We start from the raw sequence: 57,671 nt of genomic DNA, 5'->3' as shown, positions 1-57,671 counted from the left end.
CGGGTTTACGGGGCGTCGATGTCCCCCGACGCCACCGCCTTCGCCCATCTGATCGACGACGGGGGATACCCGCGGGCGGTGCAGCGGTTCCTGCGGGGCTGGCGGGCAACGTCGTCGCGCGACGTGGAACTGCCGGTCGACGGTCCGGTCACCAGGGTCCTGCACTCGGCCGACGGTCACTGGCTGGCCTGTCAGGTCTCACCCGTTGGCGGCACCCGCAGCCAGATCTGGGTCGTCACAACCGATCCCGATGACCGCGCGGCCCGACGCATCGACCACTGGCCCTCAGGCGTGGAGGGCACCGCCGAGCTGATCAGCTGGGACGGCACCCGAGTCGCGGCGATCCTCACCGGCGAGGACGGTGTGGGTAGCTCGTGTCTGATCGATCCGGCCGACGGGATGACGATCGTGCTCGACCGGCGCTCGGCCGGTCGGCTGGTCGACGCGTGGTGCGGTGCCTCGCTGGTGCGCGTCGGGCCGCGTGGATACCGCGATCTCATCATGCTGCGGGGGCTCACGGAGACGGGTCTGCTGCCCTTTGATCCCGGCTCGACCACCGACACCGGCATCATCCTGGACGATCACAGTCCGCGGCGGCTGCGCTACGGGCCGGAGGGCGAACAGACGAAGCTCTATCACCCCGCTCGTGACTACGACGTCAACAGCACGGAGGGCTTTGTCCGCGCGCTGATCCGCAGCGAGAACGGCGCCGAGTACGCGCGACTGCTCGAGGTGACGGTCACCGCCGACGGCGTCGCCTACCACGTGGTGGCCGAACGGCAGGGCTGTGAACTCGACGAGTTCACCGTCAGCGACGACCTGTCCACAGTCGCGATGCTGTGGAATCGCCACGGCGCCAGCGAGTTACAGATCCTGGAGTATGCCGACTACACACTCTACGATCCGATCCCGTTGCCGGGCATGGTCGCCAGCGAGCTGTCGATCAGTGCCGGCGGGTCGATGCTGGCGCTGACGGTCGAGGGGCCGTCGATGCCGCCCACGGTCGAGTTGGTCGATCCGCGTACCCGTGAGTGGGAGGTCGTCGATCGTGAACCCAGTAGCGGTCCGGTGTCGGCGGACCCGACGCTGGAGACCGTCACCGCGCGTGACGGTCTGGAGTTCACGGGCTGGCTGTTCCGGCCGCCGGACGGTGTCGAGACCATCGGCGCGATGCTGTTCCTCCATGGTGGTCCCGAGGGGCAGGGGAGGCCGGGCTACAACGAGTTCTTCCCCGGGCTGCTCGACGCGGGTATCTGCGTGTTCCTGCCCAACGTGCGCGGATCCGGCGGGTTCGGCCGGTCGTTCATGCACGCCGACGACCGGGAACGGCGTTTCGCCGCGATCGACGACGTCGCCGACGCGGTGCGCTTCCTGGTCGACGGCGGGTACGCACCCGAGGGATGCGTCGCGTGCTGCGGTTGGTCCTACGGCGGGTACCTCACGCAGGCCGCGCTGGCGTTCCACCCTGAGGAGTTCGCTGCCGGCATCAGCATCTGCGGGATGAGCGACTTGAACAACTGGTACCGCACCACCGAGCAGTGGATTGCCGCGGCCGCCTACCCGAAGTACGGGCATCCCGTCAGCGATCAGGCCCTGCTCGAGCAGCTCTCGCCGCTGCCCCGGGCAGACGCGATCACCGCGCCGCTTCTACTGGTGCACGGCCTCAACGACACCAACGTGCCGCCCAGCGAGTCGCAACAGATGTACGAGGCCCTGGTCGCGCAGGGCACGCATGCCGAGCTGCTGCTGTTCGACGACGACGGCCACGAGATCGACAAGCGCGAAAACCGCGCAGTACTCCTGAAAGCCATGACGAGCTGGTTGACTGCGGCCTTCACGGGCTGAGGTGCGGGCACGTTTACCGAAATTGTCCGCCGGGTAAACCCGACTGCGCGCCACAGAGGGCGCGGTGACGGAGGAGGCAGGACATGCGAGGAATTCTCGGCGTCATTGTGCTCGTCTGGTTGTTGATCGGGGTGTTCGCCGCCTACCAACGCGACTATTTCACCGGCGGTGAGGCCAACTGCGCCACCGCCGGCAGCATCGCGCTGACGGTCGTCGCCGGGCCGCTCAACTACGCGGGTGTCAATCCGAAAGTCACGGATTGCAATGTGCCCGAACCGAGTCAGTAATCCCTGACAGTCCATCGCGGAATGGAGGAGCCATGATCGTTCTCGGCGCGATCCTGCTGATCCTGGGCTGGGTCTTCAACATCGCCACAGTGCTGTACATCGGTGTGGTCCTGCTGGTGATCGGCGCGGTGTTCTGGGTGCTCGGCTCTGTCGGCCGTCCGGTCGGCGGCCGCCGAGCGTGGTATTGACGCTCAATCGATTTCGCATTCGGCCGAGGTCAACGCAGCGACCGTCATTGCCCGCAAGACGGTTCGCGACGTGGCCTCGGCCGTTTTCGTGCTCCCGGGCTTGATGCTGTGGGCCGTCGAGTTCAGTAGGCCGAACGTCGCGTGCGCCATCACCCGGGCTGACGCCTCGGACAGCTCGGGTCGTCGGCGTCGCAGCACGCCGACCCAGGTCTCGACGTACTGGCGTTGCGCCCGGCGCACCTGACGTTTCGCCGGCGCGGGCAGGTTGTTCAGATCGCGATCCTGTATGCGGATGAGGTCGGACTCGCCGATGGCGAAGTCGAGGTGGAAGTCGATCAGGGCCGCCAATGCCGCGTCGGGATCCGGCGTCGTGTCCACCACCGCCGACGCGCCGGTCAGCAGCCGGGTGCTGATCCCGACCAGCAGCTCGGCCAACAGAGCTTCCTTGTTGGGGAAGTGTCGGTAGATGGCCGGCCCGCTGACACCCACGGCGGCACCGATGTCTTCCAATCTGACTGCCAGATAGCCGTGTTCGGCGATCAGGTGCTCGGCCGCCGCGATCAGCTGGCCGCGTCGGTCTGACTTGGCCCGGCTGCGTCGGGACGCGGCGTCGGCGGCGGTCATGGCGCATCCTCTCCGAGCCGATGGACATCATGAGTTAATTGTGATTAACATACCACCAGTTAGTCATCATTAACTCGACTCGAGGCGGACTGCGACGATGCCGACGCGGACATCACATCGTGACGACCATGTCGAACTGGTCGAGCAACTGCGCGCCAAGCTGGCCACCGCGGCGCTCGGCGGTCCGCAGCGGGCCCGCGAACGTCATGTGGACCGCGGGAAACTGCTGCCCCGCGACCGCGTGAACGGATTGCTCGACCCCGGCAGCCCCTTCCTCGAGATCGCCGCACTGGCGGCCGACGGGATGTACGACGACGAGTGCCCCGGGGCCGGCCTGATCGCCGGAATCGGCAGGGTGTCGGGCCGCGAATGCATGATCGTCGCCAACGATGCGACGGTCAAAGGTGGCACCTACTATCCGGTGACGGTGAAGAAGCACCTGCGCGCGCAGGAGATCGCGCTGCAGAACCGGCTGCCCTGTCTGTATCTGGTGGACTCCGGCGGTGCGTTCCTGCCGCGTCAGGACGAAGTGTTCCCCGATCGCGAGCACTTCGGGCGCATCTTCTACAACCAGGCGACCATGAGCGCCAACGGAATTGCGCAGATATCGGCCGTCATGGGGTCGTGCACCGCGGGCGGGGCATACGTGCCCGCGATGAGCGACGAGTCCGTCATCGTCCGCAATCAGGGCACCATCTTCCTCGGGGGACCGCCGCTGGTGAAAGCCGCGACCGGCGAAGTGGTCACCGCGGAGGAACTGGGCGGCGGGGACCTGCACGCCAAAGTGTCCGGGGTGGCCGACCATCTGGCCCACGACGACCGCGACGCGCTGCGCATCGTCCGCCGCATCGTCGGCACGCTGGCACCGAAGGCCGACACCCCCTGGGACGTGGCCCCGGTCGTGGACGCAGTGGCCGACCAGACCGAGCTCTACGACGTCGTGCCGGTCGATCCCCGCGTCCCGTACGACGTCGGTGAGGTCATCAGCCGCATCGTCGACGGCGGTGAATTCGCCGAGTTCAAAGCGAACTACGGCACCACCCTGGTCACCGGATTCGCCCGCGTCCACGGCCATCCCGTCGGCATCATCGCCAACAACGGGGTGCTCTTCGGCGAATCCGCGGTCAAGGGTGCGCATTTCATCGAGCTGTGCGACCAGCGCGTCATCCCGTTGTTGTTCCTGCAGAACATCTCCGGTTTCATGGTCGGCCGCGACTACGAGGCGGGCGGTATCGCCAAGCATGGCGCTAAGATGGTCACCGCGGTGGCGTGCGCGCGGGTGCCCAAGCTGACCGTCGTGATCGGGGGGTCATACGGCGCCGGGAACTACTCGATGTGCGGGCGCGCGTATTCACCTCGCTTCCTGTGGATGTGGCCCAACGCCCGGATTTCGGTGATGGGGGGCGAGCAGGCCGCGGCGGTGCTCGCGACCATCCGCGGGGACATGACCGCGGACGAGGAAGAGGCGTTCAAGGCGCCGATCCGTGCCCAGTACGAGGCGCAGGGCAATCCCTACTACTCCACCGCACGGTTGTGGGACGACGGTGTCATCGACCCCGCCGACACCAGAACAGTTGTAGGACTGGCGCTCTCGGTCGCCGCCCAGGCGCCGCTGAACCCGGTCTCCTACGGCGTCTTCAGGATGTGACGATGTTCGAAACGGTCTTGGTGGCCAACCGCGGCGAGATCGCGGTCCGTGTCATCCGCACATTGCGTGCCATGGGAATCCGATCGGTCGCCGTGTTCAGCGACGCCGATGCCGGTGCCCGCCATGTCGCCGAAGCAGACGTCGCCGTACGCCTGGGCCCCGCGCCGGCCCGGCAGAGCTACCTGTCGATCGACGCGCTGCTGTCGGCTGCCCGACGCGCCGGTGCGCAGGCAGTACATCCTGGGTACGGATTCCTCTCGGAGAACGCGGCTTTCGCTCACGCCCTCGACGACGCGGGAGTCACGTTCATCGGACCGCCGACCGCGGCGATCCGCACCATGGGCGACAAGATCTCGGCGAAGGCCACGGTGTCGGCGGCCGGGGTTCCGGTGGTACCGGGCATCTCCCGGCCCGGTTTGACCGACGACGATCTGATCGCGACCGCCCCGGAGATCGGCTTCCCGGTGCTGGTGAAGCCGTCGGCGGGTGGCGGCGGCAAGGGCATGCGCGTCGTGCACCGGGCCGACGAGCTGCCGGGCGCACTGGCCAGCGCGCGCCGCGAAGCGGCCTCGGCGTTCGGCGACGACACCCTGTTCCTCGAGCGGTTCGTGCTCAACCCGCGCCACATCGAGGTGCAGGTGCTCGCCGACACCCACGGTGCCGTCGTGCATCTCGGTGAACGGGAATGCAGCCTTCAGCGCCGACATCAGAAGGTCATCGAGGAGGCGCCCTCGCCGCTGCTGGACGCGGCGACACGGGCGCGCATCGGCGCCGCGGCATGCGACACGGCCCGCAGCGTCGACTACACCGGTGCCGGCACCGTGGAGTTCATCGTCTCCGCCGACACGCCTGAGGAGTTCTTCTTCATGGAGATGAACACGCGGCTGCAGGTGGAGCATCCGGTGACCGAGATGGTCACTGGTCTGGATCTGGTCGAGCTGCAGGTGCGTATCGCTGCCGGGGAGACGCTGCCCGTCGCTCAGGACGACATCCGGATGCACGGGCACGCCATCGAAGCGCGCGTCTACGCCGAGGATGCGGCTCGCGGCTTCCTGCCGACCGGCGGCACCGTGCTCGCGCTGCGCGAACCCGGGGGCCCGGGTGTCCGGGTGGACTCGGGGCTGGCGCCGGGCACCGTCGTCGGCAGTGACTACGACCCGATGCTCGCCAAGGTCATCGCCCACGCCGACGACCGGGCGAGCGCGCTGCGGACTCTCGACGCTGCGCTCGCCGACACCGTCGTGCTGGGGCTGACCACCAACGTCGACTTCCTGCGGTTCCTCGTGGCCGACCCCGACGTCGCGGCGGGCCGCCTCGACACCGGATTGCTCGACCGGCGTCTCCCGGAGTTCACGCCCGCGCCCGTACGGGACGACGATCTCATCGCCGCCGCCGCGTACCGGTGGCTGACGAGTTGGCCGGCCCAGCCCGCGAGCCCCTGGGCGGTTCCGTCAGCGTGGCGCATCGCAGGCCGGGCGTCGATACCGATCCGGCTGCGCGCGGGGGATCGCACCGACCACGTCTTCCTGACCGGCACGCCCGGTGCAGCGACCGTGGCCGTCGAAGGCGGTGAAAGCCGTTCACTCAGTGCCGATCTCGAGGACGATCGGCTCACTGTCGCGATCGACGGTGTCCGCAGCCAGTACCTGGTCGCCGACCACGACGGCGCGATGTGGCTCGCCGCCGGCGGGCGGGTGAGAGTGGTCGACGAGGTGCGCGAAGCGCCCGTGCGACCGGACGACGCACACAGCGGGGACGCCGACCTGACCAGCCCGATGCCCGGCACGGTCGTAGCGGTCGGCGTCGACGACGGCGCCACGGTGACCGCGGGCACCGTGGTCGTCACCGTCGAGGCGATGAAGATGGAACACGCACTCACCGCGCCGGTCGACGGAGTGGCCGAACTCCTCGTCGGCGCGGGCGAACAGGTGAAGGTGGGCCAGGTACTGGCCCGGATCACGGCGACCAAGGAGCAACCGCAATGACCGACTTCCTCTCGACCGGCACGCTGCCCGAGGACTACGCGCAGCTGGCCAAGACGGTCCGCGACTTCGCCCAAAGCGTCGTCGCTCCCGTCGCCGCCAAGCACGACGAGGAGCACTCGTTCCCCTACGAGGTCGTCGCTGGTATGGCCGACATGGGCCTGTTCGGGCTGCCCTTCCCCGAGGAGTACGGAGGCATGGGCGGTGACTACTTCGCGCTGTGCCTCGCGCTGGAGGAACTCGGCAAGGTCGACCAAAGCGTGGCGATCACGCTGGAGGCCGGGGTCTCCCTCGGCGCGATGCCCGTCTACCGGTTCGGCACCGAGGAGCAGAAGCAGGAGTGGCTGCCGCTGCTGGCGTCGGGAAAGGCGTTGGGCGCGTTCGGTTTGACCGAGGCCGGTGGTGGCAGCGACGCAGGCGCGACCAAGACCACCGCGCGCCTCGACGACGGCCACTGGGTGATCAACGGCAGCAAGCAGTTCATCACGAACTCGGGGACCGACATCACGAAGCTGGTCACGGTCACGGCGGTCACGGGTGACATCGAAGGCAAGAAGCAGATCAGCTCGATCCTGGTGCCTGTGCCCACACCCGGCTTCACCGCCGAACCGGCCTACAACAAGGTCGGCTGGAATGCCTCGGACACCCACCCGCTCAGCTTCGACGACGTCCGCGTCCCGCAGGAGAACCTGCTCGGCGAGCGGGGTCGCGGCTACGCGAACTTCCTGCGCATCCTCGACGAGGGCCGTATCGCGATCGCTGCGCTGTCGGTGGGCGCTGCCCAGGGCTGCGTCGACGAATGCGTGAAGTACTCCAAGGAACGGCACGCATTCGGCCGAGCGATCGGCACCAACCAGGCCATCGCGTTCAAGATCGCCCGGATGGAGGTGCGTGCTCACACCGCAAGGGCGGCGTATTACGACGCGGCCGCACTGATGCTGTCGGGCAAGCCGTTCAAGAAGGCCGCCGCGGTCGCGAAGCTGGTGTCCAGTGAAGCCGCGATGGACAACGCCCGCGACGCCACCCAGATCTTCGGCGGCTACGGCTTCATGAACGAGTACCCGGTGGCGCGGCACTACCGGGACAGCAAGATTCTCGAGATCGGCGAGGGGACAACGGAAGTGCAGCTGATGCTGATCGGGCGGGAGCTCGGACTGTGAACCGGGTGGTCGTGCAGCGGGGTCTGTGGTTCGAGGAGTTCGAGACCGGAGTGCTGTATCAGCATCGGCCCGGCCGCACGATCACCGAGGCCGACAACGTCCTGTTCACCACGCTGACGATGAACACCCAGGCGCTGCACCTGGACGCGGCGTTCTCCGATGCGCTGCCGCCGTTCCATCAGCGGCTGGTCAACTCGATGTTCACGCTGTCGACGCTGGTGGGCCTGTCGGTGGCGCAACTGACGCAGGGCACGATCGTCGGGAACCTCGGCTTCGGTGAGGTCGCGTTTCCCAAGCCGCTGTTCCACGGGGACACGCTCTACGCCGAAACCGAGGTCACCGACAAGCGGGAGTCCAAGAGCCGCCCCGGTGAGGGGATCGTGACGTTCGCCCACACCGGCCGCAATCAGCACGGCGACGTCGTCGCCACCGCGTCGCGAAAGACCATGGTGCGCAAGCGTCCTGACGGGGAGGCGTGATGCTCGACTCGCCCGGTCCGGGATGGCTGTTCTGCCCGGCCGATCGACCCGAACGCTTCGAGAAGGCCGCGGCCGCAGCTGATGTCGTCATCCTCGACCTCGAGGACGGGGTGGCCGCCAAAGACCGGGCGGCGGCGCGCTCCGCGCTGATCGAGACACCGCTGGACCCCACGCGCACAGTCGTGCGCGTCAACCCGGTCGGTACCGCGGACCACGCACAGGATCTCGAGGCGCTGGCCTCGACCGACTACGGCACCGTGATGCTTGCCAAGACCGAAACCGCCGACCAGGTGGCGTCGTTGGCGCCCCGTGACGTCATCGTGCTCGTCGAGACGCCGTTGGGCGCGCTGATCGTCCCCGAGCTGGCGCGGGTCGACAACACCTGCGCCGTCATGTGGGGTGCGGAGGACCTTTTCGCGGTGACCGGCGGAACCGCCAACCGCTGGCCCGACGGCACCTATCGCGACGTCGCTCGCCACGTCCGCTCGCAGAGTCTCCTCGCTGCCAAGGCCTACGGCCGGCTCGCCCTGGACTCCGTCTACCTCGACATCGCAGATCTCGACGGGCTGCGCGGAGAGAGCGACGACGCGGTCGCGGTCGGGTTCGACGCCAAGGTCGCGATCCACCCGACGCAGGTCGCGGTCATCCGGTCGGCCTACTCGCCCACCGAGGAGCAGATCGATTGGGCGCGGCGCGTCCTCGACACGGCTCGCAACCAACGCGGCGTCTTCGCTTTCGGTGGCATCATGGTGGATGCCCCAGTGCTTCGGCGGGCGGAGCGCATCGTCGCGTTGGCGCCCCACCCCGGCAGCTGACGGACAGACCTCCCACCAGAGGTCAGCACCGACCGCCCCTGCGCTGAGCACCTCAGTCGACTGACGGCGCGATCCGCCGGCAGTGACCCTAGGAGGCGGTATGGCCGGTGTTGTCGACCCGATTGCGCTCGTCGCGCCCGACGGCGAGCCGACAGCGGAAACCCGATACCGAAGACAGCTGCCTCCCGAGACATCCGCCTGGCTCTACGAGTCCATGGTGCTCACCCGCGAACTCGACACCGAGTTCGTGAATCTTCAGCGGCAGGGTGAGCTGGCGCTCTACGCATCCTGTCGCGGGCAGGAAGCCGCGCAGGTGGGCGCGACGGCCTGCTTGCGCAAGACCGACTGGTTGTTCCCGCAGTACCGGGAGCTCGGAGCGTTCTTGGTGCGGGGGATTTCCGCGCCTCAGTTGGGCGCTCTGTGGCGTGGCCGGTGGCATGGCGGGCTCGGGTTCACCGACAAATGCTGCGCGCCGATCTCGATTCCGATCGGCACCCAGGGCCTGCACGCCGTCGGTGCCGCAATGGCTGCCCAGCGCCTCGGTGAGGACAGTGTGACCGTCGCGTTCTTCGGCGACGGCGCCACGAGCGAAGGTGATGTGCACGAGGCGCTCAACCTCGCGTCGGTCTACCGGGCGCCGTGCGTGTTCTTCGTGCAGAACAACCAGTGGGCGATCTCGGTGCCGATGCACCGCCAGATGGCCGCGCCGTCGATCGCCCAGCGCGCCGACGGCTACGGCATGCCCGGGTTGCGTGTCGACGGCAATGACGTCCTCGCCTGTTTCGCGTTGATGAGTGACGCGGCCGCCCGCGCCCGCGCCGGTGGGGGGCCGACCCTGATCGAGGCGGTGACCTACCGGATGGGGCCGCACACCACCTCCGACGACCCGACCCGCTACCGCGACGACGACGAGGTGGACCGTTGGCGCGCACGGGATCCCATCGCCCGGTACCGCACCTACCTCGAGGGCGAGGGCATGTGGACGCAGCGATTGGACGATCGGGTCACGCACCGGGCACAACGGGTGCGCAGCGAGCTACGGGAGGCCGTGCTCAGTGAGCCCGACGCCGACATCCGAGAGGTGTTCGACACCGTCTACCACCGCATCACGCCCGATCTGGCCCGCCAGCGCGAACAGCTGATGGCCGAACTGGGCGCCGACACACTCGAGGAGGCGTGACATGACACAGCTGATCGAGCGGCCCTTCGGGTTCGATGACGCCGTGCCGGACGTGGAGACACTGTCGATGGCGCAGGCCATCAACAGAGCGCTCTCGGATGCGATGCTCGCCGACGACCGCGTGCTGGTCTTCGGGGAGGACGTCGCCACGCTCGGCGGTGTCTTCCGCGTCACCGACGGACTGGCCCAGAAGTTCGGCGATGGACGGTGTTTCGACACACCGCTCGCAGAGTCCGCGATCATCGGCATCGCGATCGGGATGGCGATCCGCGGTTTCGTCCCGGTGCCGGAGATCCAGTTCGACGGCTTCGCAGCGCCGGCTTTCGACCAGATCGTCAGCCACCTCGCGAAGTACCGCATGCGGACCCACGGCGACATCGACATGCCGGTGACAATCCGCATCCCGTCGTTCGGCGGGATCGGCGCGGTGGAGCATCATTCGGAATCCACCGAGACCTACTGGCTGCACACCGCAGGTCTCAAGGTCGTCGTCCCCTCCACACCGTCGGATGCCTACTGGCTGTTGAGATACGCGATCGCCGAACGCGATCCGGTGATCTTTCTGGAGCCCAAACGCCGCTACTGGGCCAGGGAACCCGTCGACACCCGCAACCCGGCGGAACCGCTGGGGCGCGCAGCGATCCGGCGTCCCGGCGAGGACGTCACCGTGATCACGTACGGCTCCCTGGTCGCCACGGCGCTGACAGCGGCCGAAACATCGACTGCGAGCCTCGAAGTCGTCGACCTTCGCACATTGAACCCGCTGGACATGGCCACGGTGACCTCGTCGGTGCGCAAGACCGGACGGGCCGTGGTGATGCACGAGGGCTCGCGCACACTGGGTTTCGGCGCCGAGCTGGCGGCGCGGATTTCCGAGGAGTGCTTCTACGAGCTGGAAGCGCCGGTGCTACGCGCCACCGGATTCGACACGCCGTACCCACCCGCCCGGCTGGAACGATTGTGGCTGCCGGGCGTCGACCGGCTGATGGACTGTGTCGACGACGCGATGAGCCGGCCATGAGTGCGTCACGGGAATTCCTGGTGCCTGACCTCGGCGAAGGGTTGGAGGACGCCACGATCACCAGCTGGGCCGTCGCCGTCGGTGACGAGGTGACGCTGAATCAGACGCTGTGCACGGTCGAGACCAACAAGGCCGAGGTGGAGATCCCCAGTCCGTTCGCCGGGCGGATCGCCGAACTCGGTGGCGCCGAGGGGGAGACGCTGCGGGTCGGCTCTCTGCTGGTACGCGTCGAGACAGCGGATGCGCCGCGGCGTACACCGGTGCTGGTCGGCTACGGCGCCGACGACGCGCTCGACGGCAGCCGCCGCCGGGCCCGCGCCAAGCCGCCGGTGCGCAAGCTGGCCGCCGACCTCGACGTCGACCTGGGTCGCGTCGACGGCTCCGGACCGGAGGGCATCGTCACCCGCGCCGACGTGCTCGCCGCGGCCGGCCCGGGAACCGATACGCCGGTGACGGGTGTGCGGCTGGCGACGGCACGACGAATGGCTCAGTCGCGCAGCGAGATTCCCGACGCGCACGCGTCGGTGGATGTCGACGGGGCCGAGCTGCTGCGGCTGCGGGATCACTGCCGGTCTGTCGGCGCGACATCGGTGACCCCGTTCGTGCTGGTGTTGCGGTTGACCGTGGTGGCGCTGAGCAGACATCCCGAGCTCAACGCCACCTGGCTGGACACCGTCGACGGGCCACGCATCCACACCCATTCAGCGGTTCACCTCGGCGTCGGGGTGGCAGCGCCGCGCGGGCTGCTGGTCCCGGTGGTCAAGGACGCCCAGACCCGAACCACCCGCCAGCTGGGCGACGAGATCGCCCAGCTCGTGGCGGCGGCCCGCGAGGGCACGCTCGCGCCGGCGCAGATGCAGGGGTCGACGTTCACCGTGTCGAACTTCGGGGCACTGGGGCTCGACGACGGCGTGCCGGTGATCAACCACCCCGAAGCCGCGATCCTCGGCGTCGGTTCGCTGCGGCCGCGCGCGGTGGTGGTCGACGGCGAGGTGGTGGCGCGGCCGACGATGCGACTCACGTGCGCGTTCGACCACCGCGTTGCGGACGGGGCGCAGGTCGGCGCGTTCCTCGGTCAGCTGCGGGCGGTGATCGAGTCGCCGGCGGCGGCACTCCTCGATCTCTAGCGGTTCACCTGCGCTTCGCGGCGGCCAGACGTTCGGCGAACTCGGGAGACTCGATCGAACGTGCCTGCGGGCCGATCTCGACGTCGACGGCCATGTGGTGCTGATGCATGTCGGTGATCCCGGGGTTGAACGTCGCGCGCATCGACGCCTTCGTCGCGAGGACGACATCCCGCGGCGCCGACGCGGGGCCGGCAGCAAGGGCGCGTGCGGCGGCGACGGGATCGTCGGCGAGCTCGAGCGCCAGCCCGTGCCGCACCGCTGCCTCGGCGTCGAAACGCATGCCGAACAGCAGCGCGGCCCTGGCGGCCTGGGGCCCGATTGCGCGTTGCAGCATGAACGTCGCTCCGCCACCGGGATGGATGCCCAGCTTCTGGAACCGAGGATCGAACAGCGCCTCCGGTCCGGCGATGCGCACGTCGGCGGCCAGCGCGAGATTCAGGCCGGCGCCGACGGCTGGCCCGTTGACGGCGGCGATGGTCGGCAGGCTGCATTCCGCGACGGCGAGAAACCCGTCGTAGATGACCCGGAGCCCGTCCTCGGTGGCCTTGCCGAGTGCGGTCAGGTCAGCACCCGCACAGAAGGCTTTCCCCGCACCGGTCACGATCACCGCGTGCACGCCGGGGTCGGCCTCGGCGCCCTCCACAGCGGTGCGCAACGCCGCCGAACTCTCGGCGGTGACCGCGTTGCGGCGGTCGGGATCGTTGACGGTGATGACGGCGACGCGGTCGGTGACCTCGGTCAGTACCAGATCGGACATCGGCTCAGCGTAACTACAGGCTGCGCAGCAGCGCCGCGGCCCTGACGTCGTCGTCGACGGTCAGCGCGATGTGGACGTCGTCGCCGTCGCGAGTCCAGCCGAGGGTGACCTCTTCGCCGTACTTGATCGGTTTCCGATACTCGACGACCGCCCGGTAGGGCGCTGTGCACACCTCGGGTGCCAGAGCCATCACCTCGTGGATCGCGTGCCAGTAGGCGGTGTTGGTGACGTGCTCGAAGAGATCGATATCCGTGCGGCGCAACGCAAATGGCGCGGAGTTCTCGATCGTGTCGGGGTTGGTCAGCCATGGTCGCCACTTGAGGCGATGTTCGGTGGTCGTGGTGCCGAACTTCTCGAGCAGGGTGTCGGTGGCGCGTTGCGGTGTAAGTGTCTTGGCGTTCATCGCGATCCAGAAACCCTCGGTCTCGATGCGGCCGCCGTCGCTACCGACGAGATCCACGCGCATGGTGCACCAGCGCAGCGACAGCGCCGAACACCATCGACTGAACGTCACCTCGTCGGGAAAGGCGATCGGCTCGATGACATCGATCACGGTGCGCTGGACGAGCCAATGCGGGTGCTCTTCCGCTTCGCCCGCGTCGACGAGGTTCTCGGCGCCCACCTCCTGGATGTAGCGGGCAACCCCGTCGAGGCGCAGGTTGAGGTCGTCACCGACATCGCCCGTCGCGACGCGCCACTCCGTCCGGTAGACGTATCCGGTGTCGGGCTGCGGGCTCAGCCGACGGTCGACGTCTCTAGTGCTCATCGCGAGCCAGCCTACGGTCCGTGGTCGTCTTCGGGCAGGAGGTGGCGTTGGGGGTGGTGGTAGCCGTTGGTGCGGCGCTGCCCGGTGTCGAGGTCGGGTGGGGGGAGCCATTCGACTTGGCCTCGCTGGTTGATGCGGGTGGTCCAGCCGGTCTTCTCGACCATCCGATTGTCGGGCCCGCACGCGAGGGTGAGGTTGGTGATGTCGGTGGGGCCGCCGGTCTTCCAGTCCTCGACGTGGTGCACCTGCGACCAGTACCCGGGCACCGAGCATCCAGGTCTCGTGCAGCCGCGCGCCGAGGAGTGCAGCACGATCCGCTGCGCCGGGCTCGCCAATCTCTTGGTACGACCCAGATACAGCGGTTGATTGGTGTGCTGATCGAACACCGCCAAATAGTGGTGCGCGTGGGAGGCCAGGCGGATCAGATCGGCCATCGGCAACAGCGACCCGCCGCCGGTGACCGCCACCCCCGCACCCTTCTCCAACTCCTGCAGCGTCGTCGAGACGATGACCGTGACCGGTAACCCGTTGTGCGACCCCAACTCCACGGAGGACAACGCCATCCGTCCGACCGCGAGCCAGGCATCGTGATTGCGTTGCGCCACACTGCGGGAATCAGATCGCGCCTGCTCGGGTGCGGGTTCGCCCTCGACACAGGGCTTTTCGTCGTCGGGGTTGCACATGCCCGGTGCGGCGAGTTTGGCGTGAATCGCCTCGTAGTGCGCCCGGAACTCCGGGGTGATCCAGCCGGTGAGCCGGCTCATCCCGTCGGCCTGCTGGGCACCCAACTGAATGCCCCGCCGGCGGGCGCGGTCGGCGTCGGTGGGTTCGGGACCGTCGGCGTCGATCATCGCCGCCAACCGATCCGCCGCCTTGCGCAGATCCCCCGGCGTCAACCCTGCGCCGAGCGACGCCAACTGCCGGTCGGCGGCCGTGCGGGTGTCCACATCGACCCACACCGGCAACCCATCATGGAACTTGCTGATGACTGCGACATGATCGGCATCCAGGGCGCCCGCGGCCTGCGCGGCCGCGGTGGCCTCCCACCGAGGCGCCAACGCCTCCCCGGTCAACGCCTGCCGCGGACCCAACGCCGCGGCCTCAGCCAGGCGGCGTTTGGCGTCGCGTTCGGAGACCCGCAGCGCGGTGGTCAGCACCTTCTTCCACGACGCCTCACCCAACCGCCGCGGCTCCGTCTCGGCCACCAACCGAGCCAGGATCTGATGCTCCAACACCGGCACGGTGCGGACCAACGTCGTCACCTCAGCCATCAAGGCCACCAGCTCGCGATGCGACAACGCGTCGCAGGCGTCCTGCAGGATCGCCACCTGGCCCCGCATCACCCCTATCGCGTCCGCAACCACATCCATGACTCGAACACTAGTTCGAACCACCGACAAGAATGGCCCGCGCTGTGACCATACGGACGCACGGTGCGAATGAGGCCAAGATGTTCTCTCCGAGCTGGTCCGGCTCAGCGCGACTGCCACCGACAAGTGAGTCAGTCGCCGCGCGGCTTCTCCCACCGCATCAGGTAGCGGTAGTACAGCGCGCGGCGGATGTGCACACCCGGCAACACCTCGGCGGCGATGCGACGGATCTCGGCCAGGTTCTCGCGGGGACTCGCGACGGCCACCCCGATGTCCCGGGTCTCGTGGTGCCACCGCGACCCCACGCGCACAGCCGGCAGATGCAGCGCCGACCACAGCCAGTCGGTCACGGTGGTGTTCGCGCTCAGTCCGACCACCGCGAGTTCGCCGCCGGGCCGCACCATGTCGCGGGCAGCTTCCAGTGTGGTGCGCAGGTCGAGATGGTGCAGGCTTGCGACGAAGGTGATCAGGTCGAAACGTGCATCCGCTGCGGCATAGTCGGCGAAGGTGCTCTCGATGATCGACACCCCGTCGACGTCTGCCAGCCTGGCGCGTGCCCGTCGAATCGCCCCGGCATCGGGATCGATACCGACAACCGACTGGGCAACGGGCGCCAGGCGCTCGGCGAGCAGACCGTCACCGCACCCCACGTCGAGGACGTCACGGCCGCGGGCGAACGCGAGCACCCACGGGTGGTAGGCGGTGTTGTGATTCCAGTACTCGGTCATCCGCCTCAATCCGCGGTGCCGGTGCCGTCTCCATCTGCGGCGTCCCGCGAGTCGGCCGAGGTCGTCGAGTCCTGTTTGGGTTCAGTGACTTTCGACTGGTCTGCGGCCTCTTCGCGTGCAGCGGCCCGCGCGCGGATCCGCTCCAGCCGCCGCTCACGGCGCGTCTCCGCGGCGGTCGCCTTGTCGGCTTTGTCGGACGTCTCGACGTCGTCCTCGTCGGAGTCCTTGTCCGACAGTGCTTTCAGGCCGTCCCGGATGGCTCCCGGCACCTTGGACACGGTATCGGCCAGCTCGCCGACCGTCGGCATCAGGCGCGCCGGGCGGTAGCGGCTCGGGTCGGACGGGATCGGATTGTTGTCGTAGTACGCCGAATCCACGATGACCTTCAACAACGGCTCGCTGACATCGGCGATCGCGTTCCCGAAGGGCACCACGTCGCGAATCAGGCGCGCCAACGGCAACTCTTCGGTGGTGTAGGTGACGTAGGTCGTGTTCCCGCGCGTCGTCACGTAGGCGACCACACGGTCACCGTCGGGAGCGTCGCATCGCGCGTCGTCGCACGGCATTGCCTCGGCGCCGCTGGCCAGCACCGCGCAGGTGTTCGCGCCGCCGCAGGAGACGGTCGGCCGACCCTCGTTGTCCACCGGCAGGTCGATCTGATCCTGCTCCCGGTAGCCGTACAGGTAGGCGACCAGCGAGTTGACGTGCGCGACGAGGTTGAGCAGATCCGCGGGTGCGTTGGAGTTGTAGTTGTACTGATAGGCGATGTCGATGACGGCCTTGGCGGCGGTGTCGATGGGCGACGGGAACGGATTCACCCCGATCAGCGAGAACCACGGGTAGCGCGTCCCGAAGCCGCCGTCGGGGCGGGACACGTTGTTGTCGAGGACGAACACGGTGGACGGCAACGCCGGATCGTCGTCGCGGTCCTGGCGGGTCAGCACTACGCTGGCGTTGGCGGCACCCCAGCCAGACGCCAGGACCGCGTTCTCCTCGCCGGAGTGCGCTCGCAGCGCCGCGTCGATCGCTTTCGGACCCCCGCCGAACGGCACGCCGACCAGGTCGGGCCCCGGCTGGCCGCCGGGGTTGTACGGCGCCTGGTTGAACAGGCCGCCGAAGAAGTCCTCGTTGCCACTGCCGTCGGGGTGTGTCGAGCTGCCGACCACGATGAGCGCGGTCAGGTCGACAGGAAGGGCTGAGAAGGCCTGCGGGGCGACGGCGGCGACGCCTCCGACCGTTGCCACGACGCCAACTGCAGCGCTCGTGATGGCGCCGGCTCTGATCCGGCCGCTCGTGCGAGATCTCTTCATGCTCCCCATTCCCCCTCCGGAACGTTCGGAGGTCACCGTATCCCAGAACGCATGGCATGTGGTTTGCCGGAGATCGCTCGTCGAGGACATGTTGGAGCGCCGGTCCCGCCGGCGTCTGCGTTGTCAACCGCCGAACGGAGTTCGCTAGGCATGGGCGGGCGTGCGCAGGAGAGGTCACGTGCGATGTCAATAGCGTTGTGCCGGAGGCGGAAAAGTGTCAGGTTCGGACAATTGACGCCGTCACAAATCAGTGGCTGGATTTCGCTTTGATCATGTGGACGCCGGCGTAGTGTCTGCCCCGGTTCCGAGGTACAGCGGAGGTCCTGGTCATGAGTGCTGCTAGCTATGTCGGTCGCGTGGGTGGTCTTGCAATCGCCCTGGGGGTGGGAACCGCGATCATCACCGGGCAGGGCGTCGCCTACGCCGACGACACCGAGTCGTCGACGTCGCCAGCGTCATCGTCGGTGTCCTCCCCAGGGGACTCCGTACGCGGCGATACGGTCACGCTCGACAAGCGGCCTCTGGGCAAGCATCGGAGCACCGAGCGCACATCGCTGTCCGACACGGTCAAGGGCATCGCCGACCGGGTGGCCGAAGAACGTCAGAAGCGGGCCGACGCCCGAGCGGAGCGCGCCGACGAGGCCGATGAGACATCCGGCGGGCGCCGTCAGAAGCGGCACGAAACCGTTACGCAGCAGCAGGATTCGCCGAAGGTCGACGAGGTCTCGACCTCCTCCGTCGACACCGAGCCCTCCGCCGAACAACCCCGCGTGCTGTCCTGGCTGCAGACCCCCCGCGCGGTTGCGGGCCGCCAGCAGGTCACCGAACCTCGGGTGCAGACCACGCTGTGGACGCCGGCTGCCCAACAGGCACCGGCTCAGACGGTCGTGTCCGGCCTGCTGTCTGCGCTCGACCGGGCGCTCAGCCCGGCGTCGTCGGGCAACGGATCGGCACCGGTCGGTGGCTCGCTGTCGGATCTCGTGCTGCTCGCCGGCGCTCGCCGGGAGTCCGCGCTCGCGGCTATCGACGACTATTCCGTCCAGGTCGTCCAGGGCGTCATCGGCGGCTGCGTCGTGGGCATGACGTGCACTACCGCCGATGGCTCGACCTACACGGTCATCGATCGCCCGAGCAACGGCGGCAAGCTCACGCTTGACGCGACGACCGGGGCGTTCCGTTTCCTGCCGTACGCCGACGAGACTGCCACCAACGGACCGAGCGGCATCGAGACCTTCTCGGTGCTCGTCGCCCAGAACACGAACTTCACCACCGCGATCACCGGCCTGCCGATCATCGGCTCGAGTCTCATCACGCCGGTCGTCCAGCGGCTGCAGCAGGCGGGTGTCCTCTCCGGCCTGCTCGGCACCGCTGAGCTGCAGGACATCTCGGTCGACATCACCGGCCTGCGTGCGGGTGCGCCGATCGCCTTCACCACGTTCGTGACGTCCTGGGACGGCACGAAGATCAGCACCAACTTCTTCCCGGCGCTGGCCGGCTCGCCGGACCTCGGAGCGCCGGGATACGAGACCATCTTCAACGGACCCGGATTGGCGGAGCCGGGTGCGACCGATCCGGCGGACCCCTTCGTCTCGACGTTCCGCTCCTTGGGCTACAACGTCGTCACGTGGGACCCCCGCGGCGAATTCGCCTCCGGCGGCCTGCTGCAACTCGACAGCCCGCAGTACGAGGGCCAGGATGTCACCGAGCTGATCAACTGGGTGGCCACGCAGAGCGGCGTTCAACTCGACAAGGCCGGCGATCCCACCATGGGCATGGTCGGCGTCTCCTATGGCGGCGGCATCCAATTCGTCACCGCTGCAAGCGATGACAGGGTCGACGCCATCGCGCCCGGCTGGGCGTGGAACACGCTGCCCGATTCTCTTTACCCGCACAGCGCATTCCGCACGTCGTACGCCGGACTGCTACTGCTCGGACTGATCGAGACCGGAGCGCGGATCAACCCGCAGATCTACGGCGGCATCCTCACCGGCGCCTCGCTGGGCATCCTCACTCCGAGTCAGATCCAGCTGCTGCAGAACAGCGGCCCGGGACAGACGGTGCGCAACATCAAGATCCCCACCCTGATCATCCAGGGCACCGTCGACGTGCTGTTCCCGCTGCATCAGTCGATCCTCAACATGGGCTACATGGCCAACAACCCGAACGTGAAGCTGATCTGGTACTGCGGCGGCCACGGCACCTGCCTGCCCGGGCAGGGCAATGGCGACGCCGACGACGTGTGGTTCCTCACCCAGACCGCCGTATGGATGCAGCGCTATGTCAAGGACCTTCCGATCCCGGCTGATCCGTACGCGTTCGAGTGGACCGATCAGAACGGCGACCGCTGGGCATCGGTCACTCGGCCGACGGCGAGCAACTTCTACGACGCCGAGAGCAGGGTGCCGGCGACGGTGTGGAACACCGGCAAGACGCTGCCGATCATCCCGTTCATCGGCGGCTCGGGCCCGCAGCCGGAAATCCCGCTGCCGTACGGATTGGGCGCCGGGTCGGTCGCGACCAACGCGGTCACGATCCCGCTCACCAATCCGGGAGAGGGGGAGGCGAATGTCGTCGGCGCCCCGCACGTGGTGATCAACTACAGCGGTCTGGGAAGCAGTCGCCACATCTACGCCCAGGTCGTCGACAAGAGCACCGGGCTGGTCGTCGGGAACATCGTCTCGCCGGTGCCGGTCACCCTCAACGGCCGCGATCAGGTCGCCGAGATCGATCTCGAGGACATCGCCTACACGATGACGCCCGGCAGTGAATTGGAGCTGCAGATCTTCACCACGGCAACGCCGTTCCTGAACTTCACGCAATTCGGGTTCGTGCACATCGACAGCGTGGAAGTGACGCTGCCGACCACGTCGGCAGGGGTCAACCAGGGGCCGAACCTGCTGGCGGTGTAAGAGCGGCCGAGTAGAGCGGGAAGCGCCCCCGGCAGGAATCGAACCTGCGACCTAGGGATTAGAAGGCCCTTGCTCTATCCAACTGAGCTACGGAGGCAACGCCCGAGGAGTGTATCGCGAGCAGCACCTAAAGCCGCTCCGTGTCACAGGGCAGCCGACTAGCGTGGTGGCCATGCCTAACCCGCCGGACCTGGACGCGGCTGGACTCCCCGAAGAGCTCAGCCCGCTCGACCAGATCCTGCACCGCGGTGAGGCCAACCCGCGGACCCGCTCCGGCATCCTGACCGTCGAACTGCTCGACACCACTCCCGACTGGGACACCTTTCGCGCCCGCTTCGACACCGCCTCCCGCAAAGTGCTGCGGCTGCGGCAGAAGGTCGTGATCCCGACGCTGCCGACTGCGGCGCCGCGCTGGGTCGTCGACCCGGACTTCAATCTCGACTTCCACCTCCGCCGCGTCCGCGTTCCCGAGCCGGGCAGCTTCCGGCAGGTGATGGATCTGGCCGAGGTGGCCGCGCAGTCACCACTGGACATCTCCCGACCGCTGTGGACCGCGACCCTGATCGAGGGGGTGCATGACGGTCAGGCCGCCTTGATGGTGCATCTCAGCCACGCCGTTACAGACGGGGTGGGCGGGGTCGAGATGTTCGCGAACCTCTACGACCTCGAACGTCACCCGCCGAGACAGCAGGTGCCGCCGCTGCCGATCCCCGCCGACCTGTCGCCCAACGACCTCATGCGCCAGGGGCTCACCCGCCTGCCCAGCACCATCGCCGGCGGTGTGCGCGACGCGCTCTTCGGTGCGGCGCAGGCGGTCGGCCACGTGGTGCGCGACCCGGTGTCGCGGTTGGGCAGCGTCATCGACTACGCGATGTCCGGCGCCCGGGTGATCGGCCCGGTCGCCGATCCGTCACCGCTCCTGCGCCGTCGCTCCCTCTCGAGCCGAAGCGACGCCATCGACATCGAGTTCGGCGACCTCCACCGCGCGGCCAAAGCCGCCGGCGGCTCCATCAACGACGCGTACCTCGCCGGCCTCTGTGGTGCGCTGCGCCTCTACCACCAGGCCAAGGGTGTTCCCGTCGACACTCTGCCGATGGCCGTCCCGGTGAACCTCCGCTCCGAGGCCGACCCCGCGGGCGGGAACCGGTTCGCCGGCGTCAACCTCGCCGCGCCGATCGGGCTCACCGATCCTGCCGTGCGCATCCGCAACATCAGGACGCAGATGACGCGTAAACGCGACGAGCGCGCGCTCGACATGGTCGGTGCGATCGCGCCCGTCGTGTCCCTATTGCCAGACAGCGTGCTGGAGTCGATGGCCGGCTCCATCGTGAACTCCGACGTCCAGGCCAGCAACGTGCCGGTCTACGCCGGCGAGACGTTCATCGCCGGTGCCCAGATCCTGCGGCAGTACGGACTCGGCCCGCTGCCCGGCGTGGCGATGATGGTCGTGCTGATCTCTCGCTCCGGCTACTGCACGGTCACCGCGCGCTACGACCGCGCCGCGGTCACCGACCCAGCGCTGCTGGCGCGATGTCTGCTGGCAGGCTTCGATGAAGTTCTCGCGCTCGGCGGCGAGGGGCGCGCCCACCCGGCGACGTTCACCGACGAGTCTGCATCACGCTTGTCCGAGACCGCCTCGACGAAGGGAAGTGCCGCACAGTGAGCCCTGACAATCCCCAGATGCGCCTTCCGGGTTCGGTCGCCGAGATCGAAGCCTCCCCGGAAGGGCCCGAGGTCGGCGCGTTCTTCGACCTCGACGGCACCCTGGTCGCCGGGTTCACCGGCGTGGTGATGACCCAGGACCGATTGCGGCGGCGGCAGATGTCGGTGGGTGAATTCATCGGGATGGTCCAGGCCGGACTCAATCATCAACTGGGACGCTCGGAGTTCGAGGACCTGATCGGCAAGGGCGCCCGGATGCTGCGCGGCAACTCGGTGGAGGACATCGACGAACTGGCCGAGCGGCTGTTCGCCCAGAAGATCGTCGGCCGCATCTACCCCGAGATGCGGCAGCTGGTGCGCGCCCACATGGCGCGTGGCCACACCGTCGTGCTGAGCTCGTCCGCGCTCACCGTCCAGGTGGAGCCCGTCGCCCGGTTCCTCGGCATCGACAACATCCTCAGCAACAAGTTCGAGACCGACGAGAACGGTTTGATCACCGGCGAAGTCGAGCGACCCATCATCTGGGGACCGGGCAAAGCCCGCGCCGTGCAAGAGTTCGCCACCGCCAACGGCGTCGACCTGTCGAAGAGTTACTTCTACGCCGACGGCGACGAGGACGTCGCGCTGATGTACCTCGTCGGCAACCCGCGGCCCACGAACCCGGCGGGCAAGATGGCTGCGGTCGCCGCCAAGCGCGGCTGGCCGATTCTGCGGTTCAGCAGCCGCAGCGGCGCCAACCCCGTCGCGCAACTGCGCACCGCGGCCGGGATCGCCTCGATGGTGCCGGTGGCCTGGGGTGCGTTGGGCGTCGGATTGCTCACCCGCAACCGGCGCAGCGGCGTCAACTTCTTCACCTCGGTTTTCAGCCGCACGCTGATGACCGCGGTCGGCATCAATCTCAACGTGCTCGGTGAGGAGAACCTGACCGCGGAGCGGCCCGCGGTGTTCATCTTCAACCACCGCAACCAGGCCGACCCGATGATCGCCGGCCGGCTCGTCAGCGACAACTTCACCTCGGTGGGCAAGAAGGAACTCGAGAACGACCCGATCGTCGGAACCATGGGCCGGATCATGGACGCCGCGTTCATCGATCGTGACGATCCGGAGAAGGCCGTCGAGGGTCTCAAGAAGGTCGAGGAACTCGCCCGCAAGGGAGTGTCCATCCTGATCGCCCCCGAGGGCACGCGGTTGGACACCTTCGAGGTGGGTGAATTCAAGAAGGGGCCGTTCCGTATCGCCATGTCGGTGGGCATCCCGATCGTGCCGATCGTGATCCGCAACGCCGAGGTGATCGCGGCTCGCGACTCCAGCACGTTCAACCCGGGCACCGTTGATGTCGTTGTCTACCCGCCGATTTCGGTGAACGGGTGGACCCACGAGAATCTCGACGACCGCATCGCCGAAGTGCGCCAGCTCTACCTCGACACCCTGAAGGACTGGCCGCACGACGAACTGCCGGAGCCCGAGCTGTACCGGCGGCAGCAGAAGCCGGCAAAGAAGGCCCCGGCCAAGAAGGCGGCAGCCAAGAAGGCCCCGGCGAAGAAGGCGGTGGCCAAGAAGCAGCCGGCGAAGAAGGCTGCTACCAAGGCCGCCACGAAGTCGACGACGACGTCCCCCACGGCCAAGGGTCGGCCGTGAAAGTCCGCGCCGATGACATCACGGCATTCACCGCCGTCGACGACACGCTCGTCCTCGCGTCGGTGTCCTCGCCCGCGGAGGAGGAGCTGCTCGCCGACTGGTTGAACGAGCAGCGAAGTGCACACCCCGAGAGCAAGATCGAAGTACTGAAGCTTCCCGCCGATGACGATCCGCCGCCCGGTGTGCTCGCCCGCCTGGTCGAGATGCTCGAAGCCGACGAGGACCGGTCGGTCGTCCCGGTGCGGGTGTTCTGGGTGCCCGGCGGGTTGCCGACGCGCTCGAAAGTGGTCGCGCTGCTCTCGGGTCGGGACACCTACTGCCCTCCGAAGGTGTTGCAGCGCAGCATCCTCAAGAGGGACCCGTCGCGTGCGCGCGTCGTCGCCGGCGAGCCGGCCAAGGTCGCCGAACTGCACCAGAACTGGAGCGACAACACCACCGCCGAAAACCCCAGGGAATTCGCGCGGTTCGTACTGAGGCGAGCAATCCTGGCCATCGAGCGGGTGGAGCTGCGGCTGCTGGGCCCGGAGTACAAGTCGCCCCGGCTGATCAAGCCGGAAGTGTTGTCGTCGGCCCGGTTCCGGCAGGGGCTCGAGCAGATCCCCGGTGCCACCGTCGAGAAGGCCGGCGAGATGCTCGACGAGTTGGGCACCGGCTGGAGCCGGTTCTCGGTCGATCTGATCCCGTCTCTGGGTAGGGCCATCTTCAGTCGCGGGTTCGACCCGAACATCGACTACGACCGCACCGAGGTCGAGGTGATGCGCCAAGCGCTCGAGGCACATCCGGCCGTCCTGCTGTTCTCCCACCGGTCCTATCTCGACGGCGCGATCGTGCCCGTCGCGATGCAGGAGAACCGGCTCCCGCCGGTGCACACATTCGCGGGAATCAATCTGTCGTTCGGCGCGATGGGTCCGCTGATGCGCCGCTCCGGCGTGATCTTCCTGCGCCGCAAACTCGACGACCCGCTGTACAAGTACGTGCTGCGTCAGTTCGTCGGTTACATCGTCGAGAAGCGGTTCAACCTGGCCTGGGCGATCGAGGGCACCCGCTCGCGCACCGGAAAGATGTTGCCGCCCAAGCTCGGTCTGCTCGCGTACGTGGCCGATGCGTATCTCGACGGCCGCAGCGACGACATCCTGCTGCAGCCGGTGTCGATCAGCTTCGACCAACTGCACGAGACCGCCGAATACGCGTCTTATGCACGGGGCGGGGAGAAGACGCCCGAAGGCCTGTCCTGGTTGGTCAATTACATTCGTGCACAAGGCGAACGCAACTACGGCAAGATCTACGTCCGGTTCCCGCGCGCGGTGTCGATGCGGGAGTACCTCGGCGAGCCGCACGGCCCGATGACCACCGACGAGGCGGCCAAACGCCTTGCCTTGCAGAAGATGGCGTTCGAAGTGGCGTGGCGCATCGTGCAGGTGACTCCGGTCAACGCCACCGGCCTGGTGTCCGCGCTGCTTCTGTCGACCCGCGGCGTCGCGCTCACCCTCGACCAGTTGCACCACACGCTGCAGGACTCGCTGGACTATCTGGAGCGCAAGCAGACCCCGATGACCAACAGCGCCTTGCGGTTACGTACCCCCGACGGGGTGCGCGCCGCGCTGGACGCGCTCTCGGGCGGACATCCGGTGACCCGCGTGGACGGCGGTCGCGAGACGGTCTGGCACATCGCGGCGCAGGACGAGCTCGAAGCAGCGTTCTACCGGAACTCGTTAATCGACGCGTTCCTCGAGACGTCGCTGGTCGAACTGGCGTTGGCGTACGCCGCGCGCAGCGACGGCGACCGGGTCGCGGCGTTCTGGGAACAGGTGATGCGCCTGCGTGATCTGTTGAAGTTCGACTTCTACTTCGCCGACTCCGCAGCGTTCCGCGCGCACGTCGCCGAGGAGATGTCGTGGCACGACGACTGGGAAAGCGACGTCGCCGCCGGGGGAGACCGTATCGACGCCCTGCTGCTGGCCAAGAAGCCGACGATCGCGGGTCCGCTGCTGCGACCGTTCTTCGAGGCGTATCAGATCGTCGCCGACGCCTTGCTCGACGCGCCGGCTGATATCTCCGAGAAGGACCTCACGGCCAAGGCGCTGGGGCTGGGGGAGCAGTACATGGCGCAGGGCCGCGTGCAGAGCAATGAGTCGGTGTCGGCGCTGTTGTTCGCCACCGCGCGTCAGGTCGCCGCCGACAAACATCTGCTCGAGCCCGCTGCCGATCTCGAGGAGCGGCGCCGAGACTTCCGCAACGAGCTGCGCGGCATCCTGGCCGACATGAACACCGTCGACCGGTTCGCCCGGAAGCAGTTCATCGCGAGGGAGCGCAGCCGCCGCCGGCTGCGTGAGCGGGCGGTGTGACGGATCACGTGCGGGCAGGTCATACGCTGGATGCATGACTCTCACCGGCTCCGCCGCGCCCGCACGGGTGCGTCGCGCCTCGGTGTGGCCGGTGCTCTACGGCGTCGCGGTGCTCGCGGGCCTGACCGCAGCGGCGTTGTCGGCGCTGTCGCTCGCCGAGGCGCTGACCGCGACGGGCCTGCCTGACCCGGGGCCCGTCACCACCTACGGGTTGCCGTTCGTCAAGGCGGCCGGCGAGATCGCCGCGGTCGTCGCGACCGGCTCGTTCCTGTTCGCAGCGTTCCTGGTGGCGCCACAGACCACCGGGGTTCTCGACGTCGACGGCTACCGGGCGCTGCGCGTCGGGACCGCCGCAACGGGCATCTGGACGGTGTGCGCAGTCCTGATGGTGCCGCTGACGGTGTCCGACATCAGCGGTCAGCCGCTGACGACGCGACTGAGTCCGGCCGACATCTGGTCGGTCGCCGACCTGATCGACATCGCGGGTGCGTGGCGATGGACCGCGCTGTTCGCCGCGGTGGTGACCGTGGTGAGCATTCCCGTCCTGCGCTGGGCGTGGACACCGGTGCTGTTCGCCGGTTCGCTGGCCACCCTGCTGCCGTTGGCGCTCACCGGCCACTCCTCCTCGGGCGGATCGCATGACATCGCGACGAACAGCCTCCTGGTGCACCTGATCGCAGGCGCGGTGTGGGCCGGCGGACTCCTGGCGCTGCTGGTGCACGCGCTTCGCGGCGAATCTGGGCGAAACGATCATCTCGCGGCACGACGCTTCTCGACGGTGGCGCTGTGGTGCTTCGTCGCGATGGCGGCGAGCGGCGTCATCAACGCGCTGGTGCGGGTGCAGCCCGCGGACCTGATCCACACCCGTTACGGCTGGTTGCTGCTCGCGAAACTGACCGCGCTCCTCGCTCTCGGCCTCCTCGGGTGGCAGCAGCGTCGCCGCGGGATCGTCGCGCTGGCCTCCGACCCTCCGGCGCGCGGCGCACTGATCCGACTGGCGCTGATCGAAGCGCTGGTCTTCGGGCTGACGTTCGGGATCGCCGTCGCCCTCGGGCGCACGCCTCCGCCGCCTCCCCTCGACACGAATCTGTCCATCCCGGAGGTGGAGATCGGCTACGACCTGGCCGGCCCGCCGACCGTCGCCCGTCTGCTCTTCGACTGGCGGTTCGATCTGGTCTTCGGCACCGCCGCGCTGATCCTCGCCGCGGTCTATCTGGCCGGGTACCGGCGTCTGCGTCGCCGGGGAGACGCGTGGCCGACCGGCCGTGTGGTGGCCTGGCTGCTCGGCTGCCTGCTGCTGTTGTTCACGACGTCGTCCGGCCTCGGCCGCTATATGCCGGCGATGTTCAGCATGCACATGATCGCGCACATGCTGCTGTCCATGCTGGTGCCGATCCTGTTCGTGCTCGGCGCCCCGATCACGATGGCGCTGCGGGCGTTGCCGACGGCGGGACGAGATGCGCCGCCGGGACCACGGGAGTGGCTGCTGACGGCCCTGCATTCGCGGGTGTCTCGGTTGCTGACCAACCCGTTCGTGGCGACCGCCCTGTTCATCGTCGGGTTCTACGGGCTGTACTTCGGCGGGATCTTCAACGCGGTGGTCGGTAGTCACGCCGCGCACCTGGCGATGAACGTGCACTTCCTGCTCAGCGGCTACCTGTTCTACTGGGTCGTGATCGGCGTCGATCCGACGCCGCGGCCATTGCCTCCGATCGCGAAGCTCGCGATGGTGTTCGCCTCGCTTCCGCTGCACGCGTTCTTCGGCGTCGTGCTGATGGGGACCAACACCGCGATCGGCGGCGACTTCTACCGCTCCCTGGCCTTGCCGTGGCACACCGACCTGCTCGCCGACCAGCGTCTGGGCGGGGCCATCGCCTGGGCGGCCGGAGAGGTGCCGCTCGTGGTGGTGTTGATCGCACTGTTCGTGCAGTGGCGGCGCAGCGACGATCGGACCGCACGCCGGCTCGACCGCGCTGCCGACCGAGACGACGACGCCGATCTGGCCGCATACAACGCGATGCTGGCCGAGCTGGCGCGCCGCGATCGCGCCGACAGCTGACGCTCTCACGGGGTCCATCCCCAAAGACTGTTCCATCCACAGCTTCTCCGTGCACTCGGGAGTCGGGCGGCTGAGGTGTCGGTGCGGCGGCGGTCAATGGCGGTGTCATCGACGGCGCGGGCGCTGTGCCCGTGCCGCAGCTTCAGAGAAAGAGAACCGCCATGTTCGAAACACCGATCACCGTCGTCGGCACTATCGTCACCAACCCTGAGCGCCGCTGGGTCGGTGACCAGGAGCTGTTCAAGTTCCGCGTCGCGAGCAACTCACGCCGGCGTACCTCCGACGGCACGTGGGAGCCGGGCAATTCGCTCTACGCGACGGTCAACTGCTGGGGGCGCCTGGTCACCGGCGTCGGGGCAGGTCTGGGGAAGGGTGACGCGGTGATCGTTGTTGGCAACGTGTACACCAGCGAATATGAAGACCGCGACGGCAACCGACGGTCGTCGCTGGAGATCAGGGCCACATCGGTGGGGCCGGACCTGGCGCGGTGCATCGCCCGCATCGACAAGCGTCGCCATTCCGAGCAGCCCGCCGAAGCCGGCTCTGAGAGCAGTTCCGACACCGACACCGAAATCGGGCCTTCCACCGGCGCGAGCGTCGACGAGGGCAGCGGCGAGGGTGAAGCATTGGCGCTCACCGCGTAGCTCCGAGCGCCGCCACCGTCACCCGGCATCACGGCCGCGCCTAGGATGGGCCCGGACTCTCGCAGATCGCGAAGACCTGAGAAAGGCGATATCAGAGGCATGGCCGAATTCATCTACACGATGCGGAAGGTCCGCAAGGCGCACGGCGACAAGGTCATCCTTGACGACGTCACCCTGAACTTCCTTCCGGGCGCGAAGATCGGCGTCGTCGGCCCCAACGGGGCCGGTAAGTCGAGCGTCTTGCGGATCATGGCCGGCTTGGACCAGCCGAACAACGGCGACGCGTTCCTGGCGCCGGGCGCCACCGTCGGCATCCTGATGCAGGAGCCCCAGCTCGACGAGACCAAGACCGTGCGCGAGAACGTCGAAGAGGGCGTGGCGATCAAGGCCAAGCTCAACCGGTACAACGAGGTCGCCGAGCTGATGGCGACCGACTACACCGACGAGCTCATGGACGAGATGGGCAAGCTCCAAGAGGAGCTCGACGCCGCGGACGCATGGGACATCGACAGCCAGCTCGAACAGGCGATGGACGCGCTGCGTTGCCCACCCGCCGACGAGCCGGTGACCCACCTCTCCGGTGGTGAGAAGCGCCGCGTCGCACTGTGCAAGCTGCTGCTGTCCAAGCCCGACCTGCTGCTGCTCGACGAGCCGACCAACCACCTCGACGCCGAGAGTGTGCTGTGGCTCGAACAGCACCTCGCCGAATACAAGGGCGCCATCCTCGCCGTCACCCACGACCGGTACTTCCTGGACAACGTCGCTGAGTGGATCCTCGAACTCGACCGCGGCCGCGCCTATCCGTACGAGGGCAACTACTCGACGTACCTGGAGAAGAAGGCCGAGCGCATCGCCGTTCAGGGCCGTAAGGACGCCAAGCTGCAGAAGCGGCTCAAGGACGAACTGGAATGGGTGCGCTCGGGCGCCAAGGCCCGCCAAGCCAAGAGCAAGGCCCGTCTGACCCGGTACGAGGAGATGGTCGCCGAGGCCGAGAAGACCCGCAAGCTCGATTTCGAAGAGATCCAGATCCCCGTCGGCCCGCGTCTGGGCAACGTCGTGGTCGAGGTCGAGCACCTCGACAAGGGTTTTGATGGCAGGCAGTTGATCAAGGACCTGTCGTTCACGTTGCCGCGCAACGGCATCGTCGGCGTGATCGGCCCCAACGGTGTCGGCAAGACCACGCTGTTCAAGACGATCGTCGGGCTCGAGCAGCCCGACAGCGGGACCGTCAAGGTCGGTGAGACCGTCAAGTTGAGCTATGTCGACCAGAGCCGCGCCGGCATCGACCCGAAGAAGACCGTCTGGGAGGTGGTCTCCGACGGCCTGGACTACATCGAGGTCGGGCAGAACGAGATCCCGTCGCGGGCCTACGTGTCGGCGTTCGGCTTCAAGGGCCCGGACCAGCAGAAGCCCGCGGGCGTGCTCTCCGGAGGTGAGCGCAACCGGCTGAACCTGGCGTTGACGCTCAAAGAGGGCGGCAACCTGATCCTTCTCGACGAGCCCACCAACGACCTCGACGTGGAAACGCTGAGCTCGCTGGAGAACGCGCTCCAGCAGTTCCCGGGCTGCGCCGTGGTCATCTCCCACGATCGCTGGTTCCTGGACCGCACCTGCACCCACATCCTCGCGTGGGAGGGCGACACCGACAACGAGGCCAAATGGTTCTGGTTCGAGGGCAACTTCGGCGGCTACGAGGAGAACAAGGTGGAGCGACTCGGTGCGGATGCAGCGCGTCCGCACAGGGTCACCCACCGCAAGCTCACGCGAGGATAGTCTCGTTCTGCGGACCACGTGACCGACCGCTTGTGCGACCGGTCGCAGCCAACGGCGGCAGGTCCGCAGCGTGTGACTGGAGGAGCGGCGGATGTCGTTGAATCCCGGTGCGATCGGGGCAACTGAGAAAGACCTGACCCCTGAGGCGATCGATCGATTGATCCCCGCGTACCTGCAGACCTATCGGGGGCCCCACGGCGGTGCGCCCGGCTCGGAGGGGGCCGTCACCGGTCCTCTCCGCAGCCCGTCCGACGGCATGTCGGCCATGGTGGAGGCGCAGTACCAGCTCGGCCGCCAGCGGTCTGCCGGAGCGACGCTGGTCGCCGTCTACCGCGCCGACGAACCCGGCGGGTTCGGCCCGGCGCTTCAGGTCATCACCGACAGCGCGCCGATGCTGATGGATTCGGTGACGGTGCTGCTGCACCGCGTCGGGGTCGCCTACAAGGCGATCATGAATCCGGTGTTCCGGGTGCGCCGCGGCGCGGGCGGGGAACTCCTCGACATCGTGCCGTCCTCGGAAGCGACATTCGGTGACGGCGTCGACGAGACCTGGGTGCACGTGCAACTCTCCAGCGCCGTCGACCGGCGCGCGCTGGCCGAGGCCGAACGGCTCCTGCCCCGGGTTCTCGCCGACGCCCGCCAGGTCGCGCTGGATTCGCAGAGCATGGGTGCGACGCTGCGCGGGCTGGCCGCCGAACTCGACAGCGACACCGGTCGGCGCTTCCCGAGCACCGACCGCAAGGATGTCGCGGCGCTGTTGCGCTGGCTCGCCGACGGCCACTTCGTTCTGCTGGGCTACCAGCGCTGCCCCGTGCGTGACGGGCACGCCACCGTCGACGCCGCCAGCCGTCTCGGGGTGCTGCGGCTGCGCCAAGACGTTCTGCCCCAGCTGACCAACAAGGACGAACTGCTGGCGTTGGCGCAGGCGACGATCCCGAGCTTCCTGCGCTACGGCGCCTACCCGCAGATCATCGTGGTGCGCGAGCAGGCCGAGGACGGTAGCGCCGACGCCGCGGCCGTCGAGCACCGTTTCGTCGGACTGTTCACCGTCGCCGCCATGAACGCCAATGTGCTCGAGATCCCGTTGATCTCCCGTCGTGTCAACGATGCGCTCGCGATGGCCCACCGCGATCCCAGTCACCCGGGGCAGCTTCTGCTCGACATCATCCAGACCATCCCGCGCTCGGAACTGTTCGCGCTGTCCGCCCGCGACCTCCTCGACATGGCGATGGCCGTCGTCGACCTCGGCTCGCGTCGACGCACGCTGTTGTTCATGCGGGCCGATCCACTGGCCCACTTCGTGTCGTGCCTGGTGTATCTGCCGCGTGACCGCTACACCACCGCGGTGCGTCTGGAGATGCAGGACATCCTGGTCCGCGAACTCGGCGGCATCAGCATCGACTACGCCGCGCGAGTGAGCGAATCACCTTGGGCGCTCGTGCATTTCACGGTCCGGTTGCCGGAGGGGTCGCGCGTCGCGGATGTCGATGTCTCCGACGAGAACGAATCGCGCATCCAGGATCTGCTCACCGAGGCTGCGCGCACGTGGGCGGACCGGATGCTCGGTGCGGTTCGGACGGCGTCGATCGATCAGGGCATCGCAGAGCACTACGCCGCTGCGTTCCCGGAGGTCTACAAGCAGGCAGTCAACCCGCTGCACGCTCTGACCGACATCGAGATCATCGAGCAGCTGGGGGACAACTCCGTCAAGCTCGTACTCGACGACACCGAGAACACCGCCGTCGACGGCATCTCGAATCTGATCTGGTACCTCGGCGGCCAGTCGGCGTCACTGAGTCGTCTGCTTCCGATGCTGCAGTCGATGGGCGTGACGGTGCTCGAGGAGCGGCCGTTCACGGTCACGCGGCCCGACGGTCTGCCGGTGTGGATCTACCAGTTCAAGGTGTCGCCGCACCACGGCATCCCGATGACCGGGCCGGGGCCGGAACGGGACGCGACGGCGCAGCGGTTCGCCGATGCCGTCACCGCGATCTGGCACGGCAACTGCGAGATCGACCGGTTCAACGAGCTGGTGCTGCGGGCCGGTCTGACATGGCAACAGGTGACGGTGCTGCGGGCCTACGCGAAATACCTGAAACAGGCCGGCTTTTCGTACAGCCAGTCCCACATCGAGGACACTCTGAACAACAACGCGGGCACCGCCCGCTCGCTGGTCGAGCTGTTCGAGGCCTTATTCAATCCTGCGGTGTTCAGCTCGCCTGAGCAGAACCAGACCGACGTCCGCCGCGATGCCCAGGCGGCGGCCGCGGCGGTGGCCGCCGACATCGACGCTCTGGTCAGCCTCGACACCGACCGGGTGCTGCGGGCGTTCGCCTCGATGATCCAGGCGACGCTGCGCACGAACTACTTCGTGACGCGGGCGGGTTCGGCGCGTGAACGCAATGTGCTGTCACTGAAGATGAACTCGGAGTTGATCGACGAATTGCCCTTGCCGCGGCCGAAATTCGAGATCTTCGTGTACTCGCCGCGGGTCGAGGGCGTGCACCTGCGGTTCGGGTTCGTCGCCCGCGGCGGGTTGCGCTGGTCGGATCGCCGGGAGGACTTCCGCACCGAGATCCTCGGCCTGGTCAAGGCGCAGGCGGTGAAGAACGCCGTGATCGTGCCCGTCGGCGCGAAGGGCGGTTTCGTGGTCAAGAGGCCACCGGCGCTCACCGGGGACGCGGCGGTCGACCGTGACGCCACCCGCGAAGAGGGTGTGGCCTGCTACCGGCTGTTCATCGCCGGGCTGCTGGACCTGACCGATAACGTCGACAAGTCCTCGGGCGCGATCGTCATCCCCGAGGGTGTGGTGCGCCGCGACGGCGACGACGCCTACCTCGTCGTCGCCGCGGACAAGGGCACCGCGACGTTCTCCGACATCGCCAACGACGTCGCGAAGTCCTACGGGTTCTGGCTGGGCGACGCGTTCGCCTCCGGCGGCTCGGTCGGCTACGACCACAAGGCGATGGGCATCACCGCCAAGGGTGCCTGGGAGTCGGTGAAGCGGCACTTTCGCGAAATGGGAATCGACACCCAGAGTGAGGATTTCACCGTTGTCGGGGTGGGCGACATGAGTGGTGACGTGTTCGGCAACGGCATGCTGCTCTCCGAGCACATCCGGCTGCTCGCCGCCTTCGACCATCGGCACATCTTCATCGACCCCGACCCCGACGCAGCGCGGTCGTGGCAGGAGCGCAAGCGCCTGTTCGAGCTGCCGCGCTCGTCGTGGGAGGACTACGACACCTCGCTGATCAGCGCCGGTGGCGGCGTCTACAGCCGCGAGCAGAAGTCGATCCCGATCAGCGCCGAAGCGCGGGCGGCGTTGGGCATCGACGACGGCGTCACCGAGCTGACGCCGCCCGCCCTGATGCGGGCGATCCTGAAGACGCCGGCCGACTTGCTGTTCAACGGCGGGATTGGTACCTACGTCAAGGCCGAGATCGAGTCCGATGTGGGCGACCGGGCCAACGATGCGGTGCGGGTGAACGGAAACCAGGTGCGCGCCAAGGTGATCGGTGAAGGCGGCAACCTGGGTGTGACGTCGCTGGGCCGCATCGAATTCGACCTCGTCGGCGGCCGGATCAACACCGACGCGCTGGACAACTCCGCGGGCGTCGATTGCTCCGATCACGAGGTCAATATCAAGATCCTCATCGACTCGCTGGTCACGGCCGGCAAGGTCACCGCCGAGGATCGCACCGAGCTTCTGCTGTCGATGACCGACGAGGTGGGCCGACTCGTCCTCGCGGACAACGAGAGTCAGAACGATCTGATGGGCACGAGCCGCGCCAACGCCGCCAGCATGCTGTCGGTGCACGCCCGGATGATCAAGGACTTCGTCGACGAGCGCGGCTTGAATCGTGAGCTCGAGGCCCTGCCGTCGGAGAAGGAGATCCGGCGGCGCACCGAGGCCGGAATCGGGCTCACCTCACCGGAATTGGCTACCCTGATGGCGCACGTCAAGCTGGCGCTCAAAGACGACCTGCTCGCCGGCGACCTGCCCGACCAGGAGGTGTTCGCGTCGCGGTTGCCGTCGTACTTCCCGACGACGCTGAGGGATCGGTTTGCCACCGAGATCCGCTCGCATCAGCTGCGCCGCGAGATCGTCGCCACCATGCTCGTCAACGACGTCGTCGACACCGCGGGCATCTCGTTCGCCTACCGCGTCGCCGAGGACGTCGGGGTGTCGTCGGTCGACGCGGTGCGCAGCTTCGTGGCCGTCGACGCGATCTTCGGCGTCGGCCAGGTGTGGCGGCGTATCCGCGCCGCCGGGGTGGACGGCGTGTCGGTGGCCGTGACAGATCGCATGACGCTGGACCTGCGCCGTCTGATCGACCGCGCCGCGCGCTGGCTGCTCAACTACCGCCCCCAGCCGCTGGCGGTGGGGGCCGAGATCAACCGCTTCGCCGACAAGGTGGCCGCGCTGACGCCGCAGATGTCGGAGTGGTTGCGCGGCGACGACCGGGCGATCGTGATGAAGGAGGCGGGGGAGTTCAGCGGGCAGGGGGTGTCCGAGGAACTCGCGTTCCAGGTGGCCACCGGGCTCTACCAGTTCAGCCTGCTCGATGTCATCGACATCGCCGACATCGTCGACCGCGAGCCGGCGGAGGTGGCGGACACCTACTTCGCGCTGATGGATCACCTGGGCACCGACGGTCTACTCACCGCGGTGTCGCGGCTCTCCCGCGATGATCGCTGGCATTCGTTGGCGCGGTTGGCAATTCGTGACGACATCTACGGCTCGTTGCGCGCGCTGAGCTTCGACGTGCTGGCTGTGGGCGAACCGGACGAGAACGGCGAGGAGAAGATCGCCGAGTGGGAGATGACCAACAGCAACAGGGTCACCCGCGCGCGTCGCACGTTGACCGAGCTCTACGAAAGCGGTGAGCACGATTTGGCGACGCTGTCGGTGGCGGCCCGCCAGATTCGCAGCATGACGAGGACGAGTGGAACGGGAACTTCGGGGTGACGAGCGAGGTGACACAGCAGGGCTTCACGGCGCCGGTGCACGTGCGATGGTCGGACATCGACATGTACCAGCACATCAACCACGCGACGATGGTCACGATCCTCGAGGAGGCGCGAATCCCGTTCCTGCGGGAGCCGTTCGAGGCGGACATCACCACGATCGGCCTGCTCATCGCTGACGTGAAGATCGCGTACAAGGCGCAGCTGCGGCTCATCGACTCTCCGCTTCAGGTCACCATGTGGACCACCCGGGTGCGGTCGGTCGACTTCACGGTCGGCTACGAGGTCCGCTCCGTCGGTGCCGCACCCGATTCGAAACCCGCGGTCATCGCCGAGACCCAACTGGCCGCGGTCCACATCGAAGAGCAACGACTGCAACGACTCTCGGCCGCGCAGCGGGAGTATCTGCAGCACTGGGCCCGATGAGCGAACGCGGCCTCTGGCTCGACCCTGCACACCGCGACGACCTCGCGGCGTTCACCGAACGTGCCCGCAGTGTCGACGAGGCCGCGGTGGTGCGGCTGCGGGAACGTCCCGGTGGGCTGGTGTCGGCCTGGGTGGCCACCGGATTCGACGTGCTGGCCAGCCGCACCGTCGGGGGCCGGCTACGGCCTGGAGACCTGTCTGCCGCGGCCGATGCGCTGCTGGCCGGGCTCGCGGCGATGACACCCGATGGCCATGTCGATCCGGGGTTCGCGATGGATTCGGCGTGGCGGGGTGGCCTTCCGCCGGACACGGGTTTCGTCCATCTGGACGACGTGCCCGCGCGCGAAGTGTTCGCGCTTGTTCAGCGCGGCTCGGCGCTGGCCCGTGAGCACGCCGGCGCGCATGGGCCGCCGACGTCGCTACTCGACCAGGATGTCGTCGAGGTGGCTGCCGACGATCAGCGGGTCGGCATTCCGATGCGGTGTGTGTTCGCGTTGACCGCGATGGGTTTCGTCCCCGACCACCCAGGTGACGACGACGTGGTGCGGGTCCGGACGACGGCGACGTGGCTGCGCATCGATGCCCGTTTCGGCACGGTGTACCGGCGTCGCGGCGACCCCGCCGTGGTCCTGCACTGACGTTTCTCCGGCGAACAGACGCGAACTCGCGTGTTCTGGGCCCGAATTGCACGAGTTCGCGTCTGCTCGCGCTAAGAACCCGCGGGCTCAGAAGGGGGAGTTCACCATCGATTGTGCGGCCATCTCCAGGTACGCGATCAGTTCGCCGCGATGCTCGTCATCGAGGGTCTGCGAGTCGATCTCTGCGACAGCGGTGTGCATGCAGCGCAGCCATGCATCACGCTCGAGATAGCCGATCCGGAACGGGGCATGCCGCATCCTCAACCGCGGATGGCCGCGCCGCTCGGAATAGGTGCGCGGACCACCCCAGTACTGCTCGAGGAACAGCAGCAGCCGTTCCTCGGCGGCCTCGAGCTCGTCCTCGGGGTACAGCGGGCGCAGGATCTCGTCGTCGCGTACCTGCTCGTAGAACCGTGACACGATCCGGTGGAACGTGTCATGACCGCCGACCGCGTCGTAGAACGATTGTTGATCCATCACCGCCCATTGTGGGCCATGGCCGACGGCGGCCGACGGTCAGGACTTCTTCCGGATCAGCCGGGCCAGTTCGTCGCGGTCGGCGACGTCGAGCTTGAAGCACGCGCGGTAGACGTGTCCCTCCACGGTGCGCACCGACAGCGTCAGTGCCTCGGCCACCTCGCGGTTGGAGAGCCCAGCCGACACCAGCTCGGCGATCTCGCGCTCGCGCGGCGTCAACGGCAGGGGACGGGCCGCGGTCTTGATGGCGGGCGTGGATGCGCCCCCGCACGCCTCGGCCAGACGCAGCGCGGTCGCGCCTGATTCGGTGGTGCGCCGACGGTCCCCGGCCGCGTCGTGCAGCGGCGCGGCCTGCGCGGCGGCGTCGGCGGCCGACAGCATCAGGCCCGCCCGCTCGAACTCGGCGCTGACGGCGTCCAGCCCCGTGGCATCCCCGGCGGCGACGGCTGCGGCATGGCGGGCGAACAACGGCACGACAGTGCCGTGCACGATGCCGGTGAGTTCACCGAGCCGATCGGCCGTGGCGCGGTCCCCGAATCGGGTGGCGTGGTGCAGCGCCTCGGCTTCCAGCGCCAACTGGCCGGATCGCCGAGCGTTGTCCGCGGCGGCCCTGGCCAGCTCGACGGCATTGCGCTCCATGCCCTTGGCGGCGGCGTACCAAGACCGCGAGATCAGCCGCTGCGGTTCGTGCAGTGCCATCGACGGGCCGGAGTGCTCGGCGGCGTCGGTGAGGACGCGCTCCGCCTCGCCGATGCGACCGAGGGCGGCGTAGGCACGGGCCAGTAGCAGCCGCCCGGGCAGCTGCCACGGTAGTGGGCTCTCGGCGGACAACGCGGCCAACGCCTGCTCGATGGATGCGACCACCTCCGGGAAATCACCTCGGGCGGTCGCGACGACGCCGGCCATGATCTTGGCGATCGCCCAGGCGAGGAACTGGCCGACAGAGGAGAAGTCCGCATAGCGCAGAGCGCGTTCCTCGGCGGTCTCGAAATCACCCATGTGGGTCAGCGCCAGCACGTCGCAGTAGCGGACCATCACGCGGATCATGCCGTCGGTGGCCTTCTGCTCGGCTCGGCAGCGCGCGGCGATCGGCTCGAACTCGTCACCGCGGCCCGCCACAGGCATCGCCAAACCCGCGGCGAAGGCGGCGAACTCGACGGCCTGCTCGGGCGCGTGCGGGTCGGCCAGCACAGCCAGTGCCTCGTCGATGCCTTCGGAGATCCTGTTCTCGTGTACCGCCATCGCGGCCGCCGTGGCGCGCAGGATCTGGTTCAGGATCGGAATCCGCACCCGCTCACGCACCAGGTCGAGCACCTCGTGCGCCTTGGCCACCTCGCCCATCGACCAGAACAGCGTCGACAGCCGTGGCACACCCCACTGCACCAGCTGCACCTCGTCCAGATCGTTGGGGGCGAACTGCGCGAGAATCGCCTCGGCGTCTGCGGGCATGCCCTGCCACAGCAGCGCACGGGAGAGCAGCGCCCCGGAGGCCAGGCTGCCGGTTCGCTCGAACGCGCTGCGCGCCAACCGTTCTCCCAGCGGCAGGTTGGACAGGAAGATCGCGTCCTTGGCGGCCGCGGTGAGCAGGTCGACGTCGACGCTCTGATCGCTGTCGATCGACAGGTTCGCCATCCGAATCCGGCTCGCGGCGGTGGAGAGTTCGCGGCGGCGCAGGATCTGCACCACCTGACCCTTGAGCCGGCGCTCGGCGGCCCGACCGATCTTGGTGCGCACGACGTCACCAACGAGCGGGTGGCTGAAGCGGGCATTGAGGGTGGGGCCGTCCTGGGTGAACCGGACCAGCCCCCGCATCTCTGCCTCGTCGACCGCGGCGTCACCGACGAGCTCGGTGAGCGCGTCGGCGTCCAGCGGTTCGCACAGCGCCAGCAGCTTCAGCGCGGTCATGACCTCGGCACCGGCGCTGTCCAGCCGCGTCTCCAGCAGCGCCACCAGACCCGACGGCACGGCCGTCGGGCCGCGCAGCTGCCACACGTCGCCCACTCTGCGCAGCGTCCCCGCGTCGATGGACCCCTCGACCAGGTGGCGCAGGAACAGTGGATTGCCGCCCGAGGACTGCCACATCAGATCGGCCGACAACCCTTCGAGGCGTCCGCCGATCACGGATTCGACCAGCTTGACGCTCTGTGACTTGGTGAAGGGCTGCAGCTCGATGCGGCGCAGATAGCCGTCTTTCCACAGCGAGGTCACTGCGTCGGGCACCGGTTCTCCGCTGCGGACCGTGGCCAGAATCCGACCCGACTGGTCGACCGCGAGCTGATGCAGCAGCGTGGCCGAGAGCTCGTCGAGCAGATGGGCGTCGTCCACGCCTACGATGCTGTTGCCTTGTGCAACAAGCGATTCGCGGGCGCAGGCGAGAAGGGCCGTCGCGTCGCGGGACGGGCTGCCGCCGACCAGGTGGGCGAAGACGCCGAGCGGAATGCTGCGCGACGATTTCGTCGAGGCGACCCAATGCACCTCTGACCGCACCGATTCCGTCACCATCCGGGCGAGCGTGGTCTTGCCGACGCCGGCATCGCCGACGAGCACAGCACCGTAGGACTCGGCGCCCGTCAGGGCGGACCGCACCGCGTCGAACTCCGCAGGACGGTCGAGCAGCTGCCAACCATGCGGCATATTCCGGGAGTGTAGTGCGCAGCGACCGCCAGTTCTCGCTAATGGCCCCCGGTTAGCCGACCGGGACCGGCACCGGGGAACGCCGACAGGTCGCTCGGCTCCAGTTGGGGGACACCGTTCTTCGCGTGCCGGTATTCGCTCGAGGCCTCATAGACGCGCAACTTCAAGCGGTTGATCGACCCCAGCGGGCGGTGCTCGGCGATGCCGCGCCACGAATTGAAAGCCAGGGCGTCGTCGGCGAAATCGCGCAGAGCCTCGTCGTATCCCCTTTGCTCGGGGAAGCGGATCGTCGCCACAGGGCGGTACGGAGACACGGCCTCGGGCCACTCCACCGTGGCATCTTCGAGGGGCATTCGGGCCTCATCGGTGCACAGCTGGACCGCCACCTCGTACTCGGCCGGTTTGCTCGCGAAGTACGAGGCGACCGCACGGGACGCGGCGTCGTAGTGGCCGTCGTCGATCGTCGCCGGAACAGCGCCGGCAACAGTCGACGGCGTCGGCGCCACCCGTAGCTTTGCCACGAAGTCACCGAACCGCACCGGTGCGGCGGTGTAGAACGCCTGCCGCAGCGGGTGGTGGTTGGGTTCGGCGAACACCCGCAACTTGGCGGGCAGGTCCCGTCCGGTCCGCTGCACGACGCGTCGTACTGCGCGCAGCGAACGGTTGATCGCCAGCATCCCGGCATCGGGCAGCACAGTCAGGGCCCTCGCGGTCCGCATGCCGGCCTTCGCGTAGTCGGCGGCGTTGCGGAAAAGGAACGCCGGCTCGGTGACGAAGACGAAGTCCTGGTTCGTGTCGGGAAATCGGGCATCGGCGCGCTCCCCGCTGGGGCCCGTCACCCCGAGGATCTTCAGCCCGAGGCCACGCACACCGCGCACCTGATCGGAGCGGATGGCACCCGAGGTCTGCGAGATCCGGGCGATCACGTCGAACGTGGCGCCCGGCTCGCTGAACATGCCGTGTCGCAGGGTGGCGTCGAGGTCGGTGTGCACGGTCAGTTGTCCGGACAGCACCGCACAACTCTTGGCGTGCGCATCGCGGACGGCGTGAGGTCGGCCGTGGCGCCGGTACTTCGCGAACCAGCGGCTCTTCATGTACTGGAACTGGTTGTTGCGGTGGAGATCGGCGACCAGGCCGGAGATCAGTGCGTCTTCGCCCGGCGGGAACGCGGCCATGGCGGGTTCGTAGCGCAGGTAGGTGCGGGGTCCCCCGTTAGTCATGGGCACAGTCTGAAGGCACGGAGACCGTCCGGCATGAGTAACGCGCTACCTGCAATCGGCGAGCGGTCACGAGAAGTTCACCTGACTGACCAGCGAACACGACCAGAATTGTCGTGCGGTCCGGAGTGATCCGTGGTGAACTGTCGAGCGGAGGACGTATGGTGCAGCGCAGAAATAGTCGCGGCCACCGGCACCACCGGACCGCGACGAGTTCGACCGGGTCGACAGTGAGTGCCCCTGCGCGCGCTCTGCACAGCCTCACCGCGAGTGGCGACGCTCTCGCCTCCGTGGTGCCGGAGCCCTCGATCTGGGGACGCCGCCGGGTGCTTCTGCTCAATTCGACGTTCGAGCCGTTGACGGCGCTGCCCATGCGCCGTGCCGTGGTCATGCTGATGTGCGGCAAGGCCGACGTGGTGCACGACGACCCGCTCGGGCCGGTCATCCATTCGGCGAGCCGCACGATCGTCGTCCCGTCGGTCATCCGTCTGCGCACCTACGTGCGGGTGCCCTACCGGGCGCGGGTGCCGATGACCCGGGCCGCGCTGATGCACCGAGACCGGTTCCGGTGCGTGTACTGCGGAGCCAAGGCCGACACGGTCGACCACGTCATTCCGCGTAGCCGCGGAGGCGGGCATTCCTGGGAGAACTGCGTCGCGGCGTGCTCGCCGTGCAATCACCGCAAGGCGGACCGGCTGCTGAGCGAACTGGGCTGGACGTTGCGGTCCGCACCGATGCCGCCCAAGGGTCAGCACTGGCGGTTACTGTCCAGCGTCAAAGAACTCGACCCGGCGTGGGTCAGATACCTGGGTGAGGGCGCGGCCTGACCGGGACGTGCGTTACGGTTTGCCCGTGACCAACACAGCTCTTGTGCATGCGAGCTTCCTGCTGATTCCGCTGGCCTTGGCCGGCCTTCTGGCGTTGTTGATCTACCGCAAGAAGGGGCCGCATCCCGCGACGTACAACCTCGCCGAGACGTGGACCCATGAGCCCATCCTGTGGGCTGCGGACGAACCCGCGGATCACGGCCACGGGGGCCACGGTTCGCACGTGACGATCGGAGGCGGCGCAAGTGGCAACTGGTGAAATCACCCGGGCAGGCGCTCTCGACCTGGCCGAACTGCCGTACGGCTCGGTCGTCACCGCGAGCGGACGGATCTCCGGGGTCACCGAGCCCGGCGAGCTGTCGGTGCACTACCCGTTCCCCACGCGGGACCTGGTGGTTCTCGACAACACGTTGAAGTTCGGGTCGCGCGCGGCCAAGGCGCGCTTCGCCGTCTACATCGGCGATCTCGGCGAGGACACCGCGGCGTCGGCGCGGGCGATCCTGGGCCGGGTGCCGACCCCGGACAACGCGGTTCTGCTCGCCGTGTCGCCGAACCAGCGGGCCATCGAGGTCGTCTACGGCTCGAAGGTCAAGGGCCGCGGCATCGAAGAGGCTGCACCGCTGGGTGTCTCCGCGGCTGCAGCGTCGTTCCGCGAAGGCAACCTGATCGACGGTTTGATCAGCGGCATCCGCGTGCTGTCCGCGGGCGTGTCCCCGCGCTGACCCTCACGAGTCTCACGAGAGTGCGCTCACGGTAGCTGGCGGGTGCCGCCGACTACCGGGAGTGCACTCTCGGCGTTCGCTGCCACCAGCGCCGCCCGGATGCGGACGTAGCGCTCCAGGAAGAGCCGCTCGTCGAGCCGCTTGCGCCGCAGCCAGCCGGTGACTTCGTCGTTGCATTTGCTGGCGTTGCACGGCCCGCACGCGGGCACCACGTTGTCCACGGTGTAGCGCCCGCCGCGCGAGATCGCCATCACGCAGTCGCGCTGCAGTGTTCCGGTCGTCGCTCCGCAGTAGGCGCAGCCGCTCCATGCCGCTTTGATCGCCGTCCACTGCGCGTCGGTGAGGTCGTTGACGACGGCCGCAACGCGACGTTTGCGCCTGCGTGCCGCCCTCGCCCTGCGACTGTTGACCACCACCGCGTGAGCGTATGCGCGCGAGCGTGCGCGAACTCCCGTCCCCGAGCGGCGTGTCGCTACTGGGTGTCGAACTCCCGGGCGCGCAGCGACCGTTCCACCCCGGCCCGGCCCTCCAGCACGAGTCGGCGCAGCGCCGGCGGCACCTCGGGATCCGCCAGGAACCGGTCGGCCGCCTCCAGCGCCTCGGCGCTGATGTCCCACGACGGATACAGGCCCACGACCACGGTCTGAGCCACCTCGCTGGACCGCCGCTCCCACACCCCCGAGATCGCCTCGAAGTAGCGGTCCCGGAACGGCGCCAGCACCTCACCCTGCCCGGGTTGGGCGAAACCACCGATGATGGCCCGCGCGGTGATGTTGGCCAGCGTGTCGTCCTCGACCACCTGCTGCCACGCCGCTTCCTTGACCGCCGCCTGCGGGCGCGCCGCCGCCGCGGCCGCGGCCTGACGCCGGCCCGCCGCGGTCGGATCGTTCGCGGCCTCGGCGTCGATCAGCGGGGTCTGCGTGCCGTCGGCGTCGAGCACACCGGCGCGCGCCAGTGCCGTCACCACCCGCCACCGCAGATCCGTGTCCACCACGAGTCCTTCGAGGTTCACCGCGGCCGGCTCATTGTCCAGCAGCGTCTCCAGAACCGCGACGTGATTGGGCGAGAGCACCGACGTGCACAGCGCGTTGACGAACGCCAACTGGTGATCCGAGCCGGGTGCCGACTCGCGGGCCAGGTCCAGCAGGGTATCGCCGAACGCGGGCCACCCGTTCTCCGCGGCCCACTGCTGGTCGGCGTACGACCCCAGCGCAGTCTGCGCCTGCAACAGAAGTCGTTGTGCGACACCGACTTCGGATTCGGCGTGCAAGCCGCTCATCACCAGCGCCACGAAATCACGGGCCCGCAGCTCCGCGTCGCGGGTCATCTCCCACGCCGCGGACCACGCCAGGGTGCGGGGGAGCGGCTCCGCGATGTCGGCGATCCGGCCCAGCACCGTATGCAGGGAATCGGGGTCCAGCCGCAGTGAGCAGTAGGTGAAGTCATCATCGTTGACCAGGATCAGCTTGCCCCGCTTCACACCGCGCAGGCCGGGCACCTCTGTCGTCGGTCCGTCGACGTCGAGCTCCTCGCGGTGCACCCGCACCAACTTGCCCGACGCGTCGTCGTCGTAGATGCCCACCGCGAGGCGATGCACCCGCGTCTCACCGGCGCCCGGCTTTGCGCCGCCCTGCTCGATCGCGAATCGGGTGAAGGTGCCGTCGGCGTCGATGTCGAAATCGGGCCGCAGCGTGTTCAATCCGGTCGTCTTGAGCCACTGCCGTCCCCAGCCGGACAGGTCGCGGCCGGACGACTTCTCCAGTGCGCCCAGCAGATCGCCGAACGTCGCATTGCCGAAGGCGTGGTCGCGGAAGTAGTCGCGCAGTCCTGCGAGGAACGCCTCGAGTCCGACATAGGCCACCAGCTGCTTGAGCACGCTGGCGCCCTTGGCGTAGGTGATGCCGTCGAAGTTCACCTCGACGGCGTGAAGGTCGGGGATGTCGGCTGCCACCGGATGCGTCGACGGCAGCTGGTCCTGCCGGTACGCCCACGACTTCTCCACGTTGGCGAACGTGGTCCAGGCCTGGGTGTACTCGGTGGCCTCGGCCTGGCACAGCACCGAGGCGAAGGTCGCGAAGGACTCGTTGAGCCACAGGTCATCCCACCACTGCATGGTGACCAGGTCGCCGAACCACATGTGGGCCATCTCGTGCAGCACGGTCTCGGCGCGACGCTCATAGGAGTAGCGGGTCACCTTGGACCGGAACACGTAGTCCTCGAGGAACGTCACCGCGCCGGCGTTCTCCATCGCACCGGCGTTGAACTCTGGGACGAACAGTTGGTCGTACTTGCCGAACGCGTACGGGACGCCGAAGTTGTTGTGGTAGAAGCCGAATCCCTGCTTGGTCTCGGTGAACAGACGTTCGGCGTCCATGTACTCTTCCAGCGATTTACGGCAGAAGATGCCCAGCGGGATGTCGCCGTGGTCGTCGCTGTAGACGTCGTCCCAGCGGGCGTACGGCCCGGCGATCAGCGCCACCAGGTAGGTGCTCATCCGCGGGGTGGCCTTGAACGTGTGGTTCTTGGCCTTGCCGTCCCAGGTCACGTCGACGGTCGCCCCGTTGGAGATCACCTCCCAGTGCCCCGGCGCGGTGACGGTGATGTCGAAGGCGGCTTTGAGGTCTGGCTGGTCGAAGCAGGCGAACATCCGCTTGGCGTCGGCGGTCTCGAACTGCGAGTACAGGTAGACCTCGTCATCGACAGGGTCGACGAAGCGGTGCAGTCCCTCGCCGGTGTTGGAGTAGCGGCAGTCAGCGTCGACGACGACGACGTTGTGTTCGGCGAGCCCGGTGAGCGCAATGCCCGTCGACTCGTCGTAGCTGGACACGTCGATGTCGGTGCCGTTGAGCGTTGCGCTGCGGATCGAGTCCGCCGCGAGGTCGAGGTAGGTGTCGGCGCCGGCGGTGGCGTCGAATTCGATGGTCGTCACCGAGCGGAAGGTCTGCTCGCTCGGCGAGCCCTCGCCGTCGGTCAGATCGAGGGCGACGCGATAACTGTCGACGGTGATCAGGGCGGCGCGTTCGGCAGCTTGGTCGCGCGTCAGATTAGGAAGGGCCACGCTCGTCAACACTAGTCTCAAGCCGGGAAGACAGGACGGGCGTCGGTGGTTGACGCAATGGACGTCTGTCACCGACTCGAGGAGGAGACCCCATGGCCGAGAAGTCCCGCGCCGATTTCTGGTTCGACCCGCTGTGTCCGTGGTGCTGGATCACCTCCCGCTGGATTCTCGAAGTGGAGAAGGTCCGCGATGTCGACGTCAACTTCCACGTCATGAGCCTCGCGGTGCTCAACGAGGGCAGGGATCTGCCCGAGGAGTACCAGGAGATGATGAAGAAGGCGTGGGGTCCGGTGCGCGTCGCGATCGCCGCCGAGGAGGCCCACGGCGCCGACGTGCTGGGGCCGCTGTACACGGCGATGGGCACGCGGATCCACAACGAGGACAACAAGGACTTCGCGCAGGTGATCAGCGAGTCTCTGGCCGAGGTGGGACTGCCCGCAGAGCTTTCCAAGGCCGCCGACTCCGACGCCCACGACGAGGCGCTGCGCAAGAGTCATCACGAGGGCATGGACGCCGTCGGCGACGATGTCGGCACACCGACCATTCACGTCAACGGGGTGGCGTTCTTCGGGCCGGTGCTCTCGAAGATCCCGCGCGGCGAAGAGGCCGGAAAGCTGTGGGACGCCTCGGTGACGTTCGCGTCCTACCCGCACTTCTGGGAACTCAAGCGTTCCCGCACCGAGTCGCCGTCGTTCGACTGAGTAGCAATTGTTTCGGGCGCGTTGCGTCCGGTTGCGCGGTGACAGGTGCGCCCTCAGGGTAGATCGGTGACAGTCACCGAACCCACCACCGACGGCTCCTACCGGGACCGCGTGGTCGCCGTCGAACCGGGCGGCACCGAGCACATCGCCGACGCGGACCGGCACGGCAAGCCGAGCCAGCTGTTCTGGACGTGGACGTCGCCGAACCTGGAGTTCGCGACGATCTTCGTCGGCATGCTCGCGGTGCTCGCGTTCGGAATGACGTTCTGGCAGGCGGTCGCCGGCATCGTCATCGGTACCGGGCTGGGCGCTGTGGCCCACTACTTCCTCTCGGCGCGCGGGCCACTGCACGGCGTTCCCCAGATGGTGTTGGGCCGGTTGGCGTTCGGCTTCAAGGGCAACGCGGTGCCGTCGGTGCTGATGTCGGTCACCGCCGGCGTCGGCTGGTTCGCCACCAACAGTGTCAGCGGTGCGTTCGCGCTGTCCACACTGTTCGGTATCGGACCGCTGATGGGGTTGGTGATCATCGTCGCGGCCCAGACGGCACTCGCGTTCTTCGGGCACAACCTGGTACAGGCCTTCGAGCGGTACTCATTCCCCGTACTCGCCATCGTCTTCCTCGCAGCGTCGGTGGCGATCTTCGTCCACGCTGACATCGGCAACGGCGCACCGGCCGCCGACGGGGTCGGCGGGCTGGGTGGCTTCCTGCTCACCGTCGGCACGTCGTTCGGCTATGCGGCCGGGTGGACGCCGTATGCCGCAGACTTCACCCGGTACCTGCCGGCGACCGTGTCCGGACCGCGGACCGGGTTCTTCGCCGCTGCTGGGCTTTTCACCGCGTGTGCGGTGCTGGAGGTGGTGGGGGCCGCGTCGGTGACGACGGGTGAGGCGTCCCTGGCCGACCCGACCGGCTCGTTCACCGCCGAGCTGGCATCGCCGTTGGCCAAGGCGACCCTGTTGGCCATCGCCGTCGGCGCGATCGCGGCCAACGCGATCAACGTGTACTCCGGCGCGATGGCGTTCGTCTCGACCGGCATCGCCCTGCCCGCCCATGTCGCCCGTGCGTTGGTGACGGTGTTCTTCGGCGTCGCGGGATTCCTCGTCGCCTGGTGGGCGTTGCCCGACGCCGCGCACAGTTACGAGGCGTTCCTGCTGATCATCGCCTACTGGGTGGGGCCCTGGCTGGGCGTGGTGTTCGCCGATCAGTACCTGCGCCGCGGGCGACCGGTCGCGCATCTGCTCTACGACCGCTCCTATGCGAACTGGGGAGGTCTTGCGGCCTTCCTGATCGGCCTGGTCGTCTCGGTGGTGCTGTTCGCCAATCAGGAGAAGTTGGTCGGTGTGGTGGCGGCGGCGATACCTCAGCTCGGCGACATCACCTTCTTCGTCGGTTTCGTGCTCGCCGGGGCCGCATACTTGGTGCTGTGTCGAAAAGCGATCACAGCTCCCACGCCGTGACCTCACCGCAGACGATGCTCGACGTTGCGGTCGAGGAGGCCCGAAAAGGACTGGCAGAAGGCGGGATACCGATCGGGGCAGCGTTGTTCGCCGCCGACGGGACACTGCTCGGCAGCGGCCACAACCAGCGCGTGCAACGTGACGACCCGTCGATCCACGCCGAGACCGACGCGTTCCGCAATGCGGGCCGCCAGCGCGGATACTCCTCGACGACCATGGTGACGACGCTGTCCCCGTGCTGGTACTGCAGCGGGCTGGTGCGGCAGTTCAACATCGGCGCCGTGGTGATCGGGGAGAGTACGACCTTCACCGGCGGGCACGACTGGCTGGCCGAGCACGGCGTGGCTGTCACCGTGCTCGAGGACGAGCGGTGCGTGGCGATGATGACGGATTTCATCGCGGCGCATCCGGAACTGTGGGCGGAGGACATCGGAGAATGAGTGTGATTGCCAGCGTCGACCTTTCGCGGTGGCGGCTGGGCGGAGCCGACGCCGACTCGGTGGCCGCCGAGGTGGACGAGGGTCTGCAGCGCGCGGGCTTCATCCTGGTGACCGGACACGGGGTCGACGCGAGGTTGGCCGCCGACGTGCGGGCTGCGGCCCGGGAGTTCTTCGCGTTGCCCGCGCCGGTCAAGAGTCGCTACGCGGTGCCGGTCGGCGGGCACGGGTGGATCGGTCCGGGGGCCGAAGCCAACGGCTACGCCGAGGGCACCGAGACCCCGCCCGATCTGAAGGAGAGTTTCAGCCTGGGCGCCGAGACCTCCACCGGCGACGCCGAGGTCGATCGAATCTGGTTCGCGCCCAACGTGTGGCCGTCCGAGGTGCCTGCGTTGCAACGGTTGGTCGACGAGTACACCGCGCAGATGCGCGGTGTCGCCGACGATCTGCTGGCGCTGTTCGCGCACGCACTTCGGTTGCCGCTCAACCCTTTCGTCGAGCTGGCCAGCATGCCGACGTGGACGATGAACATCAACCACTACCCGCCGGTCAGCGTCGTCGGTGATCCCGAGCCGGGGCAGTTTCGCATCGGCCCGCACACCGACTTCGGCACCGTGACGATTCTCGATCGCGAGCCGGGCGCCGGTGGTCTTCAGGTGTTCAGCGAGGAGGCCGGCTGGGAGGACGCGCCGTACGATCCTGCGGCCCTGACCGTGAACATCGGTGATCTGCTCGAGTACTGGAGCGGTCGGCGGTGGCCGTCGGGCCGGCACCGGGTGTTGCCGCCGCAGCCGCATGCTCCCGAAGAGGATCTGGTGTCGCTCATCTACTTCTACGAGGCCAACCACGACGCCGTCGTCACGCCGCTGGCGCCGCCCGTCGGCCGGGAGACGGGGCTGACGCCGGTGACGACGTCGGACTTCATCAAGGCACGCCTCGACGCCATCACCATCGGCTGAGCTCCACTACGCCCAACCCGACATTTGGGCGCGAAATCGGGGGCTTTTTGCGCCCAACCCGACGTTTGGGCGGGCTGAAGTCGTGAGGAAGTAGGGTATCGGCCATGCGTGTCTATCTCGGAGCCGACCATGCCGGATACGAGCTCAAGCAGGCCGTCGTCGAGCATCTGAGCGCGACCGGCCACGAGCCCGTCGACTGCGGCGCCTTCAGCTACGACGCCGAGGACGACTACCCGGCCTTCTGCATCGCCGCGGCCGAGAAGACCGTCGCCGACCCCGGAAGCCTCGGTATCGTGATCGGCGGCTCCGGCAACGGCGAACAGATCGCCGCCAACAAGGTGCCGGGCGTCCGCTGTGCGCTCGCATGGAGCGTCGAGACGGCCCAGCTGGCCCGCGAGCACAACAATGCCCAAGTCATGGGGATCGGCGGGCGTATGCACACCACCGAGGACGCGCTCGCGATCATCGACGCCTTCCTGGCCGCAGCCTGGTCCGAGGCGCCGCGCCACCAGCGGCGGATCGACATCCTCGCCGAGTACGAGAAGACACACGACGCGCCGCCCGTTCCGGGAGCCTGAACATCAGCCGGCGCGACGACGCCGATGTCGCGGACATCGCTGAAAGCCGCGGCGGCACAGGCCCGTTGACCGGCACGCGGCTTGTTGTCGGCGACACCCTCGGCGTCGCCGACGCCGTCTCGGCGCTGCGCGATGCTGGTGCCGTCGTGGTGGGCACGACCAACCTCGACCGATGCGCTGCCCGCGTGGCCGCCGGGGAAGCCGACATCGCCATCGCCACGGACGCCGCCGCACTGCCGGGCATCGTCGGGATCACGCCGACCGCCGGGCTGTTCAGCGCCGACGAATCCCGCACTCGCATCACCATTCTCGCGCCCACGCTGACGCTCGCCGACGCCGCGATGGCGATTCTCGCCACCGGCGCACCGTCACGGCCATGGCCGGCGGACACCCGGTTGGCCGCGCCGCCCACCCCTGTCGTGGGAATCCCGGACGACCTGTCTTCTCTCGACAAGCCATGGCACGCGGCGTTCACCGCAGCCGTCGACCACGTCGTCCGCAGCGGTGCGACAGTCGAACAGATCCACCGCGCTGTGGACGGTGAAAGCTCAACTGCTCTCCGCCGATTGCTCGACGCAACAGTCGACGCGCTCCTGGTACCGACGTCCGTGCGCGTCAGCGTCACCGAGGACATGTGCGGGGTCGCGGTCCCGGCGGGGCGCGCGGGCGTCACCGTCCTGGCCCGTGCGTTCGACGACGCCGTGGCGCTCGACATCGCGGCACGACTCACCACCGATCCGGCGCCGCTTCGAGCGTGGCCGCTCGCCGTTGCCGAGCACACCGAGCTCGTGGTGTTCGGTGCCCATCTGCGCGACGGACCGCTGGTGTATCAGCTCACCGACCGGGGTGCCCGGTTCGCCGGCGAGATCACCACTGCGCCCAGGTACCGCATGACCGCGCTGCCGACCACGCCGCCCAAACCCGGGGTGACGCGGATGCCCGACGGTGTCACCGGCGCGGCGCTGACAGGACACCGCTGGCTTCTGTCGCCCGCGGCACTGGGCCGATTCCTGACCGAACTGCCGGCGCCGATGCAACTCGGCAAGGTCGAGTTCGCCGACGGAACCTGGCGGACGGCTTTCGGATGTGACGGATCGGTCGAAGGTGTCGACGTCAGTCATTACGGCAGCTGGCCGGCTGCCGTGGCCGCGGGAGCGGTACCGCAGACTTAGGGGATGCCCGAAGGTCACACTATTCACCGCCTCGCGCGGCAGCACCAGCGGATGTTCAAGGGCCAGCGCGTTGCGGTGAGCAGCCCGCAGGGACGGTTCATCGACGGTGCCGATGCGGTCAACGGCAAGGTCTTCACCAGGGCCAGCGCCTACGGCAAGCACCTGTTCCATCACTACGGCGGCGACCGCATCGTGCACGTGCACCTCGGCCTGTACGGCAAGTTCAGCGTGTTCGACGTCGAGGACGGCGTGCCCGACCCGGTGGGCCAGGTGCGGATGCGCATCGTGGGCACTCAGCGCGGCACCGACCTGCGCGGACCCACGGCCTGTGAGGTGATCACCGAAGCCGAGGTCTCCGAGATCCTCGCCCGGCTGGGTCCTGACCCGTTGCGCAAAGACGCCGACCCCGGTATGGCGTGGACGCGAATCCACAAGTCCCGCAGAGTGATCGGGGCGCTGCTGATGGACCAATCGGTGCTCGCCGGTGTCGGTAATGTGTACCGCAACGAACTTCTCTACCGCCACCGCATCGACCCGCACCGCCCCGGAACCACGGTCGAGGCGAACGAGTTCGACGACGCCTGGACAGACCTCGTCGAGTTGATGAACGTCGGTGTACGCAAGGGCCGCATCATCACCATCAGACCCGAGGACGACCACGGCCTGCCCTCGTACGGGCCGAGACGCCCGCGCACGTACGTGTACCGCCGCGCCGGTGACCCGTGCCGCATCTGCGGCACACCGATCCGCACCGAAGTGCTCGAAGGGCGCAACCTGTTCTGGTGCCCCACCTGCCAGAGCTGATTCCGGTGGGCGCCCGACCGCCCGACCCGGCAGAATCACCGGGTGGAATTGATCCTGGTCGTCGTCGGAGCCATCGTCGTCACCGCGGTGGCGCACCGCCGAGGGCTCGAACCCGCCCTGATCATCGTCGTCGTCGGCATCGCCGTGTCCTTCCTGCCCGGTTTCACAGCGCCTGAACTCGATTCGCACATCCTGCTGTCGGTGGTGTTGCCGCCGCTGCTGTACTCGGCCGCGCTGGACTTCTCGTTCCCGACGTTCCTGCGCAACATCAAGCCGATCCTCGGGCTCGGTGTCGGTCTCGTCGTCGTCACCGCGTTCACCGTCGCCCTCGTGTCGTCGTGGTTGGTCGTGGTGCCGTTGACGTTCGGCACCGCTCTGGTGCTCGGTGCCATCGTGGCCCCACCGGACGCCGTGACCGCCGTGGCGGTCGGTCGCAAACTCGGACTGCCCAAGCGGGTCATGTCGATCCTCACCGGGGAGAGCCTGATCAACGATGCGGCCGCCCTGGCGCTGTTCTCCGTGGCGGTCGCGCAGGTGGCCGGCAGCCGCACGTTCATCGACAACCCGCTGCTGCTGTTCGGCTACAGCGCGGTGCTAGGTCCACTTGTCGGGGCCGCACTCGGCTACATCACGCTGTGGATCAGGCGACGTCTGGCCAACCCCGCGCTGGAGACGGTGCAGGGACTCATGGTGCCGTTCGCCGCGTTCATCGTCGCGGAGGAGATGCACGCCTCAGGCGTGTTGGCCGTGGTGGTCGCCGGGTTCGTCGTCGGCAGCGGAACGGTGGACGCCGGCTACCAGACCCGCCTGCAGGAGCGATACGTCTGGAACTCGGTGGACGTGCTGCTCGAGGCGTTCGTGTTCGCCTACATCGGCCTGCATCTGCGCTTCGTGCTCGAGGATCTGCGCCAGGCCCACGAGTCGCTCGTCGAGGTCGCCGTCGCGTCGGCGATCGTGCTGCTGATCGTGCTCGTCATCCGCCCGCTGTCGGTGTTCGCGATGTTCAGCAGGGGAGTGCTGTCCCGTCAGGTCGAAAAGCGGCTCAGCGTGCCGGTTCCCGCTCAGGGTGGGCGTGGCGCACTGGGCACCAGACGGCGTGCGGCGGTCCCGCCGCGGTGGCGTTCACGCATCGACAACCGGGCGCTGACATGGCAGGAGAACGTCGTGGTGTCGTGGACCGGCATGCGTGGAGTGGTCACTCTCGCGGCTGCGGCGGCGATTCCGGTGACCACGGCAGCGGGCGACCCGTTCCCCGAACGGGCGACGATCCAGGCCATCGCCTTCGTCGTCAGCGTCGGAACGCTTCTCCTGCAGGGTGCGACGTTACCGCTGCTGATCCGCCGCCTCGAGCTGTCCGCCGCCGACGACAAGATGTACACCGCGGCAGAGACGGAGAAGGCAGAACAGGTGGTGCATTCCGCGGCCGCGTCAGTGCTCGCCGAGTTCCGGGCCAACCCGCCGGCCGGACTGGATCCCCGGGTGCTCGCCGAGATCCGCGGGGTCGTCGCCAGGCATTCTCAGGACGCCGACGAGATGCCGGACCCGGACGCCCACACCCCGCGCGCCGAGATCTTCGCCCAGCTCTACCGGGACGTGTTGTCTGCGCAGCGGCACGCGTTGATCGCCGAGCGTGACGAGGGGCGCATCGACGACGAGGCGGTGCGGGCGATGCTCGAACGCCTCGATCTGCAGGAGGCCGGCGTATCGGCTCGGCTGGAAAGCCGGTTCTAGAAGTCGAACCCGCCGCCGAAGTCGCCCCCGCCGAAGTCCCCACCGCCGAAATCGCCGCCACCCCAGTCGTTTCCGCCGCCGTCCCAGCCACCGCCGGTGTCGGCGCCGTCGAAGCCCCCGCCGTCGAGCTGGCCCTGTTCCATACCGTCGGCGAACCCGTCGCCGTAACCGTTCTCGAATGCGTTGGCGTCGTAACCGACTCCGGCCATGCCGGAGAACAGTGACGTGAACAGCAGCGCTGAACCCACGCCCCAGGCGCCCGCCACCAGGGCCGGCTTCCACCACGGCTCCGAGTACCAGCCTGCGGGCACCGGACGTCCTGCGACCCGCCCTCCGGGGTAGTAGTTGGGGGTGCGTTGCGACGGTGTCGGCGACGCCTCGATCTGGCGCCCGTCGAAGTCGACGCTGCGATCCTCGGTGACGGCACCGGCCGTGCGCTGTCCGGACAGCGTCTCCAGATCCGGGCCCGGGTCCATGCCCATCGCTGTTCGCGCCGCGCGCACGTAATACAGCCCTTCGACCGCGCTCTCCTTCGCCAGCGCCGCCTGCTTCACGGTGGTGGCCTGGTCGATCTGCGAGGACGCGGCGGTGTAGCGCTCGGATGCGTCGGCCAGCGCCTGCTTGGAAGCGTCGTCGGTTCCGGTCAGCGCGTACACCTGACCGCCGAGGCGCTCGATGAGACGACGGGCGTCGGCCTTCGCATCGGCCAGTGAGGCTGCGCTGCGCTGACCGGATGCCTTCGACGATGCGTACACGGCGATGCCGATCGCCGCGACGACCAGCACGATGAGGAGTAGAAGAACGCCTTCCATGGTTCACAGCGTACCGACAGGTCGTCGATGCACCCGGTGTCGTTTCGGGCCGTCGCCCTGCTACGAGCTGCGGGGTTCGCGTCCGGTCACGACGCCGACGCCGCGCGCTCGGCCCGCCGCTGCGCGATCCGATCCTGCAGGCGCGGACGATCCTTCTTCGTCGCCCGTGCCGGCGTGCTCTTGTCCTTATCGGCAGCAGCGGTGTCGGCAGCAGCGGTGTCGGCGGTGGTCGACTGCTGTCGTTCCGAGAGTCGCGAGAACAGCTTCCGCACGACGCCCTGCGACTCGGTCTTGTCCCGTGTCGACGTCGTGGTCGTGGTCTCAGCCGGTGCCGTCACCGTCGCCTGTGTCACCGTCGGTGTGGCCGGGTACGTCGGGGAGGGCAGGACCACCGGGCGCTGCCGCTTGCCGGGCAGGTAGTACTGGCTCTCGATGGCCGGCCGCAGCGACTTGTCCTGGGCGGCGATCTGCTCCGGTGTCTTGGTACCCGGGTAGATCAACGGCAGGGGATAAGTGAGGAAATACCGAGTGGTGGACCCGGTTCGCGGATCGGTGTAGGTCACCGCCGGGTTGGAGAGATCGAGGCCGTTGTACCCCTCGCGGTGGACTCTCTGACTGAGGTTGTACCGGGCGAAATTCGCGGTTCCCGCCGGAACGTCGGCGACGATGTCGTACTGCCGCAGGACGAACGTCGCGTTTGAGCCGACGCCATCCGCCAGCGTCGGATGGCGATTGAAGATGTTGATGTTGCCGGGTGTACTGGGCGCACCGAGAAGATAGAACTGCGTGGTCGTGTCCTCCGGGTGAGTGTTCAGGTACTCGATGGCGGCGTCGGTGGAGTCGGAGTAGGTCCAGATCGTGTTCTGGCCGGGGTGTGCGGCGACGTAGTCCTCGATGGCCTTCGCGCCGCGCGCGAGGCTGGCGGCGTTGGGGTTGAAGTTGGCATAGGGGATCACGTCGCATCCCGCGCCCGGATCGCAGCCCTGGCCTGCCGGCGCCGCGATGCTGGCGTAGTCCACCTTGGCGCCGAACAGGCCGGTCATGTAGGCGACATCTGCCACGGCCGGCGTCGCGGACAGCAGCGCTGCGGCCGCCACCATCGGAAGTGTGGCGATGACTTTGTTCATGGATGTCGTCCTTCCGACTGTGAGAAAGCAGCAGCGACTGCTCCGGCTACGGGTTTGCCCGAATTGCTCGCGAGTAATCGTTGTCGCACGCGTCAACTCGTGACGATTTGGTCATACAGCAAACAGCGAACGGGCAGTACACGGCGATTGGCTTCTGCATGCACGCAGAGATATCGCGACATATGGCCCCCCATTCGTCGTCGGCGATGCTACGCCGGCCCGGGGGAGGCAGCACCCCCAATCGTGAATGTGCCGGGCACGCAGGAGAAATTTGCCTGCGGCGCCGTCGCTCAGGCTGCCGCGAGGGCTTCACGGGCGACGCTCTGCGCGTCGTAGCTGTTCACAGCGATCCGGTCGAAGATGGCCTCGATACGGCGGGCTTGCTCGTGCGGATCGAGATCGGTCGACCGATAGATGCGCCCCGCTTCGCGCGCGCCGTCACGGACTTGGCGTGTCCGCGCCGACCGGAGGTCCTGGTAGAGCCGTAGCCGCGCCGGCAGGTCCACGCGCGGACACCCTCGCAGGACGCTCGCCAGCGTGATGGCGTCCTCGACCGCCTGGTTGGCGCCCTGGCCCAGGTGCGGCACGACGGCGTGCGCCGAGTCCCCGAGCAGCGTGATGTGCCGCCCGGACCAGTTCGACGCCGGCTCGCGGTCATAGATGCCCCAGCGGAACGTCTCGTCCATGCGCTCGATGATGTCGAGCACCGGTTGATCCCAACCGGAGTATGCGGCGGCGAGTTCGCCAACATCGCCGGGTGCGGTCCACGATTCGGTGACGTCGAGGTCGGTCGGCACGAACGCGACGACGTTGAGGAGGCGCCCCGCGGACACCGGATAGACGAGGAAGCTGCGACCCGGTCCCATCCACATCGCGCAGGCGTCCATCGCAGCGACGGGTGCGATGCCCGCGAGACGCTCGGCGGGAATCAGCCCGCGGTAGGCCATGATGCCTTCGCTGACGGGGCGGGTGGGTTCGCTGATCAAGCCCTGCAGACGCGAATGGATGCCGTCGGCGGCGATCAGCAGATCGGCGTCGACGGCACTGCCGTCGGCGAACCGGATGGTCACCGCGTCGTCGCCGTCGCACGCCTCGATCACCTTGTGGCTCAGCATGATCGCGGTGTCGGGCAGTGCGTCGGAGAGGACCGCCTGGAATTCACCGCGGTGCAGGAACATCGTGCGGGCCGGATCGCCGAAAGAGAGTCGGGACGGTTCGCCGGCGACCGGTTGACCGCCGGCAGTGCGAAAGACATAGTGCGAATACTGTCCGGCGACCGCGCGCAGCCGCTCGCCGATGCCGAGACCGGCGAAGACCCGGGCCCCGTTGGGAGCGATAGACACCCCGGCCCCCAGCGCGCGCAGCTGTGATCCCTGCTCGTAGACCCGGGCGTCGATTCCGTGTGTGCGCAACGCCAGCGCCGCGGTCAGCCCGCCGATGCCCGCGCCGACGATCGCAACCCGCAGTGTGTCCTCGTCCGCCATGGTCAGCTCCTCTTTGGTCATTCATGTACCGATCGGCACATGATTGACGATAGACGTACCGATCGGTACGTTCAAGTGATGCCCCGCACAGCCGACCCCGAGCGCCGGGCCGAACTGCTCCGGGCGGTCGTGGGGTACCTCGAAGAGCGCGGCGTTGCCGACATGTCGCTGGCGCCTATGGCCGAGGCGCTGGGCACCAGCAAGCGCATGCTGCTCTACTACTTCGGCGACCGCGGGGAGCTGCTGGCGCAGGCGATGGCGGCCAGCCGTCCCGACACAGGCGCGATCTTCGACGGCGTGGCCACCGCCGACGACTTCGTCGCGGCTGCGCGCACGCTCTGGCGAGCGATCACCCGCGGGCGGCAGCGCCGCAGCGTCTCGCTCCTGCTGCAGGTCCTCAGTCTGGCCATCACCGATCCGGGCACCTACCAGCCCTACGCGGACGACGCCGTCACCGTGATGCTCGACCCGATCGCCGCCGCCTTGGCCGGTCTCGGCGTCGACACATCAGACGCCCGGGTGCGAGCGACGCTGGTGGTGTCCGGGCTGCGCGGACTGTGCCAGGACGGCCTGGTCACCGGTGACCGGGCGCGGGTCGACGCTGCGGCGGAGCGGGTGATCGCCGCTGCCATCGCAGACTGACAAGCTCAGGGGCTCAGAGTTTCGGGTGCGGCGACGCGGGCGTGTTGTCGAACTCCAGTCCGACGAGCCTTTCCGACAGCTCCCAGAGCCTGGCTGCCTCGGTGGCATCGCGCGCAGGCTTGTAGACCTCCTGCTCGGCAGCCGGGCCGGAGAGATGCTGGAAACCTCTGGGGCCGTACAGCTTCCCGCCGCGAGCGTCGGGATGCGTAGCGGCATACAGTGCCGGGAGCATCCCCTCCTCGGCGGACCGGTTCACCAATCCCAGTCGGGCGGCCACCCGAACTGCGCGAAGGCCTGGCGTATCACGTGCGCGCCCGAGCGCCGGCTGCGCGGCGAGAAGGTTGGTCGGTGTGACACCCGGGTGCGACGCATTGCTGGTGATGCCCCAGCCATAGCGCTGGCTTCGACGGTCCAACTCGAGGGCGAACATCAGGTTGGCGATCTTGGACTGGCTGTAGGCCTTCGATTCCGAGTAGGTCGAC

Annotated in this window: 48 protein-coding genes and 1 tRNA gene (1 of these 49 cut by a window edge); 33 read left to right on the top strand and 16 right to left on the bottom strand. The window is 68.1% G+C overall.

Annotated elements, in window-relative coordinates; translation table 11 throughout:
* The first annotated feature begins 18 nt into the window (after nt 1-18).
* The 3 genes from ACZYYX_RS26005 (at nt 19) to ACZYYX_RS25995 (ending at nt 2,320) form a co-directional block, all read left to right on the top strand.
* Entirely contained in the window at nt 19-1,845 is a 1,827-nt protein-coding gene (locus tag ACZYYX_RS26005) for an alpha/beta hydrolase family protein (protein ID WP_463817777.1), read from the top strand.
* 83 nt (nt 1,846-1,928) lie between these two features.
* Nucleotides 1,929-2,132: a hypothetical protein gene (locus tag ACZYYX_RS26000; RefSeq protein ID WP_335331227.1), complete on the top strand. Its 204-nt coding sequence runs from the start codon at nt 1,929-1,931 to the stop codon at nt 2,130-2,132.
* Between the two features lie 32 nt (nt 2,133-2,164).
* The gene (locus tag ACZYYX_RS25995) at nt 2,165-2,320 is read left to right on the top strand and encodes a DUF6131 family protein (protein WP_463817657.1); all 156 of its coding nucleotides are present in this window, start codon (nt 2,165-2,167) and stop codon (nt 2,318-2,320) included.
* Nucleotides 2,321-2,323: 3 nt separating this feature from the next.
* Here the strand turns inward: ACZYYX_RS25995 and ACZYYX_RS25990 are convergent, their stop codons facing one another.
* Nucleotides 2,324-2,944, bottom strand: a complete 621-nt coding sequence (locus ACZYYX_RS25990) for an SACE_7040 family transcriptional regulator (protein WP_463817656.1) — start codon at nt 2,942-2,944, stop codon at nt 2,324-2,326.
* Between the two features lie 97 nt (nt 2,945-3,041).
* Between ACZYYX_RS25990 and ACZYYX_RS25985 the strand changes: the two genes are divergently transcribed.
* From ACZYYX_RS25985 to ACZYYX_RS25950, 8 genes are all read left to right on the top strand, one after another.
* Entirely contained in the window at nt 3,042-4,592 is a 1,551-nt protein-coding gene (locus tag ACZYYX_RS25985) for a carboxyl transferase domain-containing protein (RefSeq protein WP_463817655.1), read from the top strand.
* A 2-nt stretch (nt 4,593-4,594) separates the two neighbouring features.
* A complete protein-coding gene (locus ACZYYX_RS25980) occupies nt 4,595-6,577 on the top strand; it encodes an acetyl/propionyl/methylcrotonyl-CoA carboxylase subunit alpha (protein WP_463817654.1) in 1,983 nt (660 codons plus the stop codon).
* The gene (locus ACZYYX_RS25975; RefSeq protein WP_463817653.1) at nt 6,574-7,734 is read left to right on the top strand and encodes an acyl-CoA dehydrogenase family protein; all 1,161 of its coding nucleotides are present in this window, start codon (nt 6,574-6,576) and stop codon (nt 7,732-7,734) included. Before ACZYYX_RS25980 ends, ACZYYX_RS25975 begins: the two co-directional genes overlap by 4 nt.
* The gene (locus tag ACZYYX_RS25970) at nt 7,731-8,213 is read left to right on the top strand and encodes a MaoC family dehydratase (RefSeq protein WP_463817652.1); all 483 of its coding nucleotides are present in this window, start codon (nt 7,731-7,733) and stop codon (nt 8,211-8,213) included. Before ACZYYX_RS25975 ends, ACZYYX_RS25970 begins: the two co-directional genes overlap by 4 nt.
* Nucleotides 8,213-9,028, top strand: coding sequence for an HpcH/HpaI aldolase/citrate lyase family protein (locus ACZYYX_RS25965; protein WP_463817650.1), 816 nt, complete (start codon nt 8,213-8,215; stop codon nt 9,026-9,028). The genes ACZYYX_RS25970 and ACZYYX_RS25965 overlap by 1 nt, the downstream gene beginning before the upstream one ends.
* Nucleotides 9,029-9,128: 100 nt before the next feature.
* On the top strand, nt 9,129-10,208 hold the full coding sequence (gene pdhA, locus ACZYYX_RS25960; protein ID WP_463817648.1) for a pyruvate dehydrogenase (acetyl-transferring) E1 component subunit alpha: 1,080 nt from the start codon (nt 9,129-9,131) through the stop codon (nt 10,206-10,208).
* Nucleotide 10,209: 1 nt separating this feature from the next.
* The gene (locus tag ACZYYX_RS25955; RefSeq protein WP_463817646.1) at nt 10,210-11,229 is read left to right on the top strand and encodes an alpha-ketoacid dehydrogenase subunit beta; all 1,020 of its coding nucleotides are present in this window, start codon (nt 10,210-10,212) and stop codon (nt 11,227-11,229) included.
* On the top strand, nt 11,226-12,356 hold the full coding sequence (locus ACZYYX_RS25950) for a dihydrolipoamide acetyltransferase family protein (protein WP_463817645.1): 1,131 nt from the start codon (nt 11,226-11,228) through the stop codon (nt 12,354-12,356). Before ACZYYX_RS25955 ends, ACZYYX_RS25950 begins: the two co-directional genes overlap by 4 nt.
* A 4-nt stretch (nt 12,357-12,360) precedes the next feature.
* On the opposite strand, the gene ACZYYX_RS25945 is transcribed toward ACZYYX_RS25950, so the two are convergent.
* The 5 genes from ACZYYX_RS25945 to ACZYYX_RS25925 form a co-directional block, all read right to left on the bottom strand.
* Entirely contained in the window at nt 12,361-13,113 is a 753-nt protein-coding gene (locus tag ACZYYX_RS25945; protein ID WP_463817644.1) for an enoyl-CoA hydratase, read from the bottom strand.
* 13 nt (nt 13,114-13,126) lie between these two features.
* The gene (locus ACZYYX_RS25940; protein WP_463817643.1) at nt 13,127-13,879 is read right to left on the bottom strand and encodes an acyl-[acyl-carrier-protein] thioesterase; all 753 of its coding nucleotides are present in this window, start codon (nt 13,877-13,879) and stop codon (nt 13,127-13,129) included.
* 11 nt (nt 13,880-13,890) lie between these two features.
* Nucleotides 13,891-15,249 (bottom strand): HNH endonuclease signature motif containing protein, encoded by a 1,359-nt coding sequence (locus tag ACZYYX_RS25935; protein WP_463817642.1) that lies wholly within the window; start codon nt 15,247-15,249, stop codon nt 13,891-13,893.
* A gap of 131 nt (nt 15,250-15,380) precedes the next feature.
* On the bottom strand, nt 15,381-15,977 hold the full coding sequence (locus tag ACZYYX_RS25930) for a class I SAM-dependent methyltransferase (RefSeq protein ID WP_463817641.1): 597 nt from the start codon (nt 15,975-15,977) through the stop codon (nt 15,381-15,383).
* Between the two features lie 5 nt (nt 15,978-15,982).
* Nucleotides 15,983-17,221, bottom strand: coding sequence for a PE-PPE domain-containing protein (locus ACZYYX_RS25925; protein ID WP_463817640.1), 1,239 nt, complete (start codon nt 17,219-17,221; stop codon nt 15,983-15,985).
* Nucleotides 17,222-17,616: 395 nt separating this feature from the next.
* Here ACZYYX_RS25925 and ACZYYX_RS25920 point away from each other — a divergent pair, with 395 nt between their 5' ends.
* Nucleotides 17,617-20,196, top strand: a complete 2,580-nt coding sequence (locus ACZYYX_RS25920; RefSeq protein WP_463817639.1) for a CocE/NonD family hydrolase — start codon at nt 17,617-17,619, stop codon at nt 20,194-20,196.
* 23 nt (nt 20,197-20,219) lie between these two features.
* Here the strand turns inward: ACZYYX_RS25920 and ACZYYX_RS25915 are convergent.
* Nucleotides 20,220-20,293: transfer RNA gene (locus ACZYYX_RS25915), tRNA-Arg, on the bottom strand.
* A gap of 75 nt (nt 20,294-20,368) precedes the next feature.
* Between ACZYYX_RS25915 and ACZYYX_RS25910 the strand changes: the two genes are divergently transcribed.
* The 9 genes from ACZYYX_RS25910 to ACZYYX_RS25870 all read left to right on the top strand — a co-directional run bounded on the left by ACZYYX_RS25910 (nt 20,369) and on the right by ACZYYX_RS25870 (nt 36,349).
* On the top strand, nt 20,369-21,859 hold the full coding sequence (locus ACZYYX_RS25910; RefSeq protein ID WP_463817638.1) for a wax ester/triacylglycerol synthase family O-acyltransferase: 1,491 nt from the start codon (nt 20,369-20,371) through the stop codon (nt 21,857-21,859).
* A 17-nt stretch (nt 21,860-21,876) separates the two neighbouring features.
* Nucleotides 21,877-23,496, top strand: coding sequence for an HAD-IB family hydrolase/lysophospholipid acyltransferase family protein (locus ACZYYX_RS25905; RefSeq protein ID WP_463817636.1), 1,620 nt, complete (start codon nt 21,877-21,879; stop codon nt 23,494-23,496).
* Nucleotides 23,493-25,841 carry a glycerol-3-phosphate 1-O-acyltransferase gene (locus ACZYYX_RS25900; protein WP_463817634.1) on the top strand — a complete coding sequence of 783 codons (2,349 nt, stop codon included), beginning with the start codon at nt 23,493-23,495 and terminating at the stop codon, nt 25,839-25,841. The genes ACZYYX_RS25905 and ACZYYX_RS25900 overlap by 4 nt, the downstream gene beginning before the upstream one ends.
* A 34-nt stretch (nt 25,842-25,875) precedes the next feature.
* Entirely contained in the window at nt 25,876-27,900 is a 2,025-nt protein-coding gene (locus tag ACZYYX_RS25895; RefSeq protein ID WP_463817632.1) for a bifunctional copper resistance protein CopD/cytochrome c oxidase assembly protein, read from the top strand.
* A 161-nt stretch (nt 27,901-28,061) separates the two neighbouring features.
* Nucleotides 28,062-28,544, top strand: a complete 483-nt coding sequence (locus ACZYYX_RS25890) for a single-stranded DNA-binding protein (protein ID WP_463817631.1) — start codon at nt 28,062-28,064, stop codon at nt 28,542-28,544.
* Nucleotides 28,545-28,643: 99 nt separating this feature from the next.
* Entirely contained in the window at nt 28,644-30,317 is a 1,674-nt protein-coding gene (ettA, locus tag ACZYYX_RS25885; protein ID WP_463817630.1) for an energy-dependent translational throttle protein EttA, read from the top strand.
* A gap of 91 nt (nt 30,318-30,408) precedes the next feature.
* Entirely contained in the window at nt 30,409-35,286 is a 4,878-nt protein-coding gene (locus ACZYYX_RS25880) for an NAD-glutamate dehydrogenase (RefSeq protein WP_463817629.1), read from the top strand.
* Between the two features lie 8 nt (nt 35,287-35,294).
* Entirely contained in the window at nt 35,295-35,711 is a 417-nt protein-coding gene (locus ACZYYX_RS25875) for an acyl-CoA thioesterase (protein ID WP_463817776.1), read from the top strand.
* Nucleotides 35,708-36,349 (top strand): DUF8185 domain-containing protein, encoded by a 642-nt coding sequence (locus ACZYYX_RS25870; protein WP_463817628.1) that lies wholly within the window; start codon nt 35,708-35,710, stop codon nt 36,347-36,349. Before ACZYYX_RS25875 ends, ACZYYX_RS25870 begins: the two co-directional genes overlap by 4 nt.
* An 87-nt stretch (nt 36,350-36,436) precedes the next feature.
* On the opposite strand, the gene ACZYYX_RS25865 is transcribed toward ACZYYX_RS25870, so the two are convergent.
* The 3 genes from ACZYYX_RS25865 to ACZYYX_RS25855 are packed head-to-tail and all read right to left on the bottom strand — an operon-like array spanning nt 36,437 to nt 40,680.
* Complete coding sequence (locus tag ACZYYX_RS25865) at nt 36,437-36,826, bottom strand: globin (protein WP_463817626.1); 390 nt, start codon at nt 36,824-36,826, stop codon at nt 36,437-36,439.
* 39 nt (nt 36,827-36,865) lie between these two features.
* Entirely contained in the window at nt 36,866-39,460 is a 2,595-nt protein-coding gene (locus ACZYYX_RS25860) for a helix-turn-helix transcriptional regulator (protein ID WP_463817625.1), read from the bottom strand.
* Between the two features lie 38 nt (nt 39,461-39,498).
* The gene (locus ACZYYX_RS25855; protein ID WP_463817624.1) at nt 39,499-40,680 is read right to left on the bottom strand and encodes a catalase family protein; all 1,182 of its coding nucleotides are present in this window, start codon (nt 40,678-40,680) and stop codon (nt 39,499-39,501) included.
* A 158-nt stretch (nt 40,681-40,838) separates the two neighbouring features.
* On the opposite strand from ACZYYX_RS25855, the gene ACZYYX_RS25850 reads away from it, so the two are divergent.
* Genes ACZYYX_RS25850 through ACZYYX_RS25840 form a run of 3 tightly spaced genes read left to right on the top strand, consistent with a single transcriptional unit; the run spans nt 40,839 to nt 42,226 of the window.
* Nucleotides 40,839-41,504, top strand: a complete 666-nt coding sequence (locus ACZYYX_RS25850; protein ID WP_463817623.1) for an HNH endonuclease — start codon at nt 40,839-40,841, stop codon at nt 41,502-41,504.
* 25 nt (nt 41,505-41,529) lie between these two features.
* Nucleotides 41,530-41,763 carry an aa3-type cytochrome oxidase subunit CtaJ gene (gene ctaJ, locus ACZYYX_RS25845; protein ID WP_463817621.1) on the top strand — a complete coding sequence of 78 codons (234 nt, stop codon included), beginning with the start codon at nt 41,530-41,532 and terminating at the stop codon, nt 41,761-41,763.
* Nucleotides 41,750-42,226 (top strand): DUF5130 domain-containing protein, encoded by a 477-nt coding sequence (locus ACZYYX_RS25840; protein WP_463817619.1) that lies wholly within the window; start codon nt 41,750-41,752, stop codon nt 42,224-42,226. The genes ctaJ and ACZYYX_RS25840 overlap by 14 nt, the downstream gene beginning before the upstream one ends.
* A gap of 26 nt (nt 42,227-42,252) precedes the next feature.
* Here ACZYYX_RS25840 and ACZYYX_RS25835 read toward each other — a convergent pair whose 3' ends face one another.
* A complete protein-coding gene (locus ACZYYX_RS25835; RefSeq protein WP_463817617.1) occupies nt 42,253-42,642 on the bottom strand; it encodes an HNH endonuclease in 390 nt (129 codons plus the stop codon).
* Between the two features lie 56 nt (nt 42,643-42,698).
* On the bottom strand, nt 42,699-45,284 hold the full coding sequence (gene pepN / locus ACZYYX_RS25830) for an aminopeptidase N (RefSeq protein ID WP_463817616.1): 2,586 nt from the start codon (nt 45,282-45,284) through the stop codon (nt 42,699-42,701).
* Between the two features lie 92 nt (nt 45,285-45,376).
* On the opposite strand from pepN, the gene ACZYYX_RS25825 reads away from it, so the two are divergent.
* The 8 genes from ACZYYX_RS25825 (at nt 45,377) to ACZYYX_RS25790 (ending at nt 53,124) form a co-directional block, all read left to right on the top strand.
* Entirely contained in the window at nt 45,377-45,985 is a 609-nt protein-coding gene (locus tag ACZYYX_RS25825; RefSeq protein WP_463817615.1) for a mycothiol-dependent nitroreductase Rv2466c family protein, read from the top strand.
* Between the two features lie 66 nt (nt 45,986-46,051).
* Entirely contained in the window at nt 46,052-47,443 is a 1,392-nt protein-coding gene (locus ACZYYX_RS25820; RefSeq protein ID WP_463817614.1) for a purine-cytosine permease family protein, read from the top strand.
* A 14-nt stretch (nt 47,444-47,457) separates the two neighbouring features.
* On the top strand, nt 47,458-47,883 hold the full coding sequence (locus tag ACZYYX_RS25815) for a nucleoside deaminase (RefSeq protein WP_463817775.1): 426 nt from the start codon (nt 47,458-47,460) through the stop codon (nt 47,881-47,883).
* A complete protein-coding gene (locus ACZYYX_RS25810) occupies nt 47,880-48,839 on the top strand; it encodes an isopenicillin N synthase family dioxygenase (protein WP_463817613.1) in 960 nt (319 codons plus the stop codon). The genes ACZYYX_RS25815 and ACZYYX_RS25810 overlap by 4 nt, the downstream gene beginning before the upstream one ends.
* A gap of 104 nt (nt 48,840-48,943) precedes the next feature.
* Complete coding sequence (locus ACZYYX_RS25805; RefSeq protein WP_463817612.1) at nt 48,944-49,417, top strand: ribose-5-phosphate isomerase; 474 nt, start codon at nt 48,944-48,946, stop codon at nt 49,415-49,417.
* 65 nt (nt 49,418-49,482) lie between these two features.
* Nucleotides 49,483-50,589: an allophanate hydrolase-related protein gene (locus ACZYYX_RS25800; protein WP_463817610.1), complete on the top strand. Its 1,107-nt coding sequence runs from the start codon at nt 49,483-49,485 to the stop codon at nt 50,587-50,589.
* Between the two features lie 3 nt (nt 50,590-50,592).
* Complete coding sequence (locus ACZYYX_RS25795; protein ID WP_463817609.1) at nt 50,593-51,393, top strand: Fpg/Nei family DNA glycosylase; 801 nt, start codon at nt 50,593-50,595, stop codon at nt 51,391-51,393.
* Between the two features lie 42 nt (nt 51,394-51,435).
* Nucleotides 51,436-53,124, top strand: coding sequence for a cation:proton antiporter (locus ACZYYX_RS25790; RefSeq protein ID WP_463817607.1), 1,689 nt, complete (start codon nt 51,436-51,438; stop codon nt 53,122-53,124).
* Here the strand turns inward: ACZYYX_RS25790 and ACZYYX_RS25785 are convergent.
* The 3 genes from ACZYYX_RS25785 to ACZYYX_RS25775 form a co-directional block, all read right to left on the bottom strand.
* Nucleotides 53,121-53,936: a DUF1542 domain-containing protein gene (locus ACZYYX_RS25785; RefSeq protein WP_463817606.1), complete on the bottom strand. Its 816-nt coding sequence runs from the start codon at nt 53,934-53,936 to the stop codon at nt 53,121-53,123. The genes ACZYYX_RS25790 and ACZYYX_RS25785 overlap by 4 nt on opposite strands.
* 86 nt (nt 53,937-54,022) lie before the next feature.
* Nucleotides 54,023-55,063: a hypothetical protein gene (locus ACZYYX_RS25780; protein WP_463817604.1), complete on the bottom strand. Its 1,041-nt coding sequence runs from the start codon at nt 55,061-55,063 to the stop codon at nt 54,023-54,025.
* 290 nt (nt 55,064-55,353) lie between these two features.
* Nucleotides 55,354-56,547 carry an FAD-dependent monooxygenase gene (locus tag ACZYYX_RS25775; protein WP_463817603.1) on the bottom strand — a complete coding sequence of 398 codons (1,194 nt, stop codon included), beginning with the start codon at nt 56,545-56,547 and terminating at the stop codon, nt 55,354-55,356.
* A gap of 78 nt (nt 56,548-56,625) precedes the next feature.
* Here ACZYYX_RS25775 and ACZYYX_RS25770 point away from each other — a divergent pair, with 78 nt between their 5' ends.
* Nucleotides 56,626-57,189, top strand: a complete 564-nt coding sequence (locus ACZYYX_RS25770; RefSeq protein ID WP_463817602.1) for a TetR/AcrR family transcriptional regulator — start codon at nt 56,626-56,628, stop codon at nt 57,187-57,189.
* Nucleotides 57,190-57,202: 13 nt separating this feature from the next.
* Here ACZYYX_RS25770 and ACZYYX_RS25765 read toward each other — a convergent pair whose 3' ends face one another.
* Nucleotides 57,203-57,671, bottom strand: partial view of an SDR family oxidoreductase gene (locus ACZYYX_RS25765; protein WP_463817601.1) — the 3' portion only. Its footprint extends 497 nt past the window's final position; 469 of the gene's 966 nt are visible here — the last part of the coding sequence; its start codon lies beyond the right edge, outside the window; it ends in the stop codon at nt 57,203-57,205.

It is taken from the genome of Mycobacterium sp. IDUB_1, assembly GCF_055419625.1.
This window is presented reverse-complemented; position numbering and strand designations above follow the sequence as displayed.

Coding starts and splice junctions, on each gene's coding strand:
- ACZYYX_RS26005 (WP_463817777.1), top strand. CDS start 19: ATGTCCCCCGACGCCACCGCCTTCGCCCATCTGATCGACGACGGGGGA.
- ACZYYX_RS26000 (WP_335331227.1), top strand. CDS start 1,929: ATGCGAGGAATTCTCGGCGTCATTGTGCTCGTCTGGTTGTTGATCGGG.
- ACZYYX_RS25995 (WP_463817657.1), top strand. CDS start 2,165: ATGATCGTTCTCGGCGCGATCCTGCTGATCCTGGGCTGGGTCTTCAAC.
- ACZYYX_RS25990 (WP_463817656.1), bottom strand. CDS start 2,944: ATGACCGCCGCCGACGCCGCGTCCCGACGCAGCCGGGCCAAGTCAGAC.
- ACZYYX_RS25985 (WP_463817655.1), top strand. CDS start 3,042: ATGCCGACGCGGACATCACATCGTGACGACCATGTCGAACTGGTCGAG.
- ACZYYX_RS25980 (WP_463817654.1), top strand. CDS start 4,595: ATGTTCGAAACGGTCTTGGTGGCCAACCGCGGCGAGATCGCGGTCCGT.
- ACZYYX_RS25975 (WP_463817653.1), top strand. CDS start 6,574: ATGACCGACTTCCTCTCGACCGGCACGCTGCCCGAGGACTACGCGCAG.
- ACZYYX_RS25965 (WP_463817650.1), top strand. CDS start 8,213: ATGCTCGACTCGCCCGGTCCGGGATGGCTGTTCTGCCCGGCCGATCGA.
- pdhA (WP_463817648.1), top strand. CDS start 9,129: ATGGCCGGTGTTGTCGACCCGATTGCGCTCGTCGCGCCCGACGGCGAG.
- ACZYYX_RS25955 (WP_463817646.1), top strand. CDS start 10,210: ATGACACAGCTGATCGAGCGGCCCTTCGGGTTCGATGACGCCGTGCCG.
- ACZYYX_RS25950 (WP_463817645.1), top strand. CDS start 11,226: ATGAGTGCGTCACGGGAATTCCTGGTGCCTGACCTCGGCGAAGGGTTG.
- ACZYYX_RS25945 (WP_463817644.1), bottom strand. CDS start 13,113: ATGTCCGATCTGGTACTGACCGAGGTCACCGACCGCGTCGCCGTCATC.
- ACZYYX_RS25940 (WP_463817643.1), bottom strand. CDS start 13,879: ATGAGCACTAGAGACGTCGACCGTCGGCTGAGCCCGCAGCCCGACACC.
- ACZYYX_RS25935 (WP_463817642.1), bottom strand. CDS start 15,249: ATGGATGTGGTTGCGGACGCGATAGGGGTGATGCGGGGCCAGGTGGCG.
- ACZYYX_RS25930 (WP_463817641.1), bottom strand. CDS start 15,977: ATGACCGAGTACTGGAATCACAACACCGCCTACCACCCGTGGGTGCTC.
- ACZYYX_RS25920 (WP_463817639.1), top strand. CDS start 17,617: ATGAGTGCTGCTAGCTATGTCGGTCGCGTGGGTGGTCTTGCAATCGCC.
- ACZYYX_RS25910 (WP_463817638.1), top strand. CDS start 20,369: ATGCCTAACCCGCCGGACCTGGACGCGGCTGGACTCCCCGAAGAGCTC.
- ACZYYX_RS25905 (WP_463817636.1), top strand. CDS start 21,877: ATGCGCCTTCCGGGTTCGGTCGCCGAGATCGAAGCCTCCCCGGAAGGG.
- ACZYYX_RS25895 (WP_463817632.1), top strand. CDS start 25,876: ATGACTCTCACCGGCTCCGCCGCGCCCGCACGGGTGCGTCGCGCCTCG.
- ACZYYX_RS25890 (WP_463817631.1), top strand. CDS start 28,062: ATGTTCGAAACACCGATCACCGTCGTCGGCACTATCGTCACCAACCCT.
- ettA (WP_463817630.1), top strand. CDS start 28,644: ATGGCCGAATTCATCTACACGATGCGGAAGGTCCGCAAGGCGCACGGC.
- ACZYYX_RS25880 (WP_463817629.1), top strand. CDS start 30,409: ATGTCGTTGAATCCCGGTGCGATCGGGGCAACTGAGAAAGACCTGACC.
- ACZYYX_RS25870 (WP_463817628.1), top strand. CDS start 35,708: ATGAGCGAACGCGGCCTCTGGCTCGACCCTGCACACCGCGACGACCTC.
- ACZYYX_RS25865 (WP_463817626.1), bottom strand. CDS start 36,826: ATGGATCAACAATCGTTCTACGACGCGGTCGGCGGTCATGACACGTTC.
- ACZYYX_RS25860 (WP_463817625.1), bottom strand. CDS start 39,460: ATGCCGCATGGTTGGCAGCTGCTCGACCGTCCTGCGGAGTTCGACGCG.
- ACZYYX_RS25855 (WP_463817624.1), bottom strand. CDS start 40,680: ATGACTAACGGGGGACCCCGCACCTACCTGCGCTACGAACCCGCCATG.
- ACZYYX_RS25850 (WP_463817623.1), top strand. CDS start 40,839: ATGGTGCAGCGCAGAAATAGTCGCGGCCACCGGCACCACCGGACCGCG.
- ACZYYX_RS25825 (WP_463817615.1), top strand. CDS start 45,377: ATGGCCGAGAAGTCCCGCGCCGATTTCTGGTTCGACCCGCTGTGTCCG.
- ACZYYX_RS25815 (WP_463817775.1), top strand. CDS start 47,458: ATGCTCGACGTTGCGGTCGAGGAGGCCCGAAAAGGACTGGCAGAAGGC.
- ACZYYX_RS25810 (WP_463817613.1), top strand. CDS start 47,880: ATGAGTGTGATTGCCAGCGTCGACCTTTCGCGGTGGCGGCTGGGCGGA.
- ACZYYX_RS25805 (WP_463817612.1), top strand. CDS start 48,944: ATGCGTGTCTATCTCGGAGCCGACCATGCCGGATACGAGCTCAAGCAG.
- ACZYYX_RS25795 (WP_463817609.1), top strand. CDS start 50,593: ATGCCCGAAGGTCACACTATTCACCGCCTCGCGCGGCAGCACCAGCGG.
- ACZYYX_RS25785 (WP_463817606.1), bottom strand. CDS start 53,936: ATGGAAGGCGTTCTTCTACTCCTCATCGTGCTGGTCGTCGCGGCGATC.
- ACZYYX_RS25780 (WP_463817604.1), bottom strand. CDS start 55,063: ATGAACAAAGTCATCGCCACACTTCCGATGGTGGCGGCCGCAGCGCTG.
- ACZYYX_RS25775 (WP_463817603.1), bottom strand. CDS start 56,547: ATGGCGGACGAGGACACACTGCGGGTTGCGATCGTCGGCGCGGGCATC.
- ACZYYX_RS25770 (WP_463817602.1), top strand. CDS start 56,626: ATGCCCCGCACAGCCGACCCCGAGCGCCGGGCCGAACTGCTCCGGGCG.